49 protein-coding genes (1 of these 49 running past the window's edge) are annotated in these 57,671 nt (G+C 71.3%); 30 read left to right on the top strand and 19 right to left on the bottom strand.

The window, feature by feature from the left end:
* The 4 genes from CIB93_RS19520 to CIB93_RS19505 form a co-directional block, all read right to left on the bottom strand.
* Positions 1-1,210, bottom strand: the 5' portion of a protein-coding gene (locus tag CIB93_RS19520; RefSeq protein ID WP_096628424.1) for a methylmalonyl-CoA mutase. Its footprint begins 491 nt before the window's first position; 1,210 of the gene's 1,701 nt are visible here — the first part of the coding sequence; its start codon is at positions 1,208-1,210; its stop codon lies off the left edge, out of view.
* Positions 1,211-1,306: 96 nt separating this feature from the next.
* The gene (locus CIB93_RS19515) at positions 1,307-1,633 is read right to left on the bottom strand and encodes a DUF3817 domain-containing protein (RefSeq protein WP_096628423.1); all 327 of its coding nucleotides are present in this window, start codon (positions 1,631-1,633) and stop codon (positions 1,307-1,309) included.
* A 67-nt stretch (positions 1,634-1,700) separates the two neighbouring features.
* Positions 1,701-2,210: a MarR family winged helix-turn-helix transcriptional regulator gene (locus CIB93_RS19510; RefSeq protein ID WP_096628421.1), complete on the bottom strand. Its 510-nt coding sequence runs from the start codon at positions 2,208-2,210 to the stop codon at positions 1,701-1,703.
* 10 nt (positions 2,211-2,220) lie between these two features.
* A complete protein-coding gene (locus tag CIB93_RS19505; RefSeq protein ID WP_096628420.1) occupies positions 2,221-3,513 on the bottom strand; it encodes an MFS transporter in 1,293 nt (430 codons plus the stop codon).
* 84 nt (positions 3,514-3,597) lie between these two features.
* On the opposite strand from CIB93_RS19505, the gene CIB93_RS19500 reads away from it, so the two are divergent.
* Entirely contained in the window at positions 3,598-4,581 is a 984-nt protein-coding gene (locus tag CIB93_RS19500; RefSeq protein WP_096628418.1) for a DUF5937 family protein, read from the top strand.
* 105 nt (positions 4,582-4,686) lie between these two features.
* Positions 4,687-5,760, top strand: a complete 1,074-nt coding sequence (locus CIB93_RS19495) for a glycoside hydrolase family 6 protein (protein WP_096628417.1) — start codon at positions 4,687-4,689, stop codon at positions 5,758-5,760.
* Positions 5,761-5,832: 72 nt separating this feature from the next.
* Here the strand turns inward: CIB93_RS19495 and CIB93_RS19490 are convergent, their stop codons facing one another.
* The 4 genes from CIB93_RS19490 to CIB93_RS19475 are packed head-to-tail and all read right to left on the bottom strand — an operon-like array spanning position 5,833 to position 9,010.
* Positions 5,833-6,678 carry an enoyl-CoA hydratase/isomerase family protein gene (locus CIB93_RS19490; RefSeq protein ID WP_218839790.1) on the bottom strand — a complete coding sequence of 282 codons (846 nt, stop codon included), beginning with the start codon at positions 6,676-6,678 and terminating at the stop codon, positions 5,833-5,835.
* On the bottom strand, positions 6,675-7,880 hold the full coding sequence (locus CIB93_RS19485; RefSeq protein ID WP_143660067.1) for a beta-ketoacyl synthase: 1,206 nt from the start codon (positions 7,878-7,880) through the stop codon (positions 6,675-6,677). Before CIB93_RS19485 ends, CIB93_RS19490 begins: the two co-directional genes overlap by 4 nt.
* Positions 7,873-8,721, bottom strand: coding sequence for a hypothetical protein (locus tag CIB93_RS19480; protein WP_096628414.1), 849 nt, complete (start codon positions 8,719-8,721; stop codon positions 7,873-7,875). The genes CIB93_RS19485 and CIB93_RS19480 overlap by 8 nt, the downstream gene beginning before the upstream one ends.
* A gap of 43 nt (positions 8,722-8,764) precedes the next feature.
* Positions 8,765-9,010 (bottom strand): acyl carrier protein, encoded by a 246-nt coding sequence (locus CIB93_RS19475; protein ID WP_096628412.1) that lies wholly within the window; start codon positions 9,008-9,010, stop codon positions 8,765-8,767.
* A gap of 432 nt (positions 9,011-9,442) precedes the next feature.
* On the opposite strand from CIB93_RS19475, the gene CIB93_RS19470 reads away from it, so the two are divergent.
* The 12 genes from CIB93_RS19470 (at position 9,443) to CIB93_RS19415 (ending at position 23,353) form a co-directional block, all read left to right on the top strand.
* Positions 9,443-10,213: a 2OG-Fe dioxygenase family protein gene (locus tag CIB93_RS19470; RefSeq protein WP_096628410.1), complete on the top strand. Its 771-nt coding sequence runs from the start codon at positions 9,443-9,445 to the stop codon at positions 10,211-10,213.
* 20 nt (positions 10,214-10,233) lie between these two features.
* The gene (locus CIB93_RS19465) at positions 10,234-11,328 is read left to right on the top strand and encodes a hypothetical protein (RefSeq protein ID WP_143660066.1); all 1,095 of its coding nucleotides are present in this window, start codon (positions 10,234-10,236) and stop codon (positions 11,326-11,328) included.
* A 69-nt stretch (positions 11,329-11,397) separates the two neighbouring features.
* Positions 11,398-11,649, top strand: a complete 252-nt coding sequence (locus CIB93_RS19460; protein ID WP_096628407.1) for a hypothetical protein — start codon at positions 11,398-11,400, stop codon at positions 11,647-11,649.
* Positions 11,646-13,142, top strand: a complete 1,497-nt coding sequence (locus CIB93_RS19455; protein ID WP_218839789.1) for an MATE family efflux transporter — start codon at positions 11,646-11,648, stop codon at positions 13,140-13,142. Before CIB93_RS19460 ends, CIB93_RS19455 begins: the two co-directional genes overlap by 4 nt.
* The gene (locus tag CIB93_RS19450) at positions 13,139-14,353 is read left to right on the top strand and encodes an acetyl-CoA carboxylase biotin carboxylase subunit family protein (protein ID WP_179500169.1); all 1,215 of its coding nucleotides are present in this window, start codon (positions 13,139-13,141) and stop codon (positions 14,351-14,353) included. The genes CIB93_RS19455 and CIB93_RS19450 overlap by 4 nt, the downstream gene beginning before the upstream one ends.
* Positions 14,350-15,612, top strand: coding sequence for an aspartate aminotransferase family protein (locus tag CIB93_RS19445; protein WP_096628405.1), 1,263 nt, complete (start codon positions 14,350-14,352; stop codon positions 15,610-15,612). Before CIB93_RS19450 ends, CIB93_RS19445 begins: the two co-directional genes overlap by 4 nt.
* 110 nt (positions 15,613-15,722) lie before the next feature.
* On the top strand, positions 15,723-19,583 hold the full coding sequence (locus CIB93_RS19440; RefSeq protein ID WP_179500168.1) for a non-ribosomal peptide synthetase: 3,861 nt from the start codon (positions 15,723-15,725) through the stop codon (positions 19,581-19,583).
* Positions 19,580-19,804 carry an MbtH family protein gene (locus CIB93_RS19435; protein ID WP_096628401.1) on the top strand — a complete coding sequence of 75 codons (225 nt, stop codon included), beginning with the start codon at positions 19,580-19,582 and terminating at the stop codon, positions 19,802-19,804. The genes CIB93_RS19440 and CIB93_RS19435 overlap by 4 nt, the downstream gene beginning before the upstream one ends.
* Positions 19,805-19,842: 38 nt before the next feature.
* Entirely contained in the window at positions 19,843-20,547 is a 705-nt protein-coding gene (gene fabG, locus CIB93_RS19430; protein WP_096628400.1) for a 3-oxoacyl-ACP reductase FabG, read from the top strand.
* Between the two features lie 60 nt (positions 20,548-20,607).
* Positions 20,608-21,561, top strand: coding sequence for a 4'-phosphopantetheinyl transferase superfamily protein (locus CIB93_RS19425; protein ID WP_096628398.1), 954 nt, complete (start codon positions 20,608-20,610; stop codon positions 21,559-21,561).
* Positions 21,495-22,340, top strand: a complete 846-nt coding sequence (ddaH, locus tag CIB93_RS19420; protein ID WP_096628397.1) for a dimethylargininase — start codon at positions 21,495-21,497, stop codon at positions 22,338-22,340. The genes CIB93_RS19425 and ddaH overlap by 67 nt, the downstream gene beginning before the upstream one ends.
* A complete protein-coding gene (locus CIB93_RS19415) occupies positions 22,337-23,353 on the top strand; it encodes a hypothetical protein (protein WP_096628395.1) in 1,017 nt (338 codons plus the stop codon). The genes ddaH and CIB93_RS19415 overlap by 4 nt, the downstream gene beginning before the upstream one ends.
* A 300-nt stretch (positions 23,354-23,653) precedes the next feature.
* Here CIB93_RS19415 and CIB93_RS19410 read toward each other — a convergent pair whose 3' ends face one another.
* The 4 genes from CIB93_RS19410 to CIB93_RS19395 form a co-directional block, all read right to left on the bottom strand.
* Complete coding sequence (locus CIB93_RS19410; protein ID WP_096628394.1) at positions 23,654-25,609, bottom strand: kelch motif-containing protein; 1,956 nt, start codon at positions 25,607-25,609, stop codon at positions 23,654-23,656.
* A gap of 3 nt (positions 25,610-25,612) precedes the next feature.
* On the bottom strand, positions 25,613-27,433 hold the full coding sequence (locus tag CIB93_RS19405) for a glycosyltransferase family 2 protein (protein ID WP_179500167.1): 1,821 nt from the start codon (positions 27,431-27,433) through the stop codon (positions 25,613-25,615).
* A gap of 173 nt (positions 27,434-27,606) precedes the next feature.
* Complete coding sequence (locus CIB93_RS19400; protein WP_096628391.1) at positions 27,607-27,900, bottom strand: MTH1187 family thiamine-binding protein; 294 nt, start codon at positions 27,898-27,900, stop codon at positions 27,607-27,609.
* On the bottom strand, positions 27,897-28,247 hold the full coding sequence (locus CIB93_RS19395; RefSeq protein ID WP_096628389.1) for a DUF3817 domain-containing protein: 351 nt from the start codon (positions 28,245-28,247) through the stop codon (positions 27,897-27,899). The genes CIB93_RS19400 and CIB93_RS19395 overlap by 4 nt, the downstream gene beginning before the upstream one ends.
* A 251-nt stretch (positions 28,248-28,498) precedes the next feature.
* Here CIB93_RS19395 and CIB93_RS19390 point away from each other — a divergent pair, with 251 nt between their 5' ends.
* The 4 genes from CIB93_RS19390 to CIB93_RS19375 all read left to right on the top strand — a co-directional run bounded on the left by CIB93_RS19390 (position 28,499) and on the right by CIB93_RS19375 (position 31,167).
* Entirely contained in the window at positions 28,499-29,131 is a 633-nt protein-coding gene (locus CIB93_RS19390; protein WP_096628388.1) for an AIM24 family protein, read from the top strand.
* On the top strand, positions 29,131-29,781 hold the full coding sequence (locus tag CIB93_RS19385) for an AIM24 family protein (protein WP_096628386.1): 651 nt from the start codon (positions 29,131-29,133) through the stop codon (positions 29,779-29,781). The genes CIB93_RS19390 and CIB93_RS19385 overlap by 1 nt, the downstream gene beginning before the upstream one ends.
* Positions 29,778-30,542, top strand: a complete 765-nt coding sequence (locus tag CIB93_RS19380) for an AIM24 family protein (protein WP_096628385.1) — start codon at positions 29,778-29,780, stop codon at positions 30,540-30,542. The genes CIB93_RS19385 and CIB93_RS19380 overlap by 4 nt, the downstream gene beginning before the upstream one ends.
* A gap of 148 nt (positions 30,543-30,690) precedes the next feature.
* A complete protein-coding gene (locus tag CIB93_RS19375) occupies positions 30,691-31,167 on the top strand; it encodes a MarR family winged helix-turn-helix transcriptional regulator (protein ID WP_096628383.1) in 477 nt (158 codons plus the stop codon).
* A 43-nt stretch (positions 31,168-31,210) separates the two neighbouring features.
* On the opposite strand, the gene CIB93_RS19370 is transcribed toward CIB93_RS19375, so the two are convergent.
* Both CIB93_RS19370 and CIB93_RS19365 read right to left on the bottom strand, forming a co-directional pair.
* Positions 31,211-32,656, bottom strand: a complete 1,446-nt coding sequence (locus CIB93_RS19370) for a cell wall metabolism sensor histidine kinase WalK (RefSeq protein WP_096628382.1) — start codon at positions 32,654-32,656, stop codon at positions 31,211-31,213.
* Positions 32,653-33,315, bottom strand: coding sequence for a response regulator transcription factor (locus CIB93_RS19365; RefSeq protein WP_096628462.1), 663 nt, complete (start codon positions 33,313-33,315; stop codon positions 32,653-32,655). The genes CIB93_RS19370 and CIB93_RS19365 overlap by 4 nt, the downstream gene beginning before the upstream one ends.
* A 129-nt stretch (positions 33,316-33,444) precedes the next feature.
* Between CIB93_RS19365 and CIB93_RS19360 the strand changes: the two genes are divergently transcribed.
* The 3 genes from CIB93_RS19360 (at position 33,445) to CIB93_RS19350 (ending at position 39,981) form a co-directional block, all read left to right on the top strand.
* A complete protein-coding gene (locus tag CIB93_RS19360; RefSeq protein ID WP_096628380.1) occupies positions 33,445-33,894 on the top strand; it encodes a PepSY domain-containing protein in 450 nt (149 codons plus the stop codon).
* 491 nt (positions 33,895-34,385) lie between these two features.
* A complete protein-coding gene (locus CIB93_RS19355; protein WP_096628461.1) occupies positions 34,386-39,551 on the top strand; it encodes a DUF6531 domain-containing protein in 5,166 nt (1,721 codons plus the stop codon).
* A gap of 10 nt (positions 39,552-39,561) precedes the next feature.
* Positions 39,562-39,981, top strand: a complete 420-nt coding sequence (locus tag CIB93_RS19350; protein WP_096628379.1) for a hypothetical protein — start codon at positions 39,562-39,564, stop codon at positions 39,979-39,981.
* 121 nt (positions 39,982-40,102) lie between these two features.
* On the opposite strand, the gene meaB is transcribed toward CIB93_RS19350, so the two are convergent.
* Both meaB and CIB93_RS19340 read right to left on the bottom strand, forming a co-directional pair.
* Positions 40,103-41,071, bottom strand: a complete 969-nt coding sequence (meaB, locus tag CIB93_RS19345; protein ID WP_179500166.1) for a methylmalonyl Co-A mutase-associated GTPase MeaB — start codon at positions 41,069-41,071, stop codon at positions 40,103-40,105.
* Between the two features lie 59 nt (positions 41,072-41,130).
* On the bottom strand, positions 41,131-42,336 hold the full coding sequence (locus tag CIB93_RS19340; protein WP_096628378.1) for an acetyl-CoA C-acetyltransferase: 1,206 nt from the start codon (positions 42,334-42,336) through the stop codon (positions 41,131-41,133).
* Between the two features lie 145 nt (positions 42,337-42,481).
* On the opposite strand from CIB93_RS19340, the gene mce reads away from it, so the two are divergent.
* The 7 genes from mce to CIB93_RS19305 all read left to right on the top strand — a co-directional run bounded on the left by mce (position 42,482) and on the right by CIB93_RS19305 (position 52,182).
* Positions 42,482-42,910, top strand: a complete 429-nt coding sequence (gene mce, locus CIB93_RS19335) for a methylmalonyl-CoA epimerase (protein WP_096628376.1) — start codon at positions 42,482-42,484, stop codon at positions 42,908-42,910.
* Positions 42,911-43,109: 199 nt separating this feature from the next.
* On the top strand, positions 43,110-46,970 hold the full coding sequence (scy, locus tag CIB93_RS19330) for a polarized growth protein Scy (RefSeq protein ID WP_096628375.1): 3,861 nt from the start codon (positions 43,110-43,112) through the stop codon (positions 46,968-46,970).
* Between the two features lie 200 nt (positions 46,971-47,170).
* Positions 47,171-48,109, top strand: coding sequence for a cellulose-binding protein (locus CIB93_RS19325; protein ID WP_096628373.1), 939 nt, complete (start codon positions 47,171-47,173; stop codon positions 48,107-48,109).
* 97 nt (positions 48,110-48,206) lie between these two features.
* On the top strand, positions 48,207-49,202 hold the full coding sequence (locus tag CIB93_RS19320; RefSeq protein ID WP_096628372.1) for an ABC transporter ATP-binding protein: 996 nt from the start codon (positions 48,207-48,209) through the stop codon (positions 49,200-49,202).
* A gap of 5 nt (positions 49,203-49,207) precedes the next feature.
* On the top strand, positions 49,208-49,987 hold the full coding sequence (locus CIB93_RS19315; protein WP_096628457.1) for an ABC transporter permease subunit: 780 nt from the start codon (positions 49,208-49,210) through the stop codon (positions 49,985-49,987).
* 138 nt (positions 49,988-50,125) lie between these two features.
* Positions 50,126-51,334 (top strand): ABC transporter ATP-binding protein, encoded by a 1,209-nt coding sequence (locus CIB93_RS19310; protein WP_096628370.1) that lies wholly within the window; start codon positions 50,126-50,128, stop codon positions 51,332-51,334.
* Positions 51,331-52,182, top strand: a complete 852-nt coding sequence (locus CIB93_RS19305) for an ABC transporter permease subunit (RefSeq protein WP_096628369.1) — start codon at positions 51,331-51,333, stop codon at positions 52,180-52,182. The genes CIB93_RS19310 and CIB93_RS19305 overlap by 4 nt, the downstream gene beginning before the upstream one ends.
* A 45-nt stretch (positions 52,183-52,227) precedes the next feature.
* Here CIB93_RS19305 and CIB93_RS19300 read toward each other — a convergent pair whose 3' ends face one another.
* A complete protein-coding gene (locus tag CIB93_RS19300; RefSeq protein ID WP_096628367.1) occupies positions 52,228-52,557 on the bottom strand; it encodes an ATP/GTP-binding protein in 330 nt (109 codons plus the stop codon).
* Positions 52,558-52,771: 214 nt separating this feature from the next.
* On the opposite strand from CIB93_RS19300, the gene CIB93_RS19295 reads away from it, so the two are divergent.
* Positions 52,772-53,827: an LLM class flavin-dependent oxidoreductase gene (locus CIB93_RS19295; protein WP_096628366.1), complete on the top strand. Its 1,056-nt coding sequence runs from the start codon at positions 52,772-52,774 to the stop codon at positions 53,825-53,827.
* 118 nt (positions 53,828-53,945) lie between these two features.
* On the opposite strand, the gene CIB93_RS19290 is transcribed toward CIB93_RS19295, so the two are convergent.
* The gene (locus tag CIB93_RS19290) at positions 53,946-54,338 is read right to left on the bottom strand and encodes an SCO5389 family protein (RefSeq protein WP_096628364.1); all 393 of its coding nucleotides are present in this window, start codon (positions 54,336-54,338) and stop codon (positions 53,946-53,948) included.
* Positions 54,339-54,610: 272 nt separating this feature from the next.
* On the opposite strand from CIB93_RS19290, the gene nucS reads away from it, so the two are divergent.
* The gene (gene nucS / locus CIB93_RS19285) at positions 54,611-55,282 is read left to right on the top strand and encodes an endonuclease NucS (RefSeq protein WP_096628456.1); all 672 of its coding nucleotides are present in this window, start codon (positions 54,611-54,613) and stop codon (positions 55,280-55,282) included.
* Between the two features lie 111 nt (positions 55,283-55,393).
* On the opposite strand, the gene CIB93_RS19280 is transcribed toward nucS, so the two are convergent.
* Positions 55,394-57,671: AAA family ATPase (locus CIB93_RS19280; protein ID WP_096628363.1), on the bottom strand; the 2,278-nt coding region annotated here is incomplete at its 5' end.

Here is a 57,671-nt window from a genome sequence, read left to right as displayed (position 1 = left end):
GCTGCTCCACGTACCAGGAGCCGCCCAGCGGGTCGGCCACATTGGCGACGCCGGTCTCCTCCATGAGCACCTGCTGGGTGCGCAGGGCGATCTCGGCGGCCTGCTCGGAGGGCAGGGCGAGCGTCTCGTCGAGGGCGTTGGTGTGGAGCGAGTTCGTGCCGCCGAGGACGGCGGAGAGAGCCTCCACCGCCGTGCGGACGACGTTGTTGTACGGCTGCTGCGCGGTGAGGGAGACCCCGGCGGTCTGGGTGTGGAAGCGCAGCCACTGCGCCTTGTCGGTCCTGGCGCCGTACGTCTCCTTCATCCAGCGGGCCCAGATGCGGCGGGCGGCGCGGAACTTGGCGATCTCCTCGAAGAAGTCGAGGTGCGCGTCGAAGAAGAAGGAGAGCCCGGGGGCGAAGGTGTCGACGTCCAGGCCCCGGGAGAGGCCCAGCTCCACGTAGCCGAAGCCGTCGGCCAGGGTGTACGCCAGCTCCTGCGCGGCCGTCGCCCCGGCTTCGCGGATGTGGTAGCCGGAGACGGAGAGCGGCTTGTAGGCGGGGATGTCGCGGGCGCAGTGCTCCATCAGGTCGCCGATGAGGCGCAGATGGGGCTCGGGCTGGAAGAGCCACTCCTTCTGCGCGATGTACTCCTTGAAGATGTCCGTCTGGAGCGTGCCGTTGAGCACCCCGGGGTCGATGCCCTGGCGCTCGGCCGCGACCAGGTACATGCAGAAGACGGGGACGGCGGGGCCGCTGATCGTCATGGAGGTGGTGACGTCACCGAGGGGGATGTCACCGAACAGGATCTCCATGTCGGCGGCGGAGTCGATGGCGACCCCGCAGTGGCCGACCTCGCCGAGCGAGCGCGGATCGTCGGAGTCGCGGCCCATGAGCGTCGGCATGTCGAAGGCGACGCTGAGCCCACCGCCGCCCGCGGCCAGGATCATCTTGTAGCGCTCGTTGGTCTGCTCGGCGTTGCCGAACCCCGCGAACTGGCGGATGGTCCAGGTGCGGCCCCGGTAGCCGGTGGCGTGCAGGCCCCGGGTGAAGGGGTACTCCCCCGGCCAGCCGATCCGCTCGAATCCCTCGTACGTGTCGCCGGGGCGGGGCCCGTACGCGGGCTCCACCGGGTCCCCGGAGAGCGTGGTGAAGTCCGCGTCACGCTTGCGGGCCTTGTCGTAGCGGGCCTGCCAGCGGAGGCGGCCTTCCTCGATCGCGTCAGCGTCCATGCTTCGAATTTACTAGGACGTCCTAGTAAATGTCGATGGCAAACCGCCCGGCGCTTTCGCGCGGGGCGGTCGGGGTCGAGCCGCGGAGCGGTTCGGTCAGGCTTTCGCGGCCGCCGGGGCGGGCTTGGTGACCAGCTCCTGGGCCTCACGGCTGATCTTCGGCTCGACGAAGAAGGAGGCGAAGGGGATGCAGCCCGCCGCCAGCACCCACAGGAGCTTGCCGAACGGCCACTTCGCCTTGGAGCCGAGATCGAAGGCGAAGACGACGTAGACGATGAACAGCACGCCGTGGACCTGGGAGATCAGCACGGTGTCGCCGATCCCGAACCCGCGCTTCGCGATGATCGCCGCAGTGAACACGAGCAGCCAGATGGCGGTGGCGTAGGCCATCACCCGGTAGCGGGTGAGCACGTTCTGTTTCATGCCGACGAGCGTAGCCGGGCGGCCGGGGCGATCTTCGCGCGGGCCCCCGCCCCGCCGGGGGCCGCGCTCACTTCTCCTCGAAGTCCTGGGCCGCCACCCGCAGCGGCCGCAGCATGGCGAAGATCTCGGCGCACTCCTCGGAGTCGTACACGCCGAGCCCGAAGTCGATGGCGACCAGGTCCCGGGTGGCCGCCTCGACGACTTCGCGGCCCTTGTCGGTGATGGAGGCGAGCGTGCCGCGGCCGTCGTTGGGGTTCGGGCGCTTGCCGACCAGACCGGACTTCACCAGCCGGTCCACGGTGTTGGTCACCGACGTGGGGTGCACCATCAGCCGCTCCCCGATCTTCGACATCGGCAGCTCGCCCGCCTTGGAGAAGGTGAGCAGCACCAGCGCCTCGTACCGGGCGAAGGTCAGCCCGTACGGCTTGACGACGGCGTCGACCTCGGCGAGCAGGATCTGCTGGGCCCGCATGATCGAGGTGATCGCCCCCATCGAGGGCACGGGTCCCCAGCGCTGCCGCCAGAGTTCCTCGGCGCGGGCGATGGGATCGAAGGGAAGGCTGAGCGGCTTCGGCACGGCACCGACCTTACCGACTGGTCATATGGCGGTCAGCCCCGTCTCGCCCATCGGTATCGGACATACGTGCGGGAGCTGTCCTGCGGACCTCGGCCACGAGGAGGAGCGTGCAGACGGTACCGACGGCTCCGGATGCCGCGACCACCTGGTGCACGGGGAAGAACTCCGCCGCGAGCCCCGCCAGCGCCATCCCGAGGCCCTGGACGGTCATCAGCCCGGCGGTGAGCAGCGTCATGGCCCGGCCGCGCAGCTCCTGCGGGACGGCGTCCACGAACCACTGGTCGAGTCCGATGACGTAGGCCGCGCCCATTCCGGCCAGCGCCAGGGCGGCGAGCGCGAGCGGCAGCCCGGGGCGGACCGCGTACACGAGGAGCGGCAGCAGACCGAGGGCGGCGACCGGCAGCACAATCCGGGAGCGGGTGCGGGGGCCGAGCGCGGACCCGACGAACAGCTCGGCCGCGATGTGCCCGAGGGCCATCGCGCAGAGCAGCAGCCCCATGGCGGCGGGCGAAGCCCCGATCGCGTCGGCGTACGGGGCGGCGAGCGCCTCCGGGGCCACCACGAACATCGCGGGCAGCCAGAACAGCAGCAGCAGCGCCCGGACGCGGCGGTCGCCCAGCACCAGGCGGGCCCCGGCCAGCGACTCCCTGAGCAGGGTGCCACCGCCGTCGCCGGTCCGGGCGGGGCGGTCGCGGGTGCCGAAGCGGAGCAGGGCGGCCGAGCAGAGGAAGGTGACCACGGTGACGGTGATCGCACCGCGCGGGGAGAGCACGGTGAGCAGCACGCCGCCCGCGCCGAAGCCGATGAGCATCGCGCTCTGCGAGACGATCCGCAGGAGGGAACGGCCGAGTACGTAGAGGTCGCCCTCGCCCAGGATGTCAGTGAGGGCGGCCATCCGGGTCCCGGTGAAGACGGGCGCGACGGCGGCGACCAGGCAGCGCAGGGCGAGGAGTCCGGCGACCGGGGTGGCGGGCACCAGCATCACGGCGACGCAGGCCGCGCAGACCAGATCACAGACGACCAGGACCCGGCGGGCCGGGTAGCGGTCGGCGACCCCGGCGAACAGGGTCCCGCCGATCACGTACGGGAGCAGGCCCAGCGCGAACGTCAGGGCGCTGAGCAGCGGGGAGCCGGTGAGCTCGTAGACGAGCACGGTGAGGGCGAGTTCGCTGACGACGACACCGAGGAGGGAGAGCAGGTGGGCGGCGAAGACGGCGCGGAACTCCGGGACGGCGAACACGGCCCGGTAGCCGGCGGGCGGGGTGGAGTCTGCGGGCGGGGCGGAGGAGGACACCAGGGACATGGGGAGAGCCTGGGGCCGGGCGGCCCGCCGCCGTAGACTTTCGGCCGGGGACGAATCTTCGCGGCCGGTCACGGGAGGGGAAGCGTGCCGTTCCAGCTGCACTTCGGCGAGCGTGACCTGCTGCGCTGCCGGTTCGCGCTCTCCCCGCTCTGGGAGACGCAGGAGGCCGTGCGCACCCTGGCCCGCCCACAACGGCACGGCTACCACCTGCCCTGGCTCCGGGAGATCCGCGCGGCCGCCTCGGACCTGGACCTCGGACCGCTGTGGCTGATCATGCCGGAGGGCGGCCACAACCCGGACTTCCTCTGCCCACCCCCGCTGGGCCCGCTGGCCACCTTCGAGGAGGAGATCGCGGGCGTGCGGGCGGTCGATCCCGAGGTGGCGCGAGCCGATCTGGCGTCGGCTCTCGCGGAGCGGCCCGGCCTTCAGGAGTCGGCGGCCGGTCGGCGGATGCTGGACGACCCCGCCGGGGCCGTACAGCAGCTGGCCGATCTGCTGGAGCGGGCCTGGCAGGTGCTGATCGCCCCGCACTGGCCGCGGCTGCGGGCGCTGCTGGAGGCCGACATCGCCTACCACTCCCGGCGGCTCGCGGAGAGCGGCTTCGAACGACTGCTGGGCGAGGTGAGCCCGCAGCTGGGGTGGCGCGGCTCCACGCTGACCGTGACCGGGACGCGGGGCGACCACGAACGGGTGCTCGGCGGGCAGGGGCTGGTGCTGATGCCGAGCGTGTTCGTCTGGCCGGACGTGGTGGGCGGCTTCGAGGAGCCGTGGCAGCCCGCGGTGGTCTACCCGGCGCGCGGGATCGGCGGGCTGTGGAGCGAGGCCGGCGAGCGGACCCCGCAGACCCTGGCCCGGCTGCTGGGCCGGGCCAGGGCGGACGTGCTGTGCGCGCTGGACGAACCGGCGGGCACGAGCACTCTGGCCCACCGGCTCGGCCTCGCCCCCTCCTCCGTATCGGCGCATCTGTCGGTGCTGCGCGGGGCGGGGCTGCTGACCTCGCGGCGCTACGGGCACCAAGTGCTGTACGAGCGCACACCGCTGGGGATCACACTGGCGGCCTCCACCTGAGCGGCGCCCTGTTGCGGATGGTGTCGCACCGCCACTCTCGGTGACCGTTATGTCACGATTACTCACGTTTCCCTGCCGTGAGCCACCGCCGTCCGAGGGGTCTGGATGTCCGGCCGCAGAGTCGTCCCCCGTGCCTTCCCCCGCGCCCTCCCGCGCACGCTTCTCCGTACTTTCCCCGTCGTGACCGCCCTCGCCCTGGCGACCGCCCTCACCGCGGGCTGTGCCACACCGGAGCCGCGCGTCACCCGCACCGCCGAGGAGGCGAACGAGCTCGTCCGGGGCGAGCCCGCGCCGAGCGCCGCGTCCCCGTACTGGGTCGACCCGAACAGCGACGCCGCCCGCCAGGTCCGCACCTGGGAGAAAGAGGGGCGCGAGGCGGACGCGAAGCTCCTGCGGCGGATCTCCGGGCGGCCGGTGGCCGACTGGCCCGCGTGGGACGACCCGGCCCCGCAGATCCGGGCCGCCGCGAAAGCGGCCTCCCGCACCAGGAAGACGATCCTGCTCGTCGCGTACAACATCCCGCACCGGGACTGCGGGCTCTACTCCGCGGGCGGCGCGCAGGACGCGGACGCCTACCGGGCCTGGATCGGGGAGTTCGCCGCCGCCGTCGGGGACGCCCCGGCGACCGTGATCCTGGAGCCGGACGCCCTCCCCCACATCGCGGACGGCTGCACCCCGCCCCAGCACCACGCCGAGCGCTACCAGCTGCTCTCCGAGGCGGTGGACACACTCAAGGCGCAGCCGAACACCAAGGTCTACCTGGACGCGGGCAACCCGGACTGGATCGAGGAACCGTCCAAGATCGCCGTGCCGCTCCAGCAGGCGGGGATCGAGCGCGCCGACGGCTTCTCGCTGAACGTCTCCAACTTCCAGTCCAACGGGCGCGTCAAGAAGTACGCCCGGCTGCTCTCCGACTCCGTCGGCGGCGCGCACTACGTGATCGACACCAGCCGCAACGGCAACGGCCCCCTGCCCGGGGGCCGCGCCGAGGCCTGGTGCAACCCGCCCGGCCGGGGGCTCGGCACTCCGCCGACCACCGACACCGGCGACGACCGGCTCGACGCCTACCTGTGGATCAAGCGGCCGGGCGAGTCCGACGGCACCTGCCGGGGCGGACCGCCGGCCGGCGACTGGTGGCCGGAGTACGCGCTCGGTCTGGCCAGGCGCGCCGCCTCCTGAGACACGGGGCGGACGCCTCCGCGCTCAGACCGACCGGCAGTCGGCGGCGGGGGCGGTAGGCGACCGCATGCGTCACTCCCCCGCGTAGGTCGTGGCGTGTTCCGGGCCGTCGGCGAGGAAGGCGGCGACCGCGCGGGCGTGGTCCGAGGAACGCGCGACCCGGCCCGCCACCGCGGGCAGAAGGCCGTCCGCGGCCTCGACACCGCCGTCGAGGTAGGCGCGGACGACCTGCTTCGTCGCGCTGTGGGCCACGGTGGGGCCGTTGGCCAGCCGCAGGGCGTACGCGTGCGCGTCAGCGTGGAAGGTGGCCGGCTTGAACAGCGCGTTCACCACGCCCCAGTCCGCCAGGGTGGCGCCGCGGTACAGGTCGCCGGTCATGACGAGTTCCCGGGCCCGACCGGGACCGGCGCGTTCGGCCAGGCGCTGGGTGCCGCCCATGGACGGGGTGAAGCCGACCTTGCGCTCGACGAGGCCGAACCTCGCGGAGGCGGTGGCCACGATCAGGTCGCACGCCAGGGCGAGTTCGAAGGCGGCTGTCAGGGTCAGGGAGTGCGCTGCGAACACCGTGGGACACGGCAGCTTCTCCAGGGCCTGGGTGATGCGCAGTTGACCGTGCCAGAACTCCTCGGCGGTGTCCGGGTCCAGGTCCGCGAAGACCTGGACGTCGACGCCCGCGCTGACGATGCGTCCGTCGGCCCGCACGAGCAGGGCGCGCGGCGGATGCTCCGTCAGCCATCGCATCGCCTGCGCCCAGCCCCGCCACATCGCCGCGTCGAAGGTGTTCGCCGGCGGGCTGTCCATGGTGAGCACGGCGAGCGGGCCGTCGTACGTCAGGCGCAGCGGGAAGAACGCGTCCTGCGGGACGGCGGGCAGCCCCGGAGAGGTGTCCGCCGTCCCGGGGGTGGGAGCGGCGCTCACTCGGCGCTCCGGAAGATGGCGATGGCGTTGTTGCCGCCGAAGCCGAAGGCGTTGCTCTGGACGTGCCGGAGCTCGGGCAGGGCGCGCGGTGTTCCGGTGACGAGGTTGATGTCGAGTTCCACCTCGGAGGCCTCGATCGGGGTGGGCGGGACCAGACGGTGCCGCAGGGTGAGGCAGGCGGCGACCGAGCCGGCGGCGCCCGCCCCGCCCATCAGGTGTCCGATCGTCCCCTTGATGGCGGTGACGGCGGCCTTCGGGTAGTGCTCGGCGAAGATCCCGCCCTCGATGGCGTCGTTGGCGCGGCTGCCGGTCCCGTGCGCGAAGATCACGTCGATGTCCTCGGGACCGAGCCCTGCCTCGTCCAGTGCCCGGCGGTGGCAGGCGGCCACGCCGTCGCGGTCGGGCGCGGTGGGGTGACCGGCGTCGTTGCTGACCGCCGTGGCGAGTACCTCGGCGTACGGCCTGGTGCCGGGGCGCAGCGCCCGTTCGGTCTGCAGGACGAGTACGCCGGCACCCTCGGAGGGCGTGACGAAGCGACGGTTCCCGGCGAAGGGCCGGCAGGGCGCCGGTCCGATGGCCTGGAGGGTGGTGAACCCGATGATGTTCTTCTCGGAGTACGGGTCGCAGCCGCCGACGATCGCGGTGTCGGCCGCGCCGGAGCGCAGGAGTTCCAGGGCGCACGACAGGGCTACGTTGGCGGAGGCGCAGGTGCTCTGGGCGGTGAACACCTGGCCGCGGGAGCCCACGGCGCGGGCGACTCCCTCAGAGATGGAGTAGCTGGAGAAGCCGCCGGTCTCCTTCACGTCGCGGCGCCCCGCGACGAGGTCTTCCAGCGCGTCGGCCTGGCCGTCGCTGCTGCCGACGCAGACCACGGCGTCGCGCAGTGCGGCGTCCCCGGGGTGCAGGCCGGCGTCCTGGAGGGCCTCCAATGCGGCGTACTCGGCGAAGACCGAGGCGGCGCGCGGGGTGGCCCGCGTCTCGGCCCCCGCCCGGGCGAGGGCCTCCTCGTACGCGGACCGGGGGACCCGGCCGCCCAGGATGCCGGTCTTCATGCCCGGGTACAGGGGCGGCAGTTCCTCGAAGCGCTGCCGTCCCGCGCAGAGGTCGTCCCAGAACGGGGCCACACCCGCACCGGCGGGCGAGATCATGCCGAGTCCGGTCACGAAGACTCGGGTCGGCTCCGGCGTCGAACTGCTAGCCATGCCCACGGGTGGTGCCCTTCTGCCGGGTGACGGTGACGGTGGCCCGGCGCCCGAGGGGGCTCAGGCACGTGAGTACGGCGCTCTCGGCGGGCCGCAGCGCGTCGGCCGCTCGAAGGAAGTCGGCCGTGACGAAAGCTCCGTTGCGCCCGTACGACGTCGCCGCCGCAGTCGCCTCCGTCGCCGCGCCGCCCACCCCGATCACTCGGATGTGCGCACCGACCGGTGTCCCGACCTCATCGGACGCGGGCGCGGAGAAGTCGAACTCGGCCTTGAAGTCCCGGCCCTTGGCCAGGGTCGCGTGGGCCACTCCCGAGTCGCAGGCGAGGCCGGGGGTGTCGTGCTCGGCGTCCTGGAGTCCCTCGGGCGAGTAGACGTCACCGACGAGGAGTCTGCTGATGCCGGAGCGGTCGCGGTCCAGCGCCGAAAGCGCCTGCCACATGGCGGTGACGGGGGTGAGCAGTCCCCCGTTGAGCGTCATGTTGCGGCCCGTCGCCCCGATGGTGAGGTTGACGAAGGCCGCGGCCGAGCTGGACGTCGCGTTGGGGAAGTACTGCGCGGAGAGCAGCCGTCCCTTGGCGGCGGCGTCGCGCTGGAGCCGGGCGAGGGCCGCGGTGTTCCCGTACTCCGTGCCGATCACGACCGTCTCGTCGGTGCGGCCTTCGGGGAGTTCCCCGCAGGTGCGCACCAAGTAGAGGCACAGCCGGGTGAACCAGTCGCGGAACTGGTCGCCGGTGGAGCCGATGACGTCGTACAGGTCCTCCGGCAGTCCGTCGGGCTCGCCCGTCTCCGTCACGCCGTCCGGCGCGCACAGCGCCACCTGGTTCAGGTTGAACTCGAACACACGATCCTCCGTGGGACTGGGTGAGAGCCGAGGTCCTGGGGCGTCAGCCGGCGACCAGGCTGTCGACCTGCCGCTGGAGGTCGGCGACGGTGACGATCTGGCCGGCGAACTCGTCGCCGATCTCGATGTCGAGTTCGGCCTCGACGAGGACGACGACGTCGATGAGCTTCAGGGAGTCGATCTCCAGGTCGGCCTTCAGGTCCTGCTCGGCCTTGACCTCGAAGGAGTCCGGCAGTTCGGCCACCTGCTTGAGAATCGCCGCGATCTTGTTATCGATTGCTTCCGACATTCCACTTCCCCCGGATCAGTGAGTACGTTTTATCGGTGCAAAAAGTCGCGCACCGGACAGTCGAGCAGAATTCGTAATTCCGTCCGGCCGCCCCACACGAGGTCGGACGCTAATTCCCGCAGCAAGCACATGTCAATACGGAAGTGGAAAGTGGTCCCGTTGAATACGAGGGAGGCTGCGGATTCGCGAGACGGAACCCCCCAGACCCTCGCGCCGCGCCGTCACAGTGGGCGACCAAGCTGTCGACTCAGGTGTACGACTTGCGGTATCCGAGGTTCGCTGTACGGCACTTGCCCTGGCCAGCGGGCTGTTCGAGTCTACCCGATCACAGCCGCCGACGATCCCGCAGTGTGATCATCCACACATTGGCGGACGCTCGGACGTGACCTAGGGTCACCCGAGGAATACGACGGCTCACTGGGGGAAACGGGTATGTCAATTACGCCTTCCGAACTCTCGAAAAACGGGTATGACCGTTGGGATCTCGCAGATCACTTCGGCATCACCGCGGAGGATGAGAATTACAAGGCACTACGTTCCGCTTACGGCGATCTTCCGCTCGACCCCTACGCTCCGGGGTCCGGACGGCACCGCCGCTACGCCCGCGGAGTTTTCCTTCCCTGGTCAAAGGAATTCTTCTGGATGCCCGCGACGGAAAGCCAGGCCCGCGAGGGCATGAACGGCTACTACCAGGGTGACAACAACCCCGAGTACGTGGGCGTGGTGCGGAACCTGCCGGCCATCGGCGACGAGGTCCTCGACAACCCGCTCGTCCTGGACATGATCCAGTTCGACTTCGAGCAGACCCGCTGGAGCGAGGACGACTCCGTCTGGCCGCTCTACGTGGGGGTGCACCTCATCAAGCTGCACATCGACGACGACGAGAAGGAGGCCGTCTCCTCGCCCAACGAGCTGCACCAGGACGGCGAGCCCTACGTCTTCTGCCACATGATCTACCGCGACAACGCCGAGGGCGGACACAACGTCATCGCCACGCCGCCCCACCGCGGCAAGCAGCCGCAGGACGTCCCGTCGCACGACATCCTCTCCGAGTTCCAGCTGCAGAAGCCGCTGGACTCGTACGCCATCACGGACGACCTGGTCAGCCACTACGTGGCGCCCATCCGCAAGGGCAGCGAACCGCGTCCGGGCGAGCGGGCCATCCTCCTCGCCGACTGGGTGCCCATGCGGCACCGCATCTGAGGGGCAGCACTGTGAACAGCGTGGGCTATCACCACGCCCGTACGGTCGGCGCGGAAGCCGCCAACGAGCTCCGCAAGGCCCTCACGTTCTACTACGGCAGCGCCGAGGTGACGTTCCCGGGCTCCGGCATCGACGTCACGGTCCCCGCCGGAGCGGGTTTGAGCGAGCAGGAACTGGGCGAAACGGTCCGGCACTTCCTGCGCGGCCACCGCGAGGTCGCTGTCAACGTCTACGCGGAGCACACCCCGACGACGGAGCGTTCCTGTGGACTGCCGGCCGACGACCGGATACCGGTGGCCGCCGGCACCTACCTGCACGGGCCCGAGTGGCGCGCGGCCATGGAGCACACCCGGACCCTCGTCCGGGAGGGCGTCGCCGCCAGGTTCGACGCCCCGCAGCTGACGGGATCGGCGCAGATCCCCCGTGATGTCCTGGTGCGCGCGGGCTACTACCAGAAGTTCCCGAACCTGGTGAACTCCGTGGGCCGGATCCGCCCGGACTACTGGGACGGGGTGTCCGTCTCTCAGCTCCGACCAGGGCAGACCGAGGCCCTGTCCTCGTACTACGTCCCGTCGGAGATGGTGCTCAACCCGGTCACGTGCTACCACGTGTACGCCAACGCCCGCACGCTGATCGACCGTCACGGCGGTGAGGACGGCGGCCTGTTCGGCATCGAGGGGCCCGTCTTCCGCAACGAGTCGCACAACCACGGGGCCACCCGCCTTGCCGAGTTCACGATGTTCGAGCTGGTGCGGCTGGGCGGCACGGAGCAGGTCCAGGAGACGTACGAGCGGCTCCTGGAGTCGTTCACCGGCTTCTTCGCCTCGCTCGACGTCCCGCACCGGATAGTCAGCGCCTCGGACGCCTTCTTCGGCAACGACCCCTCGATCACCCGGGACGCCCAGCTGCTCAACGGCAGCAAGTGCGAGGTCCGCATCCCGCTGGCCGACGGCGAGCTGTCGGTGGCCAGCGTGAACCTGCACGGCGAGGTCTTCGCCGACTCGTTCGGTCTGCGTGACCTCGGCGTGGACGCCACCTGCTGCGCGGGCATCGGTCTGGACCGCCTCGCCTACGCCCTGAAGTCCTATGGTCTGCTCCCGGCGGCCACGAGCTGAGCCCCGCGGGGTCTGCCCCTCCCCGGGGGACGGACCCCCGGTCCGCCACACCACTGAGGAATGAGTTCCATGGAAGATATCGCAGGCGTGGTTTCCGAGCTCCTGGAGCAGCTCGCGACGGCGCGGGACGTCCCGGCCGACTCGGCGCCGTCCGAGATCGTCGTCAGTTCGCTCGACCAGATGCGCTTCCTGGTCGGGCTGGAGGAGCGCCTGGACGTCATGCTCGACGTCGGCGACGTGCTGCCCTTCGACCTGACGGACCGGGAAGCGCTGGTGAAGAGCGTCCGCGAACTGCTCGTGGATTCCGGCGTCGAGCTGTGAGAGCACCGCGACGGCTCGGCCGCCCGGTGCCCCGCGACCGCCTCTTCGACGGGTCGGTCATGCGCGAGGTCGTGCGCGTCTCGGTGCCGTTGATGTTCGGCATGGTGGGCAATCTCGTCCTGATGCTGGTCGACCGCATCTGCCTGGCCCGCTACTCCGAGGAAACGCTCCAGGCCTCGGGGCCGGCGGTCTTCACCGCCACCACGCTGATCATGCTCGCGACGGGCACAGTGGGGATCACCCGCTCCTACGTGGCCCAGGCCAACGGGCGCAAGGACGACCGCGGCACCATGGACGAGGGCGCCCGGGGCATCGCCCTGGCGCTCGTGCTGTGCGTGCTGCTGCTGGCGTCGACCCCGCTGATCACGAGCATCCCGGCGCTCAGCGGCCAGCCGGAGGCAGTCCAGGAGCTGGAGGCCCAGTACTTGGGCCTGTCCACGCTCTTCGGCTCGGTCATGACGCTCAACATGGCCCTGTCCTCCTACTTCAACGGCATCGGCCGCACCCGCGTGCCGATGACGGTGGGCCTCATCGGCCAGGCCGTCGGCCTGGTGATGACCTACGGTCTCGTCTTCGGCCGCCTGGGACTGCCCGAGATGGGCATGCGAGGATCGGCGCTCGGCACGCTCAGCGCCGTCGTCGTGATGTTCGTGGGCTACTGCGTCGGCCTCCCCAAGGGCTACGCCGCCCGGCTCACCGCGCTGCTCGGCCAGGGCGCGCGCTCCCTGATCCACGAGCTGTGGCTGCGGCTGCGCCGTGGAGCGCCGGCGGGCGGCTCGATGGGTCTGGAGGAGCTGGGGCAGACGGCGTTCGTCTGGCTCGCCGGCGTCCTCGGTCTCCTGGCCCTCTCGGCCAACAACGTGGCCCTGTCCCTGAACTACGCGGCGGTCATCCCGCTGATCGGCCTCGGGCTGGGTTGCAACATCCTGTGCGGCAACGCGATCGGCGCCGGGCTGTACACGAGCGTCCCGCGGATCATGCGGAGCACCCTGCTCGTCTGTGGTGTGTACGTGGCCGTGGTCGCGTTCTTCCAGATCGTCACGCCGACCCTGCTCCTGTCGCCGTTCGGCCTGAACGAGGCCGGACCGGAGACGGTCGAGAGCGCGGTGAACACCTCACGGGTGCTGTGGACGTACTCCGCCGCCTTCATGTTCTCCATGGTCGGCTCCGCCGTGCTGGAGTGCTTCGGCCTCTCCCGTTTCGGCTTCCTGACGCGGATCGTCCTCATGTGGTGCCTCTGCGTCCCCACCATCGCGACGGTCGTCCTGACGCATCGGGGCGAAGCGGACCTCCTGCCCGTGATCTGGCTGATCTTCTCGTTCTTCGAGGCCGTGATGGCGGTCGTCTGCCTCTGGCGCATCCGCAAGGCAGTGGCCAATCGGGAGAACCTCCTCGTCGAGGCCGGTCCGCCGGCGGAAGACGCCGAGACCTCTCAGCCGGCGTGCACCGACGGCTCCAACATCCCACGAACAGAAAGTCAGACTGGTCCGTGAACGTACTGATCCTCGGGCAGCGCGAGAACTGCCGTGACTACCTCCACTACGCCGACGAGCACGGCCACACCGTGCAGTTCTTCGCCCCGCCCGCCCTCGACGCGGACGACCGGGAGAACTGGCAGCGCACCGTAGCGGACAGCGCCCGCAGCTCGGTGGACCTCGACACCGTCGACGAGGTCATCTCCTTCCACGACAGCTACCAGATCCAGCTGGACCTGCTGCGCGCCGAGCTCGGTCTGACCGCGCGCAGCATCGACGCCCTGCTGTGCCTGTCCGACAAGACCCGGTTCAAGGCGCACCCGGCGGTCCGCGACCACATCACCCGGCACGTCGAACTCGACCCGTCGCTGAAGGCGCCCGCGGCCCTGGAGGTCGTCGGGGCGGCCGGGCTCTCCTTCCCGATCGTGCTCAAGCCCTCGAACGGCTTCTACAGCGCCGGCGTGGTCAAGGTGGACACCCCCGCCGAGTTCGCCAAGGCCTTCGTGCAGACCAAGCGGGTCTGCACACTGCTGCGCCAGAGCGCGGGCCAGTCCACGATGCTCGCCGAGGAGTACCTCGACGGCAACGAGTACGCCGTGGACGGCATGGTGAGCGAGGGCCGAGTGCTCGCGCTCCAGGTGCACCGCAAGCTGCCGCCCCTGGTCGGCCCGCTCTTCCACGAGGTCGCCTATCTCACCGAGCCCTTCGACCCCGAACTCGGCGTGGACTTCCAGGCGATGCTGGAGAGCATCGTGCCCGCCGTGGGCCTGGACAACTCGCCCTTCCACGCCGAGTTCCGCTTCGACGGCCAGGGCAACCTGCGCATCCTCGAACTGGCCCCCCGCCTCTGCGGCGGTGGCACCACCACCTTCCAGCAGCTGCGCATCTGCACCGGTCTTGACGCCTACGCGCTCCTGCACCAGCTGGGCCGCGGGCCGATCGCGCCCGAGCCCACGCACCACCGGGTGGCGTTGGAGTTCGACGCCCCCATCGAGGACAGCGGTTTCCTGCGTGACACCGCGCGGGCCGTCGAGGTGTGCGAGAAGAACGACGTCACCACCGTCCACCTCCACAAGCAGGACGGCGATTTCGTCCTCGCCCCGCCGCTCAACTTCGAGACCGTCCTGACCGCCTACTTCGCCCGCGACACCCGCGAAGAGGCCGAGGCCCTCCTGGCCGTCCTGATCAGCGAGTGCACCATCGAAACCGAAAAGGAAAAGCAGTCATGAGGCCCGAGATCAAGCGCGCCCAGACGGTCATCCCCATGGGGACCAGCTCCCCGCTGCGGGCCTGCCGCAACGTCAAGGCCGAGCCGCTGGTCGTGGCCGAGGCCCGCGGCCCGTACCTGTACGACGTCGACGGCAACCGCTACGTGGACTTCATGTGCGGCTTCGGCCCGCTGATCCTCGGCCACGCGCCGGAGACCGTCAGCAAGGCCATCGCCGACCAGGCCGCGAACGGCACGCTCTTCGGAACGTACTGCCCGCAGGAGATCGAGCTCGCCGAGCGCATCACCGCGACCGCCGACCACCTCGACCAGCTCCGCTTCGTGTGCAGCGGCACCGAGGCGGTCATGTCCACGCTGCGCCTGGCCCGCGCGTACACCGGCCGTACCCGCATCATGCGGTTCAACGGCGGGTATCACGGCCACTTCGACCTGGTCCAGAACAAGGGCGAGGCGAAGATGCGCGACGCCGGTCTCGACCCGGTCGCCATGCGTTCCAACCTCTTCGCGGACTACAACGACGCGGAGGGCGTGCGCCGGCTCTTCGCCGAGAACCCGGGCGAGATCGCGGCCGTCGTCATCGAACCCATCGCCTGCAACATGTCGCTCGTGCTGCCGGAGCCGGGCTTCCTCCAGGAACTGCGCGACATCTGCACCCGTGAGGGCGCGGTGCTCATCTTCGACGAGGTGATCACCGGTTTCCGACTGACCTACGGCCCCGCGAGCAACCTGCTGGGCGTCTCCCCCGACCTCACCGCCTTCGGCAAGATCATCGGCGGTGGCACCCCCGTGGGCGCCTTCGGCGGTCGCGCCGACATCATGCGGCTGCTGGACGAGGAGCGCGTACTCCAGGGCGGCACCCTCGCGGGCAACCCGCTGACCATGGCCGCCGGCCTGGCGACCCTGGCGGAGCTCGCCCGGCCGGGCTTCTACGAGGAACTGGAGCGCAAGGGCGCGCTGCTCGAAGCGGCCGTCGAGCGCCACCGCGTGGCAAACGGCCTGGACTTCAGCTTCGTCCGGACCGGTTCGATCTTCGCATTGATCTTCGTTCCCCACGGCACGCCGATCCGCCGCAAGCAGGACGTCGCCCGCCAGGAACAGGAGCCGTTCATCACCCTGTACGCCGGAATGCGCGAGGCCGGATACCACCTGGCTCCGGACATCGAGGAGCCGATGTACGTCAGCGCGGTCACGACCGACGAGGACCTGGAGGACTTCGCCGCCCGGATCGGCACGATCCTCGCGGCGGGACCGCAGGCGTAAGCGGTCGTCTTCCGGGTGGAGCCCGGGGCGGCCCCATCCGGAAGACCCACCTCACCGTCCCCATCCGACCAGGCCACCGCGCCCGCCCCCGCGACAGGACAGCCATGCCCATGCAGGACAGGAACCTCCCGCTACTCCCCGCCCAAGAGGGTGTTCTGTTCACCGAACAGACCCATGACAGCCCGGGCACGCACAACGTGGCGCTGGCCCTGGAACTGAGCGGCCCGCTCGACCGGACCGCTCTGCACTCCGCCCTGAGCGCGCTCGTGGAACGTCACGAGGCCCTGCGGGTGAGCCTGCGGGAGGAGAACGGCGGGCACGTCCAGTGCGTGGCGGCCGAGGTCTCGCTCGACCTGCGGACGGTGGAACTCGACGTGACGGACGAGGAGTCCGCGCGGCGGCTGCTCGACGCCCACTTCACCGCCGCGCAGGACGAACCGTTCGACCTCGACCGGGCGCCCCTCCTGCGGGCCACGCTGCTGCGCCTGGCCGAGGAGCGGCACGTGCTGCTGCTCGTCGTGCACCACAGCGTGGCCGACGGGGCGTCCATGGAGGTCCTCGCAGGCGAGTTCGAGGCACTGTACGAGGCGCTCGTCGAGGAGCGGCCCGACCCGCTGACGACGCTGCCCCTCGGCTACACCGAGTTCATCGACGCGTGGACGGGCGGGGGCGCCTCGGCCAAGCGGCTGGAGCGTGCGATCGAGCACTGGAAGACGGAACTGGCCGGGGCCCCGGCCACCCTCGACCTGCCCCGGGCGCTCCTGGCCGGCACGACGCGCCGCCAGGCGGCGACCGTCCGCCAGGACGTCCCCCGTCCCGTGGTCGCGCGACTGCGGGCCCTGGCCGCGGAGCAGGGCAGCTCGCTCTTCCCGGTGCTCGCCTCGGGGGCGTTCGCGCTGTTCATGCGCTACACCGGTGAACGGGACCTGGTGCTCGGCGTGCCCATGTCCAGCCGGCTCCAGCCCGGCTCCGAGCGTCTCGTCGGGCTCACCGTCAACACCATGCCCCTGCGCGTGCGGTGTGCCGAGGGCGACCCGACGTTCCTCGACCTGCTGGGGCAGGTGCGGGCCAAGACGCTCCAGGGCCTGCGCCACCAGCACCTGTCGTTCAGCCATCTGGTGCGCACGCTGAACCCGCCCCGCAGCTTCGGCCGACAGCCGGTCTTCCAGATCGGCCTCAACCACGGTGTCGCCTCGCCCGCCCCGGTGCCGCGCGCCGGACTGCGCGTCGAACGGCTGCCCGTCGCCAACGCCACGTCCGCGTTCGAGCTGATGGTCACCTTCATGGAGGACGGCGAGGACGCCTGGGTCTACCTTGAGTACGACGTCGAGCGCTTCGACGCGGAGGCCGTCGCGGATCTCGGCGACCACCTGGTGCGGCTGCTCGACGGAGCCTCGGTGGACCCCCTGCGTCCCGTCACCGAGCTGGACATCATGGGCGAGCGGGAACTCGCCCGCACCCTGGAGGACTGGAACGACACGGCGGCCCCGCTCCCCTCGACCGGTATCGTCGGCCTCTTCGCCGAGCAGGTACGGCTCCGGGGGGACGCACCGGCCGTGGTGCACCGTGAAACGACCCTCTCCTACCGCGAACTCGACGAGCGCGCGGGTCGGCTGGCCCGGGCACTGGCCGATCGGGGCGTGGGCGACGGCGATTTCGTCGGCGTCTCGCTTCCCCGCTCGGAGAAGATGATCGTCGCGGTGCTGGCCGTGCTCAAGGCGGGTGCCGCCTACGTGCCGCTGGACCCGGCATATCCGAGTGAGCGGCTGGCCTTCATGCTGGAGGACTCCGCGCCCGCGCTGGTGATCAGCGACTCCGCCACCGCGGTGGGACTGCCCGCCCACCCGCAGGCACCGGTGCTGCGGCTGGACGACCCGCAGCTGGAGGCGGAGCTCGGACGGGCGGCGGACGGCGCGTTCCACGTCCCGGAGTCGCCTTCCCGTACCGCCTACGTCATCTACACCTCGGGGTCGACGGGGCGCCCCAAGGGCGTCGTCGTCAGCCACGCCAACGTGGGCAACCTCGCCGCCTGGGCCCACGAGACCTTCGGCGCGGGCATGGGTCGGGTCCTGGCCTCGACCTCCCTCAACTTCGACGTCTCCGTGTTCGAGATCTTCGGCGCGCTGCTGTCCGGAGGCAGCATCGAGATCGTCCGTGACCTGCTGGAGCTGAGCGAGCGGGGCAGCTGGGAGGGGACCCTCGTCAGCGGTGTCCCCTCAGTGCTGGCCCGTCTCGTGACGGACGGCGGACTGCGGGTGCGGGCGGACTACCTGGTGCTGGCCGGCGAGGCCCTGCCGCCGCACGTGGCCGGCCTGCTCAGGACGGCCGTTCCCGACGCCACGCTGGTCAACGCGTACGGTCCGACCGAGGCGACCGTCTATGCCGCCGCCTCCGACGCCGCCCCGACGACGCGCGAGGCCCCGCCGATCGGCCGCCCGCTGCGCAACACCCGGCTGTATGTCCTGGATGGCCGACTGCGGCCGGTGCCCGTCGGGGTCACGGGCGAGCTCTACATCGCGGGCGAGGGACTGGCCCGCGGCTACCTGGACCGCCCCGCCCTCACGGCGTCCCGTTTCGTCGCCGACCCCTTCGGCCCCGACGGCGCCCGCATGTACCGCTCCGGTGACCTCGTCCGGTGGCGGGCCGACGGGCAGCTGGACTTCGTCGGCCGCGTCGACGACCAGGTCAAGCTGCGCGGTTTCCGGCTGGAACTCGGCGAGGTCGAGTCCGCGCTCGCCCGCCGGCCGGAGGTGGCGCAGACCGCCGCCGTGGTCCACGAGGACGAGACCGGAGAGCGCCGGCTGGTCGGTTACGTCACGCCTGCTCCCGGCGCCGACGAGCCGGACGGCGGCCGGATCCGGGCCTCCGTCGCGAAGTTCCTGCCGGAGTACATGGTTCCGGACCTGGTGACAGTGCTGGACACACTGCCGCTCTCGCCCAGCGGCAAGCTCGACCGCGGCCGGCTCCCCCGTCCGCGTTTCACGGCCGCCGCCGGGTCACGCGTCCCCGAATCGCGTCAGGAGGCGGAGATCGCCAGCCTGTTCGCCGAAGCCCTGGGGCTGCCCCGGGTGGGCGCGTCCGACAGCTTCTTCGACCTCGGCGGGCACTCCCTTCTGGCCATCAGGCTGGTCGCCCGGATCAGCGAGGTCCTCGGAGCGTCCGTGACCGTCCGCGACCTGTTCGAGACGCCGACCGTCGCCGGCCTGGCCGACCGCCTCGGCCGGGCCGAACAGGGCAACGACTTCGACGTGCTCCTGCCGCTGCGCCCCGAGGGCTCCCAGCCGCCGCTGTTCTGCGTCCACCCCGGCTTCGGGCTCGGCTGGGCCTACGCCGCCCTGCTCCGCCACCTCGGCCCCGACCAGCCGGTGTACGCGCTCCAGGCCCGCGGCATCGTCCCCGGTGAGGAACTCCCCGAGACCCTCGACGAACTCGTCGACGACTACCTGGTCCAGATCCGGACGGTGCGCCCGCACGGCCCCTACCGGTTCCTCGGCTGGTCGTTCGGCGGGCTGGTGGCGCACGCGCTGGCCACCCGGCTCCAGCGGGACGGCGAGAGCGTCGAGATGCTGGCCATGCTCGACACCGTCATGGTCGACGAGGAAGAGAGTTCCGGCCCCTGGGAGTACGACCTCGAACATGAGCAGCTCGTCATCCACGAGATCGCCGCGGTCCGCCAGGTCGTCCCGGACGACGAATGCCTCATCCACGTCGTGCGCAACCTCATCCGGCTGCGCCGTGAATTCGACCCGCAGCCGTACGAGGGAGACCTCCTGTTCTTCACCGCGGCCGAGGAACCCGATCGTGACGCGGCCATCGCCCAATCGTGGATGCCCCACGTAGCCGGCCGCACGGTGGAACAGCTCGTCGACTGCGCGCACCTGAACATGCTGACCGTCCATCCCGCCGAGGTGATCGGCAGGCGGCTGGCCAAGGAACTGGCCCTGCTCGGCCGCCCCGAGGAGGCCCTGTGAACAGCCCGTTCGACGACACCGCGGAGGGCGGGCTCGTGCTCCGCAACGACCGGGGCGAGTACTCCGTCTGGCCGGCGGACATCACGCCGCCGGCCGGTTGGCGGACCGTCCTGGCGGCCGACGAGCGCCGCGCGTGCCTGGACCACATCGACACGCACTGGCGCACCGAGCGCCGCGGCGCTCCTCCGCGCGCCGAGCAGACCGACCGCGCCGCCAAGTGACCCGAGCCGTGAGGTTCCCGTACCCGAAGGACGACTCCATGCCACGTACTGCCCTGGTGTTCGGCGGCAACCGAGGCATCGGTCTCGCGATCGCACGCCACCTGGCCGACCGCGGCGACAAGGTCGCGGTCACCTACCGCACCGGTGAACCGCCGGAAGGACTGTTCGGCGTACGGTGCGACGTCACCGACCCCGAGCAGATCACGGCCGCCTTCGCCGAGGTGAAGGCCGCACTCGGTCCCGTGGAGGTGCTCGTGGTCAACGCGGGCATCACGCGTGACCGGCCGCTGTTCACCATGACCCAGGACGATTTCGAGGTCGTCCTGCGTACCAACCTCACCGGCGCGTTCCTGGCCACGAAACTGGCCTCCCGGGGCATGATGCGCGGCCGCTGGGGGCGGATTGTGCTGATCTCCTCGGCCGTCGCGTTGTCCGGCGCCGTGGGACAGACGAACTACGCGGCATCCAAGGCCGGGCTGATCGGTCTCGCCCGTTCGCTGGCCCTGGAGGTGGCCGGCCACGGCATCACGGTGAACACGGTCGCGCCGGGCTTCACCGACACGGACATGGTCTCGGCCATCCCGGAGGACCGCCGTGCCGTCCTGCTCGCGCAGGTTCCCGTAGGACGGATGGCCGACCCCTCCGAGGTGGCGGCGGCCGTCGGCTACCTCACCGGGGAGGACGCCGGCTACGTCACCGGCGCCGTGCTCCCCGTGGACGGCGGAGTGGCCATGGGCCACTGACACGGGACCGGAAGGATCCGCCGTCGGGGCGGCGGACGGGCACGGAAGCAAGGCGGGGGAATGCACGTAGGACGGGAAGGGCCCGCGGCCGGCGGGTCGGGAGCGGGCGGGGAACCGGCGGGGCCGCTGGTGGTGGTCCGCCGGAGCGCGGAACTGCTGCGCAGTGCCCCTTCGATACCACTGACCCGACAGGAGCGGGGTCGGCTGGAACGGCTGACGTCCCCCGGAGCGCGTCAGGACTTCGTCGCGGCGCACGTCCTGGTGCGTCTGTGCGCCGCCCGGTTCATCGGCGTCCCGGCGCAGACCCTGGTGGTCCGTCAGGAGTGCGCGCAGTGCGCGGCCGACGACCACGGCAAACCGTTCCTGCCGGACCACCCCGACGTGGGGATCAGCCTCTCCCACACGCGGGGCGCCGTCGCCGCGGCCGCTGGCCGGGGCGAGGTGGGCGTGGACGTGGAGGAGACAGCCGGCGCCAGCTTCACGCCTGCGATCGCGCGCCGCGTGCTCAGCGCACGCGAACTGGAGACGGTCCTGGACTCCGACGATCCCCCATGGACCTTCCTGCGCTACTGGGTGCGCAAGGAGGCCCTGGTCAAAGTCGGGGCCACAGCGCTGGGCAGGTTGCGCGACAGCGACCTCACCGGCACGGACCCGACCCCCGATACCGGCCTCGACCGCAGCCGCGGCTCCGTCCTCGCCGGTGCCGGTGCAGCGGCCGCTGCCGACGTCTTCGACGCGTTCCCCGAGAGGTGCGGGGGCCGGTACTTCCTCGAATGGGCCGCCCCCGACCGCACCCTGCTGGCCGCCGCCGTCGGCCGCACCCCGCCCGTGCTCCTCTCCGACCGGTACACCGACGCGGACCACGAGTCCGCGCCCGGCCCGGGACCCTCGACGTCACCACGTCATCACGCAACCCTCCGACCGCCCTCACCTGGGAAGTTGAACTCATGCCCGACAACCAGCACGCCGACCGGACCTCCCGTACACGCACGGCGGTGCCGCGCCGATTCCTGATGTGCCGGCCGAGCCACTTCGAGGTCTCCTACTCCATCAACCCCTGGATGCACCCGGAGAAACCCGTGGACAACTCGCTGGCGGTGAGCCAGTGGGAGGGCCTGCGGGACCTGTACCGCGAACTGGGCCACACGGTCGTGGAGATAGATCCGCTCCCCGGACTTCCCGACATGGTGTTCGCGGCCAACGGTGCCACCGTCGTCGACGGCAAGGTGTTCGGCGCGCGCTTCCGGCACGCCGAGCGCACCGCCGAGGGTCCGGCGTACCTGTCCTGGTTCCAGCAGCAGGGGTACGAGGACATCCTGTGGCCCGAGTTCATCAACGAGGGCGAGGGCGACATCCTCACCGTGGGGCGCCGCCTGCTGGCCGGCACCGGCTTCCGCACCGACCCCCGTTCGCACTTCGAGGCACAGGAGTTCTTCGGCCTGCCGGTCACCTCCCTGAAGCTGGTGAACCCGGACTACTACCACCTGGACACCGCCATCGCCGTGCTCTCCGACGACGAGGTGATGTACTACCCGCCGGCCTTCTCGGAGGGCAGCCGGTCGGTGCTCCGCGAGATGTTCCCGGACGCCATCCTGGCGACCGACGAGGACGCCGCGGTGTTCGGCCTGAACGCGCTCTCCGACGGGCTCCACGTGCTGCTCCCCAAGGCGGCCACCGGCCTGCAGGCCCGCCTGCGGGAGCGCGGCTTCGAGCCGATCGGCGTGGACCTGGCGGAGCTCCTCAAGGCGGGCGGCAGTGTGAAGTGCTGCACGCTGGAGCTGCGGACCCGATGACACAGGAGACGCACGGCGCGCAGAGCCGCATCCTTGAGCGGTACGACACCACCGCGGTCAACTGTCTGACGGGCGGGTACTCCGCGCTCGCGACCGTACTGGGCCGCCCCGTCGCCGAACAGGCGATATTCGAGCGGGGGAACGGCTACCTGTTCCAAGCCGGGCTGGACGAGGGCGGCTACCCCGAGTACATCTTCCCGGTCGAGGAAGCCGGCGCGCTCGGCATGACGCGGTCCGGCTTCAAGGTGCACACCATCCCGATCGAACCCGCGGCCATGGGCGACCAACTCGTCCGGTTGTTGGCGGAGTTCAAGGGCGTGGTGGTGTGGGTGAACACGGCCCACCTCGGCTACGCGGACGTGTACACCGGGAACGCGCCCTACCTGCACGCCGTGCTGATCGAGGGGGTCTCCGAGGACCTCCGGCATGTGGACGTGCTGGACACGCTGGTCGTCGGCCCCAAGCCGTTCAGCTGCCGGGCCCGTCTGTCCATCGAGGACCTGGTCCGCGCGACGACCGACCACATCAGGACCGAGTCCCACGACGGGATGGGCTTCTTCTACGCGGCCACCGACACCCTGGCGGCGGCCGGCCCGGGTGAGGGGGCGGGCGACGGCGCGCTGGACGGCGTGCTGGCCGAACAGGCTCGGCGGTTCTTCGCCGAGGAACGGTTCCGCGGCGCGATCAACCGCTACCGGGACCTGTCCGCCGCCTGCTTCGCGGGCACCCGGGAACAGGCCGCGATCGGCGCCCGCCGCCTGTTCCACCACAGTTCGGTCCTGTACGCGGTGCCCAGCCTCGTCCTGATGGGCCGTTCCCTCGCGGACGCGGGAGCCGGTGAGGATACGACGGCCCTCCACGAGGAGGCCATGCGCCACTGGCAGGCCATGGGCGTCCTCGCCCTGCGCTACGAGGCCACTGCCGCGCCGTCCGTCCTGGGCCGCATCAACGAGCGGTTCGCCCGGCTCGACGAGGTCACGGTCCGACTCTGGGAATCCCTCATCGGCCGCTGACCCCGCCCGCCCCGCGGGCCGGGCGATCGGGCTGGACGCGCGGTCCCACGTCACCAAGACGACCGCGCGTCCCGCCCGCCCGCCCCCCTCCCGGGCCGACGTCCCACAAAGGGGCATGGAACTGGCGACCTCGCGTCATCGGGGGTCGCGCATTCCGCACTTCCCGAGGGCCGGTGGTCACCGCCCGCGGGAGGCCGGAACCGGCAGCTTCACCGGGAAGCGGTATCCGACGAACACGGTGTCCAGCAGCCCTTCCCCAGCCTCATCCAGAAGGGGACATCACCTCGCGAACCGCCCCCCTCAGGCGACCTTGACCCACTTCGCGACGGAGGGGACGCCGTCGGTGTCGGTGACGAAGAGCATGTACCAGCCGGGCGGCACCAGCGTGGCGTCGTCCGGCACGCTCACACTCACCTCGCCCTCCCCCTTCTTCAGCCCCAGCGCGATGGAGCGCTGCTCCACGTCCGTCGTGTGCGTGACCGCGCTCGGCCGCATCAGCCGGGCCGTCGCGATCCGGTCCGCGTCGGCGCTCTCGAAGGTGATCGTCGCGCCGCGCTCGGCGTCCTGCGGGCCGTCCCCGATCACCGGGCGCCTGTCCTTGCCCCGGTGCAGGGCGGGCGGGGTGTAGACCTCCACGCGCTGCTCGAACTTGCCGAGCTTCGTGTTGTCCTTGTCGCCGTAGAGCGAGTCGGAACCGAAGGTCACCACTCTCCCGTCGGGCAGCAGCAGCGCCTCGGAGTGGTAGTTGCGGCCCACCGTCGGCTCGGCCGCCTCCTTGAAGGAGTTGGTCTTCGGGTCATAGGTCTGCGCCTTGAGGATGTTGCTTGCCCCGCGGCCCCGGTAGTCCTTCGAGCCGCCGCTGGTGAAGACGGTGTCGTCCGGCATGATCACGCTGTTCAGATAGCGCGTGCCCTGCGGCAGATCGGGGCCGGGGCGGAAGGCCGGACTGTCCTCCTTGAGGTCGATGACGGCCGTGCGGGCGGTGGACTTCTTGGACTCCCCGACCCCGCCGCCGCCCAGCACCATCACCTTCTGGTCCTGCACGGGCGGCAGCATCAGCGAGGCGGCCGTCTCCAGCTCGTCGGTGTCGGTCAGCCCGGGGACCTTGGTGAAGGTGTTCTTCTTCAGGTCCCAGATCCCGGGCTCGCGCCCCTTGTCGGCCGGGCCGTAACCGGCGTTCGCCCCCGGGTAGAAGAGCTTGCCGCCCTTGGTGAGGAAGAGCGCCGGGTAGGTCGGGAAGTACTGGAACGGGCCCTTGGACCACTTCTTGGTCTTCGGGTCGTAGATCTCGTTGTCGCCCGGCAGGATCTCACCGACGTCATCGAGCCCGGAGACGGCCAGCACCCTGCCGTCCTCCAGGCCGACCAGCGTGGGATACCAGCGGGCCTCCTTCATCGGGTCGACCCGGATGTACTTCTCGGCCGTCGGGTCGAACTCGTAGGCGGCCCGGATTCCCTGGAAGTCCTGCTTGTCCATGGTGATCTTCTCGGCGAGCCCGTACGAGTTGTCGGCATCCTTGCCCTTCAGGCCGACGATCTCGTACTGCGCGGCGTCGGTCGTCACCGACTCGGGGCCGTCCTTCACCGCCTCGACGAAGACCCGCTGTTCCGCCGCGGTCACCTTGGTCTTCCACGGCTTCATCTGGCCGTTCTTGAAGTACGTGACCTCGAACTCGCGCTTGGCCTTGGGGACGGTGACGTCGAACTTGGCGACGTACTCGACGCCGGAGGGCGAGCGGAAGACCGTGCCCTTCTTCAGCTTCAGGGGCTTGTCCGGGTTCTCGTTCTTGACCCGCATGCCGCCCCCGGCCCGCTGCACCTTGTCGTCGAGCACCTCGTAGCGGGCGGTGCCGCCCGCGATCAGGAGGCGCCCGTCGGGCAGCTGGGCGTGGCCGCCGCAGAAGAAGTCCTCGGGGGTGGGGATCTTCTGGAAGGTGTTCTCGGCCGGGTCCCACAGCACCGTGTCGAAGGTGCCCTCGTCGAAGTGCTTCTGGTCGTTGCCGGAGCCCGCGACGATCAGCACCTTCCCGGTGTGCAGGAGCGCCGCGTGGATCGCGTTGGTGCGGTACTCCTTCGGGATGTCCACCAGCTTCCAGGAGCCGTACTCCGCCTTGTACGCCGGCTGGTCGATCTTGTACGCGTGGTACCTGTCCTCGGCGAAGGAGAGTGCGGCGGGGGCGTTGAGCCCCGCGAGCAGCACCACGGCGCCGCCGCCCAGGAGTGTCTTCTTCATCTTCTTCGAGGGCCGGTAGGCCATGGCTCAGTTCCCTCCTGCGGTGGTGGTGGCGGTGGTGCCCGCCGTCGCGGTGGTGGTGGTGGTGGTCGCCGACGGGGCCGGCGCGGTGGTGACGTAGGTGGGTTCGGGCAGCGGGGGCGCCGGGGCGAGGACCCCGCTCGGGGCCGCGGCACGCTTGTCCTGCCAGTTGGTCCAGGCCCACACGGCGACCGGGGCGAGGGATATCGCCAGGCCCAGCGTGGCCCAGGTCCGCATCGCCACATGGGTGTGGTCGAGGTAGACCGACGCGGCGAGCGAGGACAGCAGGACCGCGGCCCAGAAGAGGTGGATACGGAAGGTGAGCAGCCGGTCCGGGGAGGTCTGGCCGCCCTTGGGCGTGACGACGAACCGTCCGTCGGTGCGCAGGACGGCGGAGCCCAGCGACTTCAGGTAGATCGGCGCCGAGAGCGCGGACATGGCCATGCCGGCGAGTCCGCCGGAGCCCTCGGGTTCGTGCGGCGAGACGTTGTGGCGGCGGTTCCAGAGGTAGAGGCCGATCTGGAGGGCGGCGGCGTCGCTGTAGAGCATCAGCCAGATGGAGGCGGCGACCTGGGTGCCGGACGCCCCGAACCAGAGGAACAGCACACAGCTCAGCACGCCGAGCAGCCAGTTGACGGCGGTCATCGGGTAGTAGACGAGCATCAGCGAGTAGCTGAACAGGCGGCCGGGCGGGACCCGGAACAGCGCCTTGCCGTACTGCTTGAAGAGCGTCTCGTACGTCCCCCTCGACCAGCGCAGCTGCTGGGTGAAGAAGTCCGTCCAGGAGGAGGGCCCCTCGCCGACGGCCAGCACGTCGGGGGTGTATACCGAACGCCAGTAGCGCCCGGTGAGGGGGTTGCGGCGGCGGTGGATCTCGAAGCCGGTCGCCATGTCCTCGGTGATCGAGTCGTACAGACCGCCGACCTGGCGCAGCGCGGCGATGCGGACGACGTTGTTGGTGCCGACGAACATCGGGGCGCCGTAGCGGTTGCCCGCGCGCTGGATGAGCGCGTGGAAGAGGAACTGCTGCGACTCGGCGGCCTTGGTGACGGCCATGTCGTAGTTCCCGTAGACCTGCGGTCCGACGACGAAGGCGACGTCCGGGTCGCGGAAGTAGCCCATCATCCGTTCCAGGAAGTTGGGCATCGGCACGTGGTCGGTGTCGACGGAGGCGAAGAAGTCGTAGTCGCCGCCGTGCAGGGCGATCCAGGCGTTGTAGTTGCCGTGCTTCGTCTTCGCCTTGTGGACGCCCTTCTCCCGGTTCCACTCGGGGACCCCGCGCCGGGTGAAGTGGTGCACGCCCAGCTCCGCGCAGAGCATCCGGGCCCCGGGGTCGTCGCCCTCGTCGAGCAGCCAGACGTCCAGCGGGCCGGAGTGCGTCAGGCGTACGGCCCCCTTGAGGGTGGCGCGGACCATGGAGAGCGGTTCCTTGCCGGGGACGTACGTGGTGAGGAAGGCGACGCGGGTGCCGGGCTCGGGCGTCACCGGAACCGGGTCCCGGGCGACCAGCGTGGCGTGCGCGATGGAGACCACGTTGACCAGCATGAAGATCTCGATCAGGCCGATCGACACCAGCATCACGGTGTCCGCGACGACGAGCCAGCGCTCCCCGTTCTCGCGCTCGGTCCAGTGCGTGGGCCAGACCAGGTAGAGCAGCAGGATGCCGGTGAGCACCGGGGCGAGGGTCATCAGCAGGACGGCCCTTATTCGGTGCTTCTCCGTCGAGAGCAGGCTCTTGTACCGCACGCGGTATCCCGTCGGGTCCGGCTCGGTGAGCGGACCCGCGAGCCGGCTGTAGGTGTCGTAGTCGTAGCCCTCCGACCGCACCGTGCCTCCCACTGTCGAACGGGTTGATATCCCCACAGAAGGCGACGGCTAACGGCGTGTCGACTTGGCAGGTCCGAGTGAGCGGTTTTTGATCCGGCACCGGAAAAGCCCCCGGCCGTGTGGTTCCGGGGGCTTATCGGGTGAACGCGGGGCGTGGTCGCGCGGACGGCGCGTCAGGGGGCGAGATGGCGCTCCACGGTCTCGACCTTCGAGGTCAGACCGTCGGTGACACCGGGCCTGATGTCGGCCTTCAGTACCAGGGAGACGCGTCCCGCGCGGGCTTCGACGGCGGCGACGGCGCGCTTGACGACGTCCATGACCTCGTCCCACTCCCCCTCGATGGAGGTGAACATCGCGTCGGTGCGGTTGGGCAGTCCGGACTCGCGGACGACCCGAACGGCGTCGGCGACGTACTCGCCGACATCCTCACCGACGCCCAGCGGGGAGACCGAGAACGCGACGATCATGCGCTGACCGTGCCCTCGCGGCGGGCGCGGGCGGCGATGACGCCGTCGGCCTCGTAACCCTTGAGGAGCTTGTCGCCGTAGAGGCCGCCGAAGGGGATCAGGGACAGGACGAAGAAGAGGGCGACGCGCTTGAGCGGCCACTTGGCCTTCATCCAGACGTCGAGCAGGAACACGGCGTAGACCACGAAGAGGATGCCGTGGATGAGGCCGAGCGGCATCATCAGGAAGTCGATGTCCGAGACCCGGCTGAGGATCGAGCCGAAGAGGATCAGGGCGGGGAAGGACAGCGCCTCGGGAATCGAGATGAGGCGCAGCCGGTGCAGGGCGGAAGCGGTCTTGATGTCCACAGGGGCACCTTCGGTGGGAGGGGGTCGTGGGCGGGAGGGGCCGTACGGGCTTGTGAACGCGGGCACAAGCCGCTCCCCATTGTGGCATCGCGCCGGTGGGCCCCGGCCGCCGGGGCCCACCCCTCCCCCGGCGCGCGTATCGCCGCATATCAGGGCCTGTGCGGGTGTGCATCAGGGGAGCATCAGGGGCGTAACGGTTCCGTGGGGGGTGTCCGGGGCGGTGAGCGGGCGGCTACCTTCGTCGGGTGGCGATGTTTCGACTCCAAGGCAGCAAGACGCTCGCCGTCGATCTGACGGGCGATGCCGTCAAGGCGAAGAACGGCTCGATGGTCGCGTACGACGGCCGGATGACCTTCAAGAAGATGACCGGCGGCGGTGAGGGACTGCGCGGCATGGTGAGCCGCCGTCTCACCGGCGAGCAGATGACCGTGATGGAGGTGTCCGGACAGGGCACCTGCTACTTCGCCGACCGGGCGAGCGAGATCAATCTCGTCGCGCTGCACGGCGAGAAGCTGTACGTGGAGGCGAGCAATCTGCTGGCCACCGACGCCGGACTGCGCACGGGGACGACGTTCACCGGACTGCGCGGCGGGGCGAGCGGCAACGGCCTGTTCACCACCACCGTGGAGGGCACGGGCCAGGCGGCGATCATGTCGGAGGGGAAGGCGGTGCTGCTGCGGGTGTCCCCGCAGTATCCGCTGATGGTCGACCCCGGCGCGTACATCGCCCATCAGGGCGATCTGCGCCAGCAGCTCCAGAGCGGGGTGAACTTCCGGACGCTGATGGGCGAGGGTTCGGGCGAGGCGTTCCAGATGCGCTTCGAGGGCGACGGCCTGGTCTACGTACAGCCGAGCGAGCGCAACACGGTCGGGGGCGATGTCTGATGCCGTTCCGGGAGATCAACTCCAAGATGGTCGAGGCCACGGTGGCCCCGGGCCAGAAGCTGTTCAGCCAGCGCGGTGCGATGCTGGCCTACCGGGGCGAGGTGTCGTTCACCCCGAACATCCAGGGCGGCCAGGGCGGCTTCGCCTCGATGATCGGCCGCCGGGTGGCGGGCGAGGCGACACCGCTGATGACGGTCGAGGGCTCGGGCACGGTGATGTTCGGCCACGGCGGCCACCACATCCAGGTGATCAACCTGTCCGGCGACACCCTCTACGTGGAGGCCGACCGCCTCCTCGCCTTCGACGGCTCCCTCCAGCAGGGCACGATGTTCATGGGCTCGCAGGGCGGCGTGATGGGCATGGTCCGCGGCCAGGTGACCGGCCAGGGCCTGTTCACGACGACGCTCAAGGGCCACGGCGCGGTCGCCGTGATGGCCCACGGCGGGGTGATCGAGCTGCCGATCACCCCGGGCCGGGACATCCACGTCGACCCGCAGGCGTACGTCGCCCACCACGGGGAGGTCCGCAACAAGCTGTCCACGGCGGTGGGCTGGCGGGACATGGTGGGGCGGGGGTCCGGCGAGGCGTTCCAGCTGGAGCTGAGCGGGAGCGGCGCGGTGTACGTCCAGGCATCCGAGGAGAAGCTGTGAGCACGCCCGTGGTCTTCGATCCGATGACGCTGCCGTCAAACGACAACGTCAACGCCTACACCTTCTGCGTGGAGCTCAAGGGGAGCCGGTGGTTCCTGCAGAAGGGCAAGATGATCGCCTACTACGGGCAGATCGAGTTCGACGGCATCGGGCACGGCCGGTTCGAGCGCCTGGTGCGCTCCAGCTTCCATTCACCGCTGCACGCGAGCGACTGGGTGGTGGCCGAGGGCAGCGGGAAGATGCTGCTCGCCGACCGGGCGTTCGATGTGAACTCCTTCGACCTGGACGACGGGAACCTGACGATCCGCTCGGGGAACCTGCTGGCGTACGAGCCGGAGCTCGCGCTGAAGCAGTCGATCGTGCCGGGGTTCGTGACGCTGATCGGTACGGGGAAGTTCGTGGCCGCGTCGAACGGCCCGGTGGTGTTCATGGAGCCGCCGCTGCGGGTCGACCCGCAGGCGCTGGTGGGCTGGGCCGACTGCCCTTCGCCCTGCCACCACTACGACCACGGTTACATGACGGGCGTGATGGGCGGAATCCGGTCATTGACGGGGATCGGCGGGACCTCGGGCGAGGAGCACCAGTTCGAGTTCGTCGGGGCGGGGACGGTGCTGCTGCAATCCAGCGAGGCGCTGATGGCGGAGCAGGCCACGGGCGCACCGCCGGAAGCGCCGGGCGTTCCCGGTGGCGGGGGTCAACCCGGGTCCGGACCGCGCATGCCCGGCCAGCTGGGGGACCTCCAGCGTCGCTTCGGTTTGTGAGCGGTAGTCTGCGGAGTGTGACATCGAACGCCTGCGCCCAACCGTCGGTGCTTGCCGACGCCTCGTGGGCACTCCGGCGGACCGGGGGCGCCGGTCGTCACACGTCCTCATTTCGTCCGTCTTTCAACTTCTTAGGTAGAATCCATATATGGAGACCGAGACGGCCACCCGCTGGCTGAGCGACACGGAGCAGTGCGCCTGGCGCACCCACCTGGACGTCAGCAGGCTGCTGATGCACCAACTGGAGAAAGACCTCCAGCCGTTCGGCCTGACCATGAACGACTACGAGATCCTGGTCAACCTCTCCGAGTCGGACGACCAGCGGATGCGGATGAGCGACCTCGCCGCCGCCACGCTCCAGTCCAAGAGCCGGCTCTCGCACCAGATCACCCGCATGGAGACCGCGGGGCTCGTGCGGCGTACGCACTGCGAGTCGGACCGCCGCGGACTGTACGCCGTCCTCACCGACCACGGCTCGGAGACCATGCGCAAGGTCGCCCCGCACCATGTCGCCTCGGTACGGCGGCACTTCATGGACCTGCTGCCCCCCGAGGCCCTCGCCGACCTGCACGCGGCCCTGAGCCCGATCGCGGAACACCTGCGCGGCAAGCGCGGCAAGGTGTAGCCGCCCGGGTGCGGGAGCCGGACGCGGCGCCCGGCCCGGTCCTTCAGGCCGGGCGGGGCAGCCACAGCCGGAAGGCCGCGCCCCCCTCCGCCGCCCGGTGGACCGTCAGCGTCCCGCCGTGGCGGGCTGCGACGTCCCGGGCGATGGCGAGGCCCAGGCCCGCGCCGCCGTCGTCCCGGCTGCGGGCGTCGTCGAGCCGGACGAACCGTTCGAAGATCCGCTCGCGCTCGCCCTCGGGAACGCCCGCCCCGTCGTCCCGGACCTCCACCCGCACCCCGTGCCCGTCGGCCGCCACCGACACCACGACCACCTCCTCGGCGTGCCGCTGGGCGTTGTCCAGCAGGTTGCCGACCACCCGGGCCAGCTGCCCCCGCGACCCGTTCACCTCGAACGCCCCGCCTTCGGTCACCTCGACCGTCACCGGGATACGGTCCCCGGTCCGCTGGGACACCTCCTCGCGGACGAGCGCCCCCGCCTCAAGCCGTGCGGCCCCCGGCTTCTCCCCCGCGTCCAGCCGGGCCAGCAGCAGCAGGTCCGCCGCCAGCACCTGAAGCCGTACGGTGTCGGCGACCGCCCCCGGGAGGTCCAGCAGCTCCGGGTGGGCCTCGGCCACCTCCAGCTGGGTGCGCAACGAGGCGATCGGGGACCGCAGCTCGTGCGAGGCGTCCGCGACGAACCCGCGCTGCCGCTCCACCGATGCCTCCAGGACCGTCAGCGTCTCGTTCGTCGTCCGGGCGAGCCGGGCGATCTCGTCGCGCGAATCGGGCTCGGGCACCCGGCGCGCCAGATCCTCGGACGCGGTGATCGCGGCCAGCTCGCGGCGAATGCCCTCGACCGGCCGCAGGGCCCTGCGGGTGACCAGCCAGGTCACCCCGGCGACGACCACCAGCAGCACCGGCAGTCCGGTCAGCATGGCCCCGCGCACCGTGTTCACCGCCTCCTGCTCGGCGGCGAGCGGCGCGCCCGCGTACACCGTGAGGGTGACCCCTTCGGGGGTGGTCGCCTCGACGGCGGCGAAGCGGTAGTCGGCGGTGGTGCGGTCCACGGTGGCGGTGCCGTCGGAGAAGACCGGGTCGCCGGAGGAGACCTCGCCGCGCCCGGGACGGCTGTCGTCGTCATCGTCATCGTCGTCATCGTCGTCGTCATCGGGCGAAGAGGAGGCCCCCGCCGAGGCCGAGGGCATCGGGGTGACGCCCGCCGAGCCCGTACCGGAGATCGCGCGCAGCTCCTCGGACACGAGGACGACCCGGCCCTCCTCGTCGGTGACCTGGACCGGATGGTCCGCCGCGTCGTCCAGGTCCAGTTCGCCGTAGGGCGTGCCCACGGCGAGCTGCCCGGCCGCCTCGCGGGCCGCCACCTCCGCCTGGAGGTCCGCCTGGTCGGTCAGGTTGGCCCGCAGGACGAGGAGGACGGCGAGCCCGGCCGCGACCAGGGCGACGGCGACGACCAGGGTGGCGCCGAGGGCGGCCCTGGCCCGTACGGACCTCACAGCGCCTCCAGCCGGTAACCGGCGCCACGCACCGTACGGATGGAAGCGGCGCCCAGCTTGCGGCGCAGGGTGGAGATGTAGACCTCGACGATGTTCGGGTCGCCGTCGTAGGCGAAGTCCCAGACGTGCTCCAGGATCGCCGCCTTGCTGACCACCTGCCCGGCGCGCAGGGCGAGTTGCTCCAGCACCGCGAACTCCTTGGCGGTGAGGGCGTATTCGTCCTCGCCCCGGTGGACGCGGCGGGCGGCGGTGTCGATGCGGAGGGACCCGACGGTCAGCACGGGCGCGGCCGTTCCGGCCCCGCGGCGGCGCAGCAGGGCTCGCACCCGGGCGACGAGGACGACGTAGCTGAAGGGCTTGGTCAGGTAGTCGTCGGCCCCGGTGTCCAGCCCCTCGGCCTCGTCGTACTCGCCGTCCTTCGCGGTCAGCATGAGGACCGGCACCTCGTGCCCGGCGGCGCGCAGGGCGGCGCAGACCCGGTATCCGTTCATGCCGGGCAGCATGATGTCGAGGATCACCAGGTCGTAGCCGCCCCCGCCCGCCCGGTGCAGCCCTTCGAGCCCGTCGTGCACGACATCCACGGCGAAGCCCTCGGCGGCCAGTCCCCGGGCCAGGGACACCGCGAGACGCTTCTCGTCCTCCACGATCAACAGGCGCATGCGCACAGCCTCGCAAACTCCGCCTGAAGACGGCTTCAGGTGGCTTCAGGCTGCGTTCAGCAAGAGGTCGGCAGTGTGGAACCCGTCGGGCAGCACACCAGCTCCCGACGACCTTCGGGGAGAAACCTCATGAAGCGCAACGCCACCATCGCAGCGATCACCGCGGCCGTCCTGATCGGCGGCACGGCCGCCGCCACCGTCGCCTTCGCGGACGACGACGGCGACCGAACGCCCACCAGGAGCGCAGGCATGGTGAGCACCGCCGACGCTCCCGACGACAGGACGCCGGCCGCCAAGGAATCCGCCCGGATCACCCTCGACCAGGCCGTCGCCGCCGCGCTGAAGAGCGTCCCGGGCACGGTCACCGAGGCCGAGCTGGACGATGACGATGACGATGACGACGGCCGCCGGGGCAACGTCCTGCGCTGGGACGTCGACATCACCGGCAAGGACGGCAAGCAGCACGAACTCCGCGTCGACGCGAAGACCGGCAAGGTCACGGTGGACCGGGATGACGACGACCGGGACAGCCGGGGCGGGGACGCGGACGACCGGAACGACGACCGCGACGACGACTGACGCACCGGCCACCTCGCGGCCGAAGGCCCCGCATCGCTGCTGCGGTGCGGGGCCGTTCCGCGCTGTTTCCAGGCCCGTTCCACAGTGTTCACGGTCGGCGCACCACCCCCGGAAACGCGTTCAAGTCAATCTCCGGCACCATACGAACGCCCTGGTCACGCCACCAGGGAACATGCGGGCGAGGCTGAGCGGAGAACCGCCGCGATCAAGCCGTACCCCGCGTTCCGCGTTAGTCCGCGTCGCTCCCGGATCAAGCATCACCTCGAACATATTCACGATCTACACACAGGTGATGCACCGTGCGCACGCAAGCGCGAAGACTTCTCACGACCACCCTCGCTCTGGCCCTGCTCGCCCTCCCGGGCGCCGCCCCCTCCTGGGCATCGCCCCGGGACCGGCCGCCCGCTGCTCCTCCCTCGGCCACCGCCCCGGCCGCGGAGCGGACGGCCGCGGAGCGGACGGCCGCGGACCTCCCGAAGCCGCCCGTCGCGATGACGCAGGACGAGCGACGCAAGCAGTTACGGCAGAAGCGCCACGAACAATCGCCCCTGCGCGCCTACATCGAACCCCCGGCCGGGAAGCCGTCCACACCGCCCCACGCCCGGCCCACGGAACCCGCGAAGCAGGGCCCGGCAGCCGCGTCCGCCGGCGGAGCGGCCGCACCGCCCGGGGCGCGGGCGACGGGGAACCCGGTCTGGGTCAACGCGTACGCCTCCGCCTACCCGGCCAAGCTGTCCATCGGCGGACAGCTCAAGCTGCCCACCGCCACGGCGTCCTCCTACTCCGGCATGTGGCTGTACGTCGTCGACGAGGCGGGCACCTTCGTCCACCAGCAGGAGATCAAGCGGTCCACCGGCGACCCGACAGGCCGGTACCTGGACAACGGGGCCTGGTGCTACGGATGGTGGGCCTCGAACCCCTACCCTGTCGACCAGTGCTTCTGGTGGAGCGGCAGCGCCCTCGGCGGGCATCTGAAGGACGGCACGAAGTACTACGCCTGGATCTTCCTCACCGGCACGGACGGCACGTCCAGTCCGGGCGGCACCACCTCTCCCCTGGTCGAGGCCTTCTACACCCCCGACATCCCCGGAGCCCAGGCCGGCATCTGCACCTGCTACGCACAGGCGCACCGCGCGGACCCGGTCAACACGGCGACCGGCGTGTTCTTCGAGCGGTTCACCGACGCTTCCCTGGTCGGTCCGGGTGTGCCGCTGGCCCTGGAGCGCACCTACCGTTCCGACTCGGCCGCCACCGGCCTGCTGGGGCGCGGGTGGGCGACACCGTACGACTCGAAGCTGACGATCGCGACGGGGAAGGTGACGTACCGGACGGATGACGGAGCATCGTTCGTCTTCACGCGGAAGAGCGACGGGACGTACACCGCTCCGGCGGGTTCGGCGGCCACGCTCGTCAAGGGCGCCGGCGACTTCACCCTCACCACGCCCGACCGCACCCGGCGGACCTTCTCCGACACCGGTCGGCTCACCTCGCTCGTGGACCGGGCCGGAAAGGGACTGACCCTGACCTACGCCTCCGGCAGGCTCGCCTCCGTCGAGGACGCCTCCGGGCGCACCACGACGTTCACCGTCGGTAGCGACGGCCTGCTGACCGAGGTGGCCCTGCCGGACGCGACATCCGTGACGTACGGCTACACCGGCGGTCTGCTGACCTCGGTGACCGACCAGGCGGGCAAGGCCTCCTCGTACGCCTACGACTCGGGCCGGCGGCTGTCCTCGTACACCGACCCTGCGGGCGGGACGGTCCGCAACGTCTACGACGCCTCCGGCCGGATCACCTCCCAGACCGACCAGAAGGGCAAGGTCACCACCTTCACCCGGGACGGCAGCCGTGAGTCGCACACCACGGCCCCCGACGGGGGCGTGTGGACGGATGTCTACTCCGGCAACGTCCTGATGTCCTCCATCGACCCCTACGGCAAGAGCGTCACCTACGACTACGACCGCGAACTGCGGCCCGTCGCCATCACCGACCAGCGCGGCAACACCACGACGATGACGTACGACGGCGCGGGCCGGATGCTCACCCGGAAGGCGCCGTCGGCCCTCGGCTACGAGGAGAGCTGGACCTACGACGGCGCGGGCAACATCACCGGCCACACCGACGGCCGCGGCAACCGGACGGCGTACGCGTACAACGCGTCGAACCAGCTGACGTCCACGACGGACCCGATGGGCGGTGTCACCCGCTACACCTACACCGCGCTCGGCACCCTCCGGACCGTCACCACCCCGCGCGGGAAGACCACCACCTACGGCTACGACGCGGCGGGCAACCGGACTTCGGTCACCACGCCGCTGGGCAACAGGACGACGTTCACGTACGACGCGGCCGGACGGGTCGCGACCAGGACGGACCCGCGCGGCCATGTCACGGGCGCCGACCCGGCCGCGTACACCACGCGGTACGCCTACGACGGGCGCGGGCTGCTCAGCTCGGCCACCGACCCGCTGGGCCGCACGACACGCTACGAGTACAACGGCGCCGAGCAGTTGACCTCGGCGAAGGACCCGGCGGGCAACACCACCCGCTACGCCTACGACGACGCCGGGAACCTGACCCGGACGACCGACGCGGCAGGCAAGTCCGTCGTCCGCACCTACGACACCGGCGGACGCCTCACCTCGGAGACCGACGCAGTCGGCAACAAGGCCACCTACACCTACGACAAGGTGGGCCGGATACTCACGGCCGTCGCGCCGCGCGGGAACGTCGCCGGGGGCAACCCGGCCGCATACACGACGAGTTACGCCTATGACGCGGCGGGCAACCGTACAAAGGTCACCGACCCCGCGGGCAAGGCCACCACGACCACCTACGACGCGGTCAACCGGGCGCTGGTGGTCACCGACCCGCTGGGGAACACCACCGGGTACGCCTACGACGCCAACGACAACGTCACCAAGGTCACCGACGCGCTCGGGAAGACGGTCACCTCCGCCTACGACAAGAACAACCGGCTGACCGGCACCACGAACCAGCTCGCGAAGACCACGACGTACGCCTACGACGCCGACGGCCATCTGATCGGCCGCACCTCGCCCCTGGGCCACAAGGCGAGCTGGACCTACGACGACGACGGCCGCCGGGCCACCTCCGTCGACCCGCGCGGCAACGCCGCCGGAGCCGCATCCGCCCAGTACGCCACCACCTACGGCTACGACCCGGCGGGCAACCCGATCTCCGTGAAGGACCCGCTCGGCGGCGCGAGCGGCACGACGCTCGACGCGGTCGGAAACGTCACGGGCCGCACTGACGCGGACGGGCGCCGGACCGCGTACGCCTACGACGACCTGGACCGGCTCACCACCATCACCGCGCCCGACGGGGCGGTCACGGCCTACGGCTACGACCCGGTCGGCAACCTGATCCGGCGGACCGACGCCAACGACCACGCGACCGTCTACGGCTACGACGACGCGCGCCGCCTCACCTCGGTCACCGACCCGCTGGACCGGGTGACGAGTTACGCGTACGACGCCGACTCCCGCCTGACCGGGAAGACCACCCCGCGCGGCTCGACCGGACACACCTTCGACCCGCGCGGCCTGCTCACGAAGACCGACTACTCGGACGCGACACCGGACGTCACCTTCGGGTACGACGACGCCGGACGGATGACAGCCCGCACCAACACGAAGATCTCCGAGGACTTCGGCTACGACGCGGTCGGCAACCTCACCAGGACCCGCGGCTTCGCCTACACCTACGACGCCGCCGGGCAGATGCTCACCCGCAAGTACTCCGACGGCAACACCATCGCGTACACCTACGACGACGACGGCCGCACGGCCACCATGAAGGCCGACTCGACGACGACCACGTACACCTGGGATCCGGCGGGCCACCTCACCAGGTCGGCCCTGCCCAACACCGAGACCGAGGACCGCACGTACGACCGGGCCGGCCGGCTGACGGCCGTCACCTCCGTCAAGGGAGGCGCCACGGTAACCCGGACCGCGCAGACCCTGTCGGCGGCGGGCCTGCCCACGCGCACCGACGTCACCCGGGCCGGGGTCGGCACGGGCGGCTGGGACCTGACGTACGACGACGCCGGGCGCCTCACCTCCGGCTGCTACCCGCAGCCCTGGGTCGCCGGCTGCGCTACGAGCCGCACCACCTCCTACACATACGACGGGGTCGGCAACCGCCTGACCTCCACGCTGGGCGCCACATCGACCTCGTACGCCTACGACGCGGCCGACCAGCTGATCTCGACCACGACGGGCGCCACGACCACGCCCTACACCTACGACACGGAGGGCAACCGGACCAAGGCCGGAGCGGACACCTACACCTACGACCTGGCCGGGCGGATCTCCGCCGCCACCGTCGCGGGTTCCGGCTACACCTACGACCACGACGCGAGCGGCAACCAGGTCGCCGTGTCCAGGAACGGCGCCGTCACCAGCCGCACCCAGTGGGACCCCAACGGGCCGCTGCCGATCCTGGCGACCGAGTACGACAGCGCCTGGAGGCTCGAACAGTCCTACCGCTACGACCCGCTGGGCCGGCCCACCGCCACCAGGACGGGTGCGGGCGCGGTCTTCTTCTACCACCACGACACCCAGGGCTCGCCGGTCGACGTGACCAGCTCGAACGGGACCCTGCACCAGCGCTGGGCATACGACCCGTACGGCACCCGGGTGCTCAACACCACGGCGGCCGGGGCACCCGCGAGCACGCCGTCCTACACCGGCGCCCGCTTCGAGGCCAGCACCGGCGACCTGGACCTGCACGCCCGCCAGTACACCCCGGCCACCGGCCGCTTCGACCGTCCGGACCCGGCCACGAGGCCCCTGACCACCCCGTACGTCTCGTCCTACGCGTACGCCGACAACCAGCCCACCTTCCTCACCGACCCGAGCGGGCTGACCCCGGTACCGGGCGATGACGGCAACGGCCATGTCGACAGCCTCGGCGAGGGTCTGAGGATCTTCGGCAACGGCTTCGTGCAAGGGCTCAAGATGCCCTTCGAATTCGTCGGCGACCTCCATGGCGCCTTCACCGGCCAGAACGGCGGCGCTGGGGCCTTCGTCGACAAGTACCTCCCCGTTCGCCCGGCCTACCGCCTCTACCGCGCGGAGTACATGCTCCGCCAGCAGGGCTGCGACGCGCTCGCGGACCTGTACGGGGAGGCCGCGGAGGAACTGACCCAGCAGATCGCCGTGACCGGGATCGGGGGGCTCACGGGGTGGCGGCGGGCGGCCGTGGCTCCCGAACTGCGCGGGCACGACATACCCACACACGGCAAGGGTGTGGGCCCCGCCGCGGAACGGCTCCCCGGCGGACGCCCCGACGGCCAGGCCGTCGTCGCCGGCCACGGTTGGTACGTCCGCGGCACCGGGGACACCGACATGCCCAGTGGCACCTGGGGATACTTCTACGTGGCGGACGGCGTCGGCCTTCGCCAGTCCGTCGGCCTCGCGATAGAGCAGGGGAAGAAGATCAAGCCCACGGAGATCGTCGGTCCGGGCAAGTCGTTCCCGGACTACACCGTGGCACCCGGGTCCGACCTGAGGATGCTGAGCGGTTCCATCACGGTGAGCAAGGAGACCTTGCTCAGCGAGATCCTCAAACCCAATATGGGCCCGGTCCATCTGGCGATCTGCCGGAAACACTGCGACCCGCGACGCTGAGGGACAGCACATGAGCCACTACCCTGATCTGTCACCGTACTCCTACGACGAGTCACCCCGTGCCATGCTCAACGTCGGATGGCTGCATCCCAAACACGGCTACGCCACCGGCGTCGTGGACGAACGGGTGGTGCAGGCGTTGGTGATCCTCAGCGCCGCCTACGAGAACCAGATGCGCGGCTTTCACAGGTGCGAGTTCTGCGACACGGACCGGGTCTCCGTCTGCGGCGGGCCGAACGGGGACACCCGGGTATGGCTCGGCTCGGCGGAGATCCGGGTGAAGGGAGAGGACGGAACAATCTACGCCGCTCCGAACCTGGTCATCCACTACATCACCGCGCACCGCTACTGCCCGCCCGAGAGATTCTGCCGTGCGGCGGTCGAAGCGGCGGGAATCGATGCGCCCGGACCGCTGAGTCTGGTCGAGTAGCACCCTCGGACGGCGCCCGGGCGCCACCTCTGCTCCGAGGACGGGGCGGTGGGCGCGCCGGGCCCGTACGCGAGAGCGCCACCGGGGCGGCTCATGCCGCCCCGGTGCCTTCAGCACCTGCTCAGGAGCCCCCCGTGACCCCCGCCACCAGCTCGTCCGCCGCCGCGTACGGGTCCAGGGTCCCCGCCACGATGCGCTCGGCCAGGGCGTGCAGACGGCGGTCGCCGCGCAGGTCGGCGATCCTCTCGCGGAGCGCGGTGACGGCGATCGTCTCGACCTCGTGGGACGCGCGGGCCGTGCGGCGGGCGGCCAGTACTCCGTGCTCCTCCATCCAGGCCCGGTGCTTCTCCAGGGCTTCCACGACCTCGTCGATGCCCTCGCCCCGGGCCGCGACCGTCTTGACGATCGGGGGGCGCCAGTCGCCGGGGGCGCGGGACTCGCCGAGGCCCAGCATGTGGTTCAGCTCGCGGGCGGTGGCGTCGGCGCCGTCGCGGTCGGCCTTGTTGACCACGTAGACGTCACCGATCTCCAGGATTCCGGCCTTGGCCGCCTGGATGCCGTCGCCCATGCCGGGGGCGAGCAGGACGACGGAGGTGTCGGCCTGGGAGGCGATCTCCACCTCGGACTGGCCGACGCCGACCGTCTCGACGAGGACCACGTCGCAACCCGCCGCGTCCAGCACCCGGATCGCCTGGGGGGCGGACCAGGCGAGGCCGCCCAGGTGGCCCCGGGTGGCCATCGAGCGGATGTAGACGCCGGGGTCGGACGCGTGGTCCGACATCCGGACCCGGTCGCCCAGCAGGGCGCCGCCGGAGAAGGGCGAGGACGGGTCGACGGCGAGGACGCCGACCCGTTTGCCCGCCCGGCGGTAGGCGGAGACCAGGGCCGATGTGGACGTGGACTTGCCGACGCCGGGCGAGCCCGTGAGCCCGACGACGTAGGCGTGGCCCGCCAGCGGTGCCAGCGCGGCCATCACCTCGCGCAGTTGCGGGGACGCCCCCTCCACCAGCGAGATCAGCCGGGCCACCGCACGCGGCCTGCCTGCTCGCGCCTGCTCGACCAGCGTGGGGACGTCCACGTCCACGTTCACCGCTCCGTTCGCCTTGCCCTAGCCCTGGAATCCGTACGGGTCTGGAATCCGTACGGGTACTACTTGCCCGGAACGCGGATGATCAGTGCGTCGCCCTGGCCGCCGCCGCCGCACAGCGCCGCCGCGCCCGTGCCGCCGCCGCGCCGCTTCAGCTCCAGGGCCAGGTGGAGGACGACCCGGGCACCGGACATCCCGATGGGGTGGCCGAGCGCGATCGCGCCGCCGTTGACGTTGACCTTGTCCGAGGTGACGCCCAGGTCCTTCATGGACTGGACGGCGACGGCCGCGAACGCCTCGTTGATCTCGATCAGGTCGAGGTCGTCGACGGTCAGGCCGTCCTTCTTGAGGGCGTGCCGGATGGCTCCCGAGGGCTGCGACTGGAGGGAGTTGTCGGGGCCCGCGACGTTTCCGTGGGCGCCGATCTCGGCGATCCAGTCGAGGCCGAGCTCCTCGGCCCTGGCCTTGCTCATGACGACGACCGCGGCGGCGCCGTCGGAGATCTGCGAGGAGGTGCCCGCGGTGATCGTGCCGTCCTTGGCGAAGGCCGGGCGCAGCTTACCGAGGGACTCCACGGTCGTCTCGGGACGGATGCCCTCGTCCTTGGCGAACAGGACCGGGTCTCCCTTGCGCTGCGGGATCTCGACCGGGGTGATCTCGGCCTCGAAGACGCCGTTCTTCTGGGCGGCGGCGGCCCGCTGGTGGGAGAGGGCGCCGATCGCGTCCTGGGTGGTGCGGTCGAGGCCGAGGCGGGTGTTGTGCTTCTCGGTGGACTCGCCCATGGGGATGTTCTCGTAGGCGTCGGTGAGACCGTCGTGCGCCATCGAGTCCAGCATCTCGATCGCGCCGTACTTGTAGCCCTCGCGGGACTTGGGGAGCAGGTGCGGGGCGTTGGTCATGGACTCCTGGCCGCCCGCGACCACGACGTCGAACTCCCCGGCGCGGATGAGCTGGTCGGCCAGAGCGATGGCGTCCAGCCCGGACAGACACACCTTGTTGATCGTGAGCGCGGGCACGTTCATCGGGATGCCGGCCTTGACGGCGGCCTGCCGGGCGGGGATCTGGCCCGCGCCCGCCTGGAGCACCTGGCCCATGATCACGTACTGGACCTGGTCGCCGCCGATGCCCGCCCGGTCCAGGGCGGCCTTGATCGCCACTCCGCCGAGGTCGGCCGCGGAGAAGCTCTTGAGGGAGCCGAGGAGGCGGCCCATGGGCGTCCGGGCGCCCGCGACGATCACTGAGGTGGTGGTACCGGTCGTTGCTGGCATGGGCACGGCCCCTTGGGATCGGATGTGAACGAGGGTTTACCTGAATGTACTGAGCGGTGCCGCGCCCGTCATCCGGCTGCCGGTGTGATCGCGCGCACGTTGCGTAACCGTGGCGGGAGCCGGGGCGCGGAGCCATGCTGAGTTCATGCTGACGCGCATCGATCACATCGGAATCGCCTGTTTCGACCTGGACAGGACCGTCGACTTCTACCGTGCCACGTACGGGTTCGAGGTGTTCCACACCGAGATCAACGAGGAGCAGGGCGTCCGGGAGGCCATGCTCAAGATCAACGAGACCTCGGACGGCGGGGCTTCGTACCTCCAGCTGCTGGAGCCGACCCGGGAGGACTCGGCCGTGGGCAAGTGGCTGGCGAAGAACGGGGAGGGCGTCCACCACATCGCCTTCGGTACGGCGGACGTCGACGGGGACGCCGCGGACATCCGTGAGAAGGGCGTCCGGGTGCTGTACGACGAGCCCAGGACGGGTTCGATGGGGTCCCGGATCACGTTCCTGCACCCCAAGGACTGCCACGGAGTCCTCACCGAACTGGTCACGAGCAGCCCGGAGCACTGACCTGGCGGATATCCGGCCCGGTAGAGTGGGCGGTTCCGGGCCGGGGCCGGGTCGGGGCCGTACCGCGTCCTCGTCGTTTGTCTGTCACCATTCCCCGGGGGACCGCTCGCCGGCGAGCGGTACTCGTGCGTTGCGACCAGGGTTGGGGTCTCCCCTGCTCGAACGACGTTGAGAGCTCGGGGAAGGATGGGACCGCGCAGTGCGGGGCTACGAACGCCAGGAGAGCCACCGAGCTGAAGACGACCATCTCTCGCGGTTCGAAGCCGAGATGGACCGGCTGAAGACCGACCGGGAGAAGGCCGTCCAGCACGCCGAGGACCTCGGTTACCAGGTCGAGGTCTTGCGCGCCAAGCTGCACGAGGCTCGGCGCAATCTCGCGACCCGTCCCGCCTATGACAGCGCGGACATCGGCTACCAGGCCGAACAGCTCCTTCGGAACGCGCAGGTCCAGGCCGAGCAGATGCGCAGCGACGCCGAGCGCGAACTGCGCGAGGCCCGGGCCCAGACGCAGCGGATTCTCCAGGAGCACGCCGAGCACCAGGCCCGCCTCCAGGCGGAGTTGCACACCGAGGCCGTGCAGCGCAGGCAGCGGCTCGACCAGGAGCTGGCCGAGCGCCGCCAGACCGTCGAGTCGCACGTCAACGAGAACGTCGCCTGGGCCGAGCAGCTGCGCGCCCGGACCGAGGCGCAGGCCCGTCGGCTCATGGACGAGTCCCGCGCCGAGGCCGAACAGGCGCTGGCCGCCGCCCGCAACGAGGCCGCCCGGCTGGCCGAGGAGACCCGCCAGCGGGTCGGCGCGGACACCGAGGCGGCCAGGGCCGAAGCCGAAGCGATCCTGCTGCGCGCCCGCAAGGACGCCGAGCGGCTCCTCGGGGCCGCGTCCGCGCAGGCCCAGGAGGCCACCAGCCACGCGGAGCAGCTGCGTTCCAGCACGACCGCCGAGACCGACCAGGCCCGCCGCCAGACCGCCGAGCTGAACCGGTCCGCCGAGCAGCGCCTCGCGGAGGCCGAGACCCGGCTGCGCGAGTCCCGCCTGGAGGCCGACAAGGTCCTCGCCGAGGCGAAGGAGGCGGCCGCCAAGCAGCTGGCCGCCGCCGAGTCGCAGAACGAGCAGCGCACCCGTACGGCCAAGTCGGAGATCGCCCGGCTGGTCGGCGAGGCCACCAAGAGCGCCGACGCCCTCAAGGAAGAGGCCGAGCAGGCCCTGTCCGACGCCCGCGCCGAGGCGGAGCGGCTGGTCGCGGAGGCCGCCGAGAAGGCCGGTACGGTCGCCGCCGAGGAGGCCGCGGCCCAGCTGGCGAAGGCCGCCCGCAGCGCCGAGGAGGTGCTGACCAAGGCTTCCGAGGACGCGCAGTCGACGACGAAGGCGGCGAGCGAGGAGGCCGAGCGCATCCGCCGCGAGGCGGAGGCCGAGGCGGACCGGCTGCGCGGCGAGGCCGCCGAGCAGGCCGACCAGCTCAAGGGCGCGGCCAAGGACGACACCAAGGAGTACCGGGCCAAGACGGTCGAGCTCCAGGAGGAGGCCCGCCGACTGCGCGGCGAGGCCGAGCAGCTGCGCTCCGAGGCGGTCGCCGAGGGCGAGCGCATCCGGAGCGAGGCCCGCCGCGAGGCGGTCCAGCAGCTGGAGGAGGGTGCACGCACCGCCGAGGAGCTGCTGACCAAGGCCCGCGCCGACGCCGACGAGCTGCGCACCAAGGCGAACGGCGAGAGCGAGCGCATCCGCGCCGAGGCCGCCGAGCGGGCCGCCACCCTGCGCAAGCAGGCCGAGGAGACGCTGGAGCGCACGCGCGCCGAGGCCGACAAGCTGCGGGCCGAGGCCGAGGAGCAGGCGGCGGCGACCACGGAGGCGGCCGAGCGGGCCGCTGCCGAGCTGCGCGAGGAGACAGAGCGCGGCCTCGCCGCCCGGCAGGCCGAGGCCGCCGAGGAGCAGACCCGGCTGCACGGCGAGGCCGAGGCCCGGCTCGCCGCCGCCGAGGAGGCGCTCGGCGAGGCGCGTACGGAAGCGGAACGCATCCGCCGCGAGACGGCCGAGGAGGCGGAGCGGCAGCGAGCCGAGACCGCCGAGCGCGTGCGGGCGCTGACCGAGCAGGCGGGGGTGGAGGCCGAGCGGCTGCGCGACGAGGCCGCCGCAGACGCCTCACAGGCCCGGGCCGAGGCCGAGAGCCTGGCCGTACGGCTGCGCACGGAGGCGTCCGCCGAGGCCGAGCGGCTCAGGTCCGAGGCGCAGGAGAGCGCCGACCGCGTGCGTGCGGAGGCGGCCGCAGCCGCCGAGCGGGTCGCCACCGAGGCGGCCGAGGCGCTGGAAGCCGCCCAGGAGGAGGCGTCCCGCCGCCGCCGGGAGGCCGAGGAGATCCTCGGCGCGGCCCGGACCGAGGCGGAGCAGGAGCGCGAGCGGGCCCGCGAGCAGAGCGAGGAGCTGCTCGCCTCCGCCCGCAAGCGGGTCGAGGAGGCGCAGGCCGAGGCGCAGCGGCTGGTCGCGGAGGCGGACGCCCGGGCCACCGAGCTGGTCGCGGCTGCCGAGCAGACCGCCCAGCAGGTGCGGGACTCCGTCGCCGGTCTCCAGGAGCAGGCCGAGGAGGAGATCGCCGGGCTGCGCTCGACGGCCGAGCACGTCGCGGAGCGCACGCGCGGCGAGGCGCAGGAGGAGGCGGACCGGGTCCGCGCCGACGCGCACGCCGAGCGGGAACGGGCGTCCGAGGACGCGAGCCGGATCCGCCGGGAGGCGAACGAGGAGAGCGAGGCGGCGAAGGCGCTGGCCGAGCGGACGGTCGCCGACGCGATCGCCGAGGCGGAGCGGCTGCGCGCGGACACCTCCGAGTACAGCCAGCGGATGCGTACGGAAGCCTCCGACGCCCTCGCGTCGGCGGAGCAGGACGCGTCCAAGGCCCGGGCCGAGGCCCGTCAGGACGCCAACCGCATCCGCTCGGAGGCGGCGGCGCAGGCGGACCTGCTGATCACCGAGTCCACGACCGAGAGCGAGCGCATCCGCACCGAAGCGGACCGGGCGGCCGAGGCGCTGGTGGTCGAGGCCACCACGGAGGCCAACCGCCGTCGGGCCGACTCCACCGAGCAGGCGGACCGGACGCTGGCCGAGGCGGGCGCCGAGGCGGAACGGATGCGCACGGAGGCGGCCGAGCGGCTCGGTTCCGCGCAGGAGCACGCGGCCCGGACCCGCGAGGAGGCCGAACGGCTGCGCAGCGATGCGGAGTCGGCGGCCGAGGAGCTGCGCGCGGAGGCCCGCCAGGAGGCGGACCGGGTGCTGGACGAGGCCCGCGAGGCGGCGGCCAAGCGCCGGGCGGACGCGGCCGAGCAGGCGGACCAGCTCATCAACAAGGCGCGGGAGGAGGCGCTGCGCACGGCCACCGAGGCCGAGGGGCAGGCCGACACCATGGTCGGCGCGGCCCGCAAGGAGGCCGAACGGATCACCTCGGAGGCGACCGTCGAGGGCAACACCCTCGTGGAGCGCGCCCGTGCCGACGCCGACGAACTGCTGGTCGGCGCCCGGCGCGACGCGACGCAGATCCGGGAGCGGGCCGAGGAGCTGCGGGCCCGGCTGGAGAGCGAGATCGAGGAGCTGCACGAGCGGGCCCGCCGCGAGACGTCCGAGCAGATGAAGACGGCGGGCGAGCGCGTCGACAACCTGATGAAGGCGGCGACCGAGCAGCGCGAGGAGGCCGAGGCGAAGGCCAAGCAGCTGCTGGCGGAGGCCAATTCGGAGGCCAGCAAGGTACGGATCGCCGCGGTGAAGCGGGCCGAGTCGCTGCTGAAGGAGGCCGAGGCCAAGAAGGCCGGGCTGATCCGCGAGGCGGAGAAGCTGCGTGCCGACGCGGAGGCCGAGGCCAAGAAGACGGTCGACGAGGGACAGCGCGAGCTGGATGTCCTGGTGCGCAGGCGCGAGGACATCAATGCGGAGATCTCCCGTGTCCAGGACGTGCTCGAAGCGTTGGAGTCTTTCGAGGCTCCGACCGGGGGCGGTAAACCGGCGGGCGGCTCCGCGGGAGGCGTCAAGGCTCCAGCGGCGGCGGGCAGCCGTTCGGGGGGCAAGTCGTCCGAGCGGTAGCGACCTACCGGACGGTAGTGATCTACGGGGGCCCGTGCTTCGTCATGGACATTCAACCCTTCGAGTGCAAGTACTCCGGGGGTCAGCCACTCAAAAGGGGTGTCATTCTCCAGATCAAACCGGCATCTGCACGCTGACACGCCGCTATGGCCCCTAGGATTCCCCCTATCACCTCACCGGTCTCATTCGACAGGAACCCCATGAGCGACCCTTCCTCCCCCTTCGGCTTCGAGCTCGTGCGACGTGGTTACGACCGCGGTCAGGTGGACGACCGCATTACCAAGCTCGTCGCCGACCGTGACAGTGCTCTGGCCCGAATCACCTCTCTGGAAAAGCGCATCGAGGAGCTGCACCTCGAAACGCAGAACGCCCAGGCCCAGGTCAATGACGCCGAGCCGTCGTACGCCGGTCTCGGTGCCCGTGTCGAGAAGATTCTCCGCCTCGCCGAGGAGGAGGCCAAGGACCTGCGCGAGGAGGCCCGTCGCGCGGCCGAGCAGCACCGCGAGCTCGCCGAGTCGGCCGCCCAGCAGGTGCGCAACGACGCCGAGTCGTTCGCCGCCGAGCGCAAGGCGAAGGCCGAGGACGAGGGCGTCCGTATCGTCGAGAAGGCCCAGGGCGAGGCGAACACCCTGCGCTCGGACGCCCAGAAGGACGCCCAGCAGAAGCGCGAGGAGGCCGACGCCCTCTTCGAGGAGACCCGCGCCAAGGCCGCCCAGGCCGCGGCCGACTTCGAGACGAACCTCGCCAAGCGCCGCGAGCAGTCGGAGCGCGACCTCGCATCCCGTCAGGCCAAGGCCGAGAAGCGCCTCGCCGAGATCGAGCACCGCGCCGAGCAGCTCCGCCTGGAGGCCGAGAAGCTCCGTACGGACGCCGAGCGCCGGGCCCGCCAGACGGTGGAGACCGCGCAGCGCCAGGCCGAGGACATCGTCGCCGACGCCAACGCCAAGGCCGACCGGATCCGCAGCGAATCGGAGCGCGAGCTGGCGGCGCTCACCAACCGCCGCGACTCGATCAACGCGCAGCTGACCAACGTCCGCGAGATGCTGGCGACGCTGACCGGCGCCGCCGTGGCCGCCGCCGGCAACCCGGTGGAGGACGAGGCCGCCACCCGTGGCGTGCCCGCCCAGCAGACCCGCTGACGCCACGTCGGCACCCGCAGTACCCGCGATACCCCCGTGTGCGCCCGGTTCCGCCTTTGTGGTGGCGCCGGGCGCTCGGGCGTTCTAGCGTAGGCGCATGATCGAGCTTGAGGGACTCACCAAACGGTTCGGCAGCAAGATCGCTGTTGATCACCTGACATGTCAGGTTAAACCGGGTATCGTGACGGGCTTTCTGGGCCCCAACGGGGCAGGCAAGTCCACCACGATGCGGATGATGCTCGATCTCGACAATCCGACCAGTGGCACGGTGCGCATCGACGGCAAGCACTACCGCGACCTCCAGGAACCGCTGAAGTACATCGGGGCGCTCCTCGACGCCAAGGCGATGCACGGCGGCCGCAGCGCGTACAACAACCTGCTGTGCCTGGCGCAGAGCAACCGCATCCCGAGCAGCCGGGTCGACGAGGTGCTCGACATGGTCGGCCTCAGCGCGGTGGCGCGGAAGAAGTCCAAGGGGTTCTCCCTCGGCATGGGCCAGCGGCTCGGCATCGCGTCGGCACTGCTCGGCGATCCCGAGATCCTGATGTTCGACGAACCGGTCAACGGACTGGACCCCGAGGGAATTCACTGGATCCGCAATCTGATGAAGGCGCTCGCCTCGGAGGGCCGGACGATCTTCGTCTCATCCCACCTGATGAGCGAAATGGCGCTGACCGCGGACCATTTGATCGTGATCGGCCAGGGCAAGCTGCTCGCCGACACCTCGATGGCGGACTTCATCCATGAGAACTCCCGCAGCTATGTGCGGCTGCGCTCGCCCCAGCAGGAACGGCTGCGCGATGTGCTGCACCAGGAGGGATTCACGGTCGTCGAGACGGGCAGCGGGACCCTGGAGATCGACGGCGCCACCACCGAGGAGCTCGGCGAGCTGGCCGCCCGTCACCAGGTGGTGCTGCACGAGCTGAGCGCCCAGCGGGCCTCGCTGGAGGACGCCTTCATGCAGATGACCGCCGCTTCCGTCGAGTATCACGCCCACTCCGAACGGGACCCCGTCGCCGGGGCGCCCGCGGTGGGCGCGGGCTGGGGCGAGGACTGGAACAAGCAGGGCGCCACCGAGAACGAGGGGAAGTGACGACGATGGCATCGGTACCCGCGGTTCTCACCTCGGAGTGGACCAAGATCCGATCGGTCTCCTCGACGACCTGGACCCTCATCTGCGCGTTCGTCGTCACGGTCGCGATGGGCGCGGCGCTGAGCGCCCTGCTGAACGCCACGTTCGACGACCTCTCGGAGGCCGAGCAGGTCACGTTCGACCCCACGCTCGTCAGCTTCTCCGGGACGGTCCTCGGCCAGCTCGCCATGGTCGTGTTCGGGGTGCTCGTCGTCGGTACGGAGTACAGCTCCGGCATGATCCGCACCTCGCTGGCGGCCGTGCCGCAGCGCGGGACGCTGCTCTTCAGCAAGATCACGGTGGCCGGGGTGCTCGCCCTCCTCGTGGGCCTGCTCACCAGCTTCGTCTCGTTCTTCCTCGGCCAGGCACTGCTGGGCGACCGGGGCACGGACATCGGTGCGGAGAACGTGCTGCGCGCGGTGGTCGGCGCCGGTCTCTACATGGGACTGATCGCGATCTTCTCCATGGGGGTGGCGGCCATGCTGCGCAGCTCCATGCTTTCGCTGGGCATCCTGATGCCGTTCTTCTTCCTGGTCTCACAGATCCTGATCGCGGTGCCGTACGCGAAGGACGTCGCCCGGTACTTCCCCGACCAGGCCGGTTCCAAGATCATGCAGGTCGTCCCGGGGGCACTGAACAGCGATCCAGCACCGTACGGCCCCTGGGCCGGCCTCGGGATCATGGTTCTCTGGGTGCTGGCCGCGCTGCTCGGCGGCTACCTGGTCCTGAAGAAGCGCGACGCGTGAGCCCGTAACGGCCTGCTCGCACGCCGTGCGCGACTTGGCCGGAACCGTCAAGGCCTGGTTATCCTCCTAACTCTTACGGGGGTGCGCGGCCAGGTGGCCCGAGCCCCGACGACCGAGTGAAGTCGATGGGGCTGGAGAATGATCGAGGCAGTCGGCCTGACCAAGCGCTACGGCGCGAAGACGGCCGTGGACGACCTTTCCTTCCAGGTGCGGCCGGGTGCCGTCACCGGGTTCCTCGGTCCCAACGGGTCGGGCAAGTCCACGACCATGCGCATGATCCTCGGCCTGGACCGCCCCACCGCAGGTCGCGTCACGATCTGCGGCCACCCCTACCGCAGCCTGCCCAACGCGCCGCGCCAGGTCGGCGCGCTGCTGGACGCCAAGGCCGTGCACGGCGGCCGCACCGCCCGTAACCACCTGCTGTCCCTGGCCCAGCTCGCGGGCATCCCGGCGGCACGGGTCGACGAGGTGCTGGGTGTCGTGGGTCTTCAGGACGTCGCCAGGCGGCGCTCCAGCGGCTTCTCCCTCGGCATGGGCCAGCGGCTCGGGATCGCGGCGGCGCTGCTCGGCGATCCGCAGGTGCTGCTCTTCGACGAGCCGGTCAACGGTCTCGACCCGGAGGGCATCCACTGGGTCCGCAACCTGATGAAGATGCTGGCCGCCGAGGGCCGTACGGTCTTCGTCTCGTCCCATCTGATGAGCGAGATGGCGCTCACCGCGGACCATCTGATCGTGATCGGCCGCGGCCGGCTGCTCTCCGACATGAGCGTCAAGGACTTCATCTCGGCGAACTCCGCCGACTTCGCCCGCGTACGGGTGCCGACGGGCGACCCCGCGGAGCGCGAGAAGCTGACGGCCTCGCTCATCGAGGCGGGCGGCCGGGTCATGTCGGAGCCGGACGGGGCCCTGCGCGTCACCGGGCTGCCGCTGCCGAGGATCAGCGACGTGGCGCACGCGAACGACGTACGGCTCTGGGAGCTCTCGCCGCACCAGGCCTCCCTTGAGGAGGCGTACATGCGGATGACGCAGGGCGTGGTCGACTACCGCTCGACGGACGACGCCAAGGCGGGCCTCGCGGAGCCGCAGCAGGGCCCGTACGGGGACGGCTCGGGCGGTTACGGGGCCGCGCCCGGCCACGGGGACCCCCGACCGGTGGAGGTGCCGCAGGACGGCTGGTACGCCCCGCCGCCGCCCGGACAGAACCCGTACGCGGCCTCCGGGAGGGACGCGGAGGCGCGCAAAGCCCCCGCGGCCTCCTTCCCCGCTCCCGTAGCGGCCCCCGAGACAGCCCCCGAGCCCTCTCCCGCCGCCCCGGCCGGACAGCAGACCAGCGAGGACCCCCGATGACGACGCCGGCCACCCCCCAGGCCCACGAGCGGCAGGCGCCGGGACACGGTCCGGCGGTGTCCTACACCTCGCCCATCCCGATCCGCCCCGCGACCCTCGGCGACGCGATCGCCTCGGAGTGGACGAAGATCCGTTCCGTGCGCTCCACGATCTGGACGCTCGGCGTGATGGTCGTGCTGATGCTGGCGGTCGGGGTGGGGTCGGCGCTGCTGATCGCCGCCACGGACACCGACCTGATGGGCGAGCCCGTCCTGGGCCTCGGCTTCTTCGGGGTGCTGCTGGGCTCGATCTGTGTGATCACCCTCGGCGTGCTGACCATCGGCTCCGAGTACAGCACCGGCATGATCCGTACGACGCTGACGGCCTGCCCCAGCCGGAGCCGGGTGCTGACGGCGAAGGCCATCGTCTTCTTCCTGCTGACCTTCGCCCTCACGACGGTGGCCGCCACGGTCATCGCGGCGTTCCAGACCCTGATCCTGGACGGCGGCACCGCCTCGGGTTCCCTGTGGCTGCGCGCCACCCTCGGGGCCGGGGTCTACATCGCGACCCTCGGCCTGCTGTCCCTGGGCGTCGGTGCGATCGTCCGGCACTCGGCGGGCGCGATCACGATCATGATCGGTGTGGTGCTGCTGCCTCTGGTGCTCGCGCCGTTCATGTACGCGGAGAGCCTGCGCGGCCTCCAGCGCTTCCTGATCGAGTACTCGATCCCGAACCAGCTCGGCGCGCTGTACGGCACGACGGTGACCAGCTCCGGGCCGTCCGGCTGGGAGCCGCTGCTGCTGATGCCGCTGCTGGCCGCCGCGGCGCTGGGCGGGGCGTACGCGGCGCTGAAACAGCGTGATGTCTGAGGCACCCGGCCCCTCGGCTCGGCCGGGGCGCCCGGGCCTGTGGGCTCAGTAGCGCGGCGCGTTCCTGGACCGCTGCACCCGTGTGGTGCGGCGGTCCTTCGCGTTCCAGCACGCCTTGTGCCAGTGCCTGCGGTCGTCGATCCCGCCGAACTCGGGCCAGGCGACGAGGTGCGGGACGCCGGAGGGGATCTCCTGGTCGCAGCCGGGGCAGCGGTAGCGCTTGCCCTGGGCGCTCGCGCCGCTGACCGGGCGCACCGACCACTCCTCGCCCTGCCAGCTCTCGGTGGCCCCTCCCCCGCCGTACCGTCCGGGCGCCGTGCCGGGCCGGTCGGCGGGACTCTCGCCACCACGGGGGCGGTTTCGGCGCGGGGACACAGGACACCTCACGGGGGCGGTTCGGGCACGGCGGGTTCAAGCCTAGAGCCTCGCTTCCGGGACAGCCGTCGGGTACGGCGGGCGGCCCGATCCGGCAGCGGGGTGAGTTAGCGGAAAATCGCAACAACTTCTTCGTGGACCGTGCCTTTGGCACGTGTCAGACGTTGTTGCCAGTGGGGGAGAACCGCGTCGGGCCGCAAGGAGGCAATAGGCGATGCGCATCGGAACGTTCGTTCTGGCAGCCCAGTTCCCGGGGCAGGGGCCGGGTGAGGCCCTGCACCGGGCCGTCCGGTCCGCCGAGGCCGCTGAGGCGTCGGGGCTCGACTCGGTCTGGCTGGCCGAGCACCACTTCGTGCCGTACGGAGTCTGCCCGTCCGCCACCACGCTGGCCGCGCTGCTGCTGGGCCGCACCCGCAGGATCCGGATCGGCACCGCGGTCAGTGTCCTGCCCAACCACCACCCGGTCGCCCTCGGCGAACAGGCCGCGCTGCTGCATCTGACCAGCGGCGGCCGCTTCTCGCTGGGGGTGGGCCGGGGTGGTCCCTGGGTGGACCTGGAGGTTTTCGGCGGCGGTCTCGACGCCTATGAGAACGGCTTCCCCGAGGCACTGGACCTGCTGCTCGACTGGCTGCGGGAGCCGAGGGTCGCGGGGCGCGGCGAGCGGTTCGGCTTCCGCGAGGTGGCCGTGGTGCCGCGCGCGGACGAGCTGCTGACCGGGCCGGACGAGGCGGGGGCGGGGGCGGGCGCTTGTGGGCCCGAGGTCGTCGTCGCGTGCACCTCGGCGTCGAGCGTACGGCTCGCGGCGCGGCAGGGGCTCCCGATGCTGCTGGGCATGCACTGCGGGGACGAGGAGAAGGCGGACATGGTCGCCCTGTGGCGTACGGCCGCCCGAGAGGCCGGTCAGCCGCCCGAGGTGGTGGAGGGGGCCGCACATGTGTCCGCAGGGGTGGCCCAGCTCGCGGACAGCCCCGGGGACGCGGTGGAGACGCTGGTGAAGACGATGCCAGGGTGGCTGCGGCAGGGGCTCGACGCCCATGTCACGGTCGACGGCAGGCACCGCGTGATGCGGGACCCCGTCGCGTATACGGAGTTGCTGTGCGGGCTGCACCCGGTGGGCACGCCGAAGCTGGCCGCCGACCGCCTCGCGGCCACCGCCGAGCGGACGGGGATCACGCGCTTCGCCCTGCTGGTGGAGGGGTCGGGGGATCTCGCGGCGACCGAGGAGAACGTCCGACGACTGGGCGCCGACGTGCTGCCCCTGCTCACCTGACCTGCGCATGCCGGTGTTCCTCGGCGACATCTCTGGGGGACCTGTGGTGCGGTGGTACGGGAGCTGCCGCCCCGGAGCCAGTTGCACCTCCCGCGGCCCGGAACGGCAGCAGAAGCGTTCAGCAGTCCCGTAGTTCGGGCGACTGGTTGAGCAACTGGCCCCTCACCGAGGTGAACTTGGCCAGTCGGTCGTCGACCGAGGCGTCCAGCGGGAACACCGCGACGCGGTGGCAGTTCTGGAATGCGAGACGCACTCCGAAGTGCCGCTGAAGCGCGCCGCGTATCGCATCACTCGCGAGCGCGCGCAGCAGCTGACCACGTGCCTGCTCGTCCGGCGGAGGCGTCTGGTTGTCGGCGAACTGTCCACCTTCCACCTTCAGCTGAGCCACCAGCGAGCTGATCATCTCCCATGCGTAGGGCAGGGAGGTCCGGACGCAGTCGACGAAGTCGGCTTCGTCGACCTCGCCTCGCTCGGCCTGTTCCAACAGCGCCGGTGAGACGTCGAGCGACATGGGTTCTCCTCTCGCGACCCCGGGCAGTGGCCGGGGCCTTACGGGCAGGGAAGAAGGGCGACGACGCAGCGTGCACGGACGGCGACCTCCTGCTTCCACGGTAAGCGTGCGATCGGGGCCGCACCAGGAGATTGGGAACACAACCGGCCAATAACGAAGGGGCGCAAAGAGGGGCAAGCCCGCGCGGCCGCAACGCCGCGCGCACCGAGTGACAGGGGGCAACAGGTGGGGAAATCGCGCCGGGCCCCCGTCGTCGAGTAGCGTTGCCGACCATGCGTCTCGTCATCGCCCGTTGCTCCGTGGACTACGCGGGCCGGCTCACAGCCCACCTGCCCTCTGCCCCCCGTCTGATCCTGGTGAAGGCGGACGGCAGCGTCTCCATCCACGCCGACGACCGGGCGTACAAGCCCCTCAACTGGATGTCCCCGCCGTGCACCCTGAAGGAGGGCGCCGGCGAGGACGAAGGCGTCTGGACCGTGGTGAACAAGGCGGGCGAGAAACTGATCATCACGATGGAGGAAATCCTTCACGACTCCTCCTACGAGCTCGGCGTCGACCCGGGGCTGATCAAGGACGGCGTGGAAGCGCACCTCCAGGAGCTGCTCGCGGACCGGATCGAGATCCTCGGCGAGGGCCACACCCTGATCCGCCGTGAATACCCCACCGCGATCGGCCCGGTGGACATCCTGTGCCGGGACGCGGACGGGGGGACGGTGGCCGTGGAGCTGAAGCGCCGGGGTGACATCGACGGCGTCGAGCAGCTGACCCGCTATCTGGAACTGCTGAACCGCGACCCGCATCTCGCACCGGTCCGGGGCGTCTTCGCGGCGCAGGAGATCAAGCCGCAGGCCCGGGTGCTGGCCACGGACCGGGGCATCGGCTGCCTGGTCCTCGACTACGACGCGATGCGCGGCATCGAGGACGACAAGCTCCGGCTGTTCTGACCCCTGCCGGAGGGAGCCGGGCTGCCCGCGTTCGACGCGGACGGCCCGGCTTTCGCGTATGTCCGGGAGCCTTTGGTACGCCCTGGAGCCTTGACGTATGCCCTGGAGCGCTCAGGCCGTCGCGTCGGTGGCCGGGGTCGGCTCCGGGGCACTCGCCGACTCCACGGGGCCGCTCGCGGAAGAGGTGCCCTCCGACTCCGAGGGGTCGTCGGTGGGCGTCTCGGTGGGCGGGGTCGTCGGCGGCTCGGTCGGCGGAGTCGTCGGCGTCTCGGTGGGCGGGGTCGTCGGCGGCTCGGTGGGCGTGGTCGGCTTCCCGCTGGGCGACGGGTCGTCGGACGGGCTGCTGCTCTCACTGCCCGTCGGCCCGTCCGTCGGGGTGGTGCCGGTGCTCGTGGAGGCGCTCGGGGACGGCGTACCGGAGGTACTGGGGGTGGCCGGGCCCGAGGCGCCCGGGGTCGTCGGGGCCGCGCCGCCGGTCGTCTCCCGCCCCGGTGTGGAGCCGTCCTGCGGCTCGTCGGCGGGCGTGTCGTCGTCGGTGCCGTCCTCGGAGGCCGACTGCTCGGTGGTGACGTTGCGGCTGCCCGGTTCCTCGCTGCCCGTGGTGACGCCGAGGGTGACGACGGTGCCGAGCACGGCGATCAGCAGCGCGCCCGCGCCCGCCGCGGCGAGGTTGTGCCGGGCCCCGCCCAGGAGCGCGCGGGCGCCGTTCTTGTACGGGGCGGGGCCCGGCGGCAGCAAGGAGATCAGGGTCGGGTCCGGCATCGAGTCCGGGCCGTCCTGCCGGTCCGGCCGGGCGAACACCGGCGGGCCCGGGAACCCGCCGGGCGGCGTGCCCGGGCCGTCCCGGCGTACGACGGGCACCTCGTCGCCCGAGGGGATGCGGCCGAGGGGGGTGAAGTCGCCGGAGCGGTCCGCGACCAGGGCGAGCGCACGGCGTCCGGCGACGGCCCCGGACTTGTCGGCGAGCGCGCCGCGCATACCGATCGAGGTCTCCAGCTCGGTCCGGGCCCGGTCCGGGTTGCCGGTGCAGAGCGCGAGGACGCCCAACTCGTGGTGGAAGTAGGCCTCCTCGGCGACCTCACCGGCGCTCCTGGCGGCCTCCTGGCCGATCCTCAGGGCCCGTTCCCAGGCTCCCCAGCCCAGGCCCGCGGCGAAGGCCGGGGCGGCGCTGCGGGCGAGCAGGACGGCGGCGCTGGCCGCGCCCGCCTCGTCGCCGGGGACCAGCCGGGCCAGGGAGGCGACGATCGCGTCGGACTCGGCGACCGCGCGCTGCGGGGTGACCGAGGGGTGCGAGGTCCACCAGGCGTAGTGCTGGGCGGCGGTACGGGCGTGGGCGGCGGCCTCGTCCGCGTAGCCGCCGGCCTCCAGCTGGGCGAGCACCCCTGCGGCGAGGCGGTAGCGCGGTCCGGCCGGGGAGAGCAGGCCGCAGCCCGCGAGTTCGCCGAGTGCGGCGTCCGCGTGGGTGTCGCCCACGAGGGCCGGCAGGTGGGCCTGGTGGGGCACCTCGCCGCCGAGGGCGACGGCGAAGCGCAGGGTCTCGCGGGCGGCCTCGCTGAGCCGGGAGGCCAGCAGCACGGCGGGCGCGGCGCCCTCGCCGAGGCTCGGCAGGGGGACGTCCAGGGCTTCGGCGGTGGGTGCTTCGGGGACCGGAGGCGCGTCGTCCGGGCGTGGCTCGAAGTAGTCGTACTCGTCGAAGGCCGTGGGGTCGACGCGCAGCTGGTCGCCCTGGCGGAGCAGGGACCCCGCCTGGACGAAGCGCAGCGGCAGCCCTTCGGACTCGAACCAGAGGTCGCCCGCCCAGTTCCGCTCGTCCTCGGTGAGGGGGCGCTCGACGACCTGCTCCAGCAGCTCCAGCGAGGCGCCGCGGCCGAGGCCCGCGAGGAGGACCTCCTCCACGTGGCCCTCCACACCGGGGGTGGCGGCCTCGGGGGTGGCGGCGAACAGGAAGGCGCACTCGGGGGTGGCGCCGAGCAGTTCGTCCAGGGCCGCCCCGGCTATCTCCAGGTCGTCGACGGTGACGACGGCGCCGATGCCCCGCACGAACGTGAGCAGTTCCTCGCGGTCGGGGCGGTGCAGCGGGGCCCGGTAGACCGTGTCGAAGAGGGCGTACAGCAGGTCGGTGGCGGTGCGCCCGCGGCCGCTGAGGCGTACGACGCCGTCGGGGGCGAGGTCGGCGCAGTCGGCGGCGACGACGTCCAGCAGGGCGGTGCGGCCCGATCCGGCCTGGCCGGTCAGGCGTACGCTGCGGCCGCGCGCCAGCAGCCCGACCAGGCGCTCGCGCTCCTCCTGGCGCTCCAGCAGGGCCGGCTGCGGGGCGGGCGGGCCCGGGGGAACGGGGGGTGCGCCAGCGCGCTCGTGGTCGGCGCGCTCGGCGGGGGTGCGGCGGACG

Origin of the sequence: Streptomyces sp. WZ.A104 (assembly GCF_002382885.1) — a bacterium.
In the GTDB taxonomy this organism is placed as follows: Bacteria; Actinomycetota; Actinomycetes; order Streptomycetales; family Streptomycetaceae; genus Streptomyces.
This window is presented reverse-complemented; position numbering and strand designations above follow the sequence as displayed.

Excerpts from the sequence above, each read along its gene's own strand:
- nucS (WP_096628456.1), top strand. The coding sequence starts at position 54,611 with ATGCGTCTCGTCATCGCCCGTTGCTCCGTGGACTACGCGGGCCGGCTC.
- CIB93_RS19340 (WP_096628378.1), bottom strand. The coding sequence starts at position 42,336 with ATGCCAGCAACGACCGGTACCACCACCTCAGTGATCGTCGCGGGCGCC.
- CIB93_RS19410 (WP_096628394.1), bottom strand. The coding sequence starts at position 25,609 with ATGGCCTACCGGCCCTCGAAGAAGATGAAGAAGACACTCCTGGGCGGC.
- CIB93_RS19440 (WP_179500168.1), top strand. The coding sequence starts at position 15,723 with ATGCAGGACAGGAACCTCCCGCTACTCCCCGCCCAAGAGGGTGTTCTG.
- CIB93_RS19425 (WP_096628398.1), top strand. The coding sequence starts at position 20,608 with ATGCACGTAGGACGGGAAGGGCCCGCGGCCGGCGGGTCGGGAGCGGGC.
- CIB93_RS19375 (WP_096628383.1), top strand. The coding sequence starts at position 30,691 with ATGGAGACCGAGACGGCCACCCGCTGGCTGAGCGACACGGAGCAGTGC.
- CIB93_RS19390 (WP_096628388.1), top strand. The coding sequence starts at position 28,499 with ATGTTTCGACTCCAAGGCAGCAAGACGCTCGCCGTCGATCTGACGGGC.
- CIB93_RS19350 (WP_096628379.1), top strand. The coding sequence starts at position 39,562 with ATGAGCCACTACCCTGATCTGTCACCGTACTCCTACGACGAGTCACCC.
- CIB93_RS19495 (WP_096628417.1), top strand. The coding sequence starts at position 4,687 with ATGTCCGGCCGCAGAGTCGTCCCCCGTGCCTTCCCCCGCGCCCTCCCG.
- CIB93_RS19325 (WP_096628373.1), top strand. The coding sequence starts at position 47,171 with ATGAGCGACCCTTCCTCCCCCTTCGGCTTCGAGCTCGTGCGACGTGGT.
- CIB93_RS19475 (WP_096628412.1), bottom strand. The coding sequence starts at position 9,010 with ATGTCGGAAGCAATCGATAACAAGATCGCGGCGATTCTCAAGCAGGTG.
- ddaH (WP_096628397.1), top strand. The coding sequence starts at position 21,495 with ATGCCCGACAACCAGCACGCCGACCGGACCTCCCGTACACGCACGGCG.
- CIB93_RS19305 (WP_096628369.1), top strand. The coding sequence starts at position 51,331 with ATGACGACGCCGGCCACCCCCCAGGCCCACGAGCGGCAGGCGCCGGGA.
- CIB93_RS19355 (WP_096628461.1), top strand. The coding sequence starts at position 34,386 with ATGACGCAGGACGAGCGACGCAAGCAGTTACGGCAGAAGCGCCACGAA.
- fabG (WP_096628400.1), top strand. The coding sequence starts at position 19,843 with ATGCCACGTACTGCCCTGGTGTTCGGCGGCAACCGAGGCATCGGTCTC.
- CIB93_RS19415 (WP_096628395.1), top strand. The coding sequence starts at position 22,337 with ATGACACAGGAGACGCACGGCGCGCAGAGCCGCATCCTTGAGCGGTAC.
- CIB93_RS19470 (WP_096628410.1), top strand. The coding sequence starts at position 9,443 with ATGTCAATTACGCCTTCCGAACTCTCGAAAAACGGGTATGACCGTTGG.
- CIB93_RS19515 (WP_096628423.1), bottom strand. The coding sequence starts at position 1,633 with ATGAAACAGAACGTGCTCACCCGCTACCGGGTGATGGCCTACGCCACC.
- CIB93_RS19320 (WP_096628372.1), top strand. The coding sequence starts at position 48,207 with ATGATCGAGCTTGAGGGACTCACCAAACGGTTCGGCAGCAAGATCGCT.
- CIB93_RS19400 (WP_096628391.1), bottom strand. The coding sequence starts at position 27,900 with ATGATCGTCGCGTTCTCGGTCTCCCCGCTGGGCGTCGGTGAGGATGTC.
- CIB93_RS19290 (WP_096628364.1), bottom strand. The coding sequence starts at position 54,338 with ATGTCGCTCGACGTCTCACCGGCGCTGTTGGAACAGGCCGAGCGAGGC.
- CIB93_RS19505 (WP_096628420.1), bottom strand. The coding sequence starts at position 3,513 with ATGTCCCTGGTGTCCTCCTCCGCCCCGCCCGCAGACTCCACCCCGCCC.
- mce (WP_096628376.1), top strand. The coding sequence starts at position 42,482 with ATGCTGACGCGCATCGATCACATCGGAATCGCCTGTTTCGACCTGGAC.
- CIB93_RS19445 (WP_096628405.1), top strand. The coding sequence starts at position 14,350 with ATGAGGCCCGAGATCAAGCGCGCCCAGACGGTCATCCCCATGGGGACC.
- CIB93_RS19295 (WP_096628366.1), top strand. The coding sequence starts at position 52,772 with ATGCGCATCGGAACGTTCGTTCTGGCAGCCCAGTTCCCGGGGCAGGGG.
- CIB93_RS19385 (WP_096628386.1), top strand. The coding sequence starts at position 29,131 with ATGCCGTTCCGGGAGATCAACTCCAAGATGGTCGAGGCCACGGTGGCC.
- CIB93_RS19485 (WP_143660067.1), bottom strand. The coding sequence starts at position 7,880 with ATGGCTAGCAGTTCGACGCCGGAGCCGACCCGAGTCTTCGTGACCGGA.
- CIB93_RS19460 (WP_096628407.1), top strand. The coding sequence starts at position 11,398 with ATGGAAGATATCGCAGGCGTGGTTTCCGAGCTCCTGGAGCAGCTCGCG.
- CIB93_RS19360 (WP_096628380.1), top strand. The coding sequence starts at position 33,445 with ATGAAGCGCAACGCCACCATCGCAGCGATCACCGCGGCCGTCCTGATC.
- CIB93_RS19310 (WP_096628370.1), top strand. The coding sequence starts at position 50,126 with ATGATCGAGGCAGTCGGCCTGACCAAGCGCTACGGCGCGAAGACGGCC.
- CIB93_RS19365 (WP_096628462.1), bottom strand. The coding sequence starts at position 33,315 with ATGCGCCTGTTGATCGTGGAGGACGAGAAGCGTCTCGCGGTGTCCCTG.
- CIB93_RS19315 (WP_096628457.1), top strand. The coding sequence starts at position 49,208 with ATGGCATCGGTACCCGCGGTTCTCACCTCGGAGTGGACCAAGATCCGA.